General features: G+C 62.4%; 49 protein-coding genes, 4 tRNA genes and 1 riboswitch (1 of these 54 cut by a window edge). Of the genes, 32 read left to right on the top strand and 21 right to left on the bottom strand.

The window, feature by feature from the left end; genetic code table 11:
• The 5 genes from PG899_RS08845 to PG899_RS08825 form a co-directional block, all read right to left on the bottom strand.
• A protein-coding gene (locus tag PG899_RS08845) for a type II secretion system F family protein (RefSeq protein WP_043126919.1) crosses the window boundary here: on the bottom strand, positions 1 to 323 show its beginning. 919 nt of this gene lie to the left of the window's left edge; 323 of the gene's 1242 nt are visible here — the first part of the coding sequence; the start codon lies at positions 321 to 323; the stop codon falls past the left edge of the window.
• A 115-nt stretch (positions 324 to 438) separates the two neighbouring features.
• Positions 439 to 2145: a PilB family type IVa pilus assembly ATPase TapB gene (gene tapB, locus PG899_RS08840; protein ID WP_029302067.1), complete on the bottom strand. Its 1707-nt coding sequence runs from the start codon at positions 2143 to 2145 to the stop codon at positions 439 to 441.
• A gap of 3 nt (positions 2146 to 2148) precedes the next feature.
• Positions 2149 to 2589 carry a pilin gene (locus tag PG899_RS08835; RefSeq protein WP_077095239.1) on the bottom strand — a complete coding sequence of 147 codons (441 nt, stop codon included), beginning with the start codon at positions 2587 to 2589 and terminating at the stop codon, positions 2149 to 2151.
• Positions 2590 to 2911: 322 nt separating this feature from the next.
• A complete protein-coding gene (gene nadC / locus PG899_RS08830; protein ID WP_077095238.1) occupies positions 2912 to 3769 on the bottom strand; it encodes a carboxylating nicotinate-nucleotide diphosphorylase in 858 nt (285 codons plus the stop codon).
• A 5-nt stretch (positions 3770 to 3774) separates the two neighbouring features.
• Entirely contained in the window at positions 3775 to 4245 is a 471-nt protein-coding gene (locus tag PG899_RS08825; RefSeq protein WP_024944772.1) for a retropepsin-like aspartic protease family protein, read from the bottom strand.
• A 147-nt stretch (positions 4246 to 4392) separates the two neighbouring features.
• Here PG899_RS08825 and ampD point away from each other — a divergent pair, with 147 nt between their 5' ends.
• The 6 genes from ampD (at position 4393) to PG899_RS08795 (ending at position 13422) form a co-directional block, all read left to right on the top strand.
• Entirely contained in the window at positions 4393 to 4965 is a 573-nt protein-coding gene (ampD, locus tag PG899_RS08820; protein WP_077095237.1) for a 1,6-anhydro-N-acetylmuramyl-L-alanine amidase AmpD, read from the top strand.
• A 275-nt stretch (positions 4966 to 5240) separates the two neighbouring features.
• Entirely contained in the window at positions 5241 to 6005 is a 765-nt protein-coding gene (pdhR, locus tag PG899_RS08815) for a pyruvate dehydrogenase complex transcriptional repressor PdhR (protein ID WP_011707564.1), read from the top strand.
• A gap of 79 nt (positions 6006 to 6084) precedes the next feature.
• Positions 6085 to 8745, top strand: coding sequence for a pyruvate dehydrogenase (acetyl-transferring), homodimeric type (gene aceE, locus PG899_RS08810; protein ID WP_077095236.1), 2661 nt, complete (start codon positions 6085 to 6087; stop codon positions 8743 to 8745).
• 113 nt (positions 8746 to 8858) lie between these two features.
• Positions 8859 to 10766 carry a pyruvate dehydrogenase complex dihydrolipoyllysine-residue acetyltransferase gene (gene aceF, locus PG899_RS08805; protein WP_077095235.1) on the top strand — a complete coding sequence of 636 codons (1908 nt, stop codon included), beginning with the start codon at positions 8859 to 8861 and terminating at the stop codon, positions 10764 to 10766.
• A 149-nt stretch (positions 10767 to 10915) separates the two neighbouring features.
• Positions 10916 to 12343 (top strand): dihydrolipoyl dehydrogenase, encoded by a 1428-nt coding sequence (gene lpdA, locus PG899_RS08800; protein ID WP_017409445.1) that lies wholly within the window; start codon positions 10916 to 10918, stop codon positions 12341 to 12343.
• A 122-nt stretch (positions 12344 to 12465) separates the two neighbouring features.
• Positions 12466 to 13422, top strand: coding sequence for a GGDEF domain-containing protein (locus tag PG899_RS08795; protein ID WP_045525666.1), 957 nt, complete (start codon positions 12466 to 12468; stop codon positions 13420 to 13422).
• Here PG899_RS08795 and PG899_RS08790 read toward each other — a convergent pair.
• The 3 genes from PG899_RS08790 to PG899_RS08780 all read right to left on the bottom strand — a co-directional run bounded on the left by PG899_RS08790 (position 13419) and on the right by PG899_RS08780 (position 17412).
• Positions 13419 to 13601: a hypothetical protein gene (locus PG899_RS08790; RefSeq protein ID WP_077095234.1), complete on the bottom strand. Its 183-nt coding sequence runs from the start codon at positions 13599 to 13601 to the stop codon at positions 13419 to 13421. The genes PG899_RS08795 and PG899_RS08790 overlap by 4 nt on opposite strands.
• A 143-nt stretch (positions 13602 to 13744) precedes the next feature.
• Entirely contained in the window at positions 13745 to 15370 is a 1626-nt protein-coding gene (locus PG899_RS08785) for a methyl-accepting chemotaxis protein (RefSeq protein WP_179101297.1), read from the bottom strand.
• A gap of 134 nt (positions 15371 to 15504) precedes the next feature.
• Complete coding sequence (locus PG899_RS08780; protein ID WP_179101296.1) at positions 15505 to 17412, bottom strand: methyl-accepting chemotaxis protein; 1908 nt, start codon at positions 17410 to 17412, stop codon at positions 15505 to 15507.
• A 237-nt stretch (positions 17413 to 17649) separates the two neighbouring features.
• On the opposite strand from PG899_RS08780, the gene PG899_RS08775 reads away from it, so the two are divergent.
• The 3 genes from PG899_RS08775 to PG899_RS08765 all read left to right on the top strand — a co-directional run bounded on the left by PG899_RS08775 (position 17650) and on the right by PG899_RS08765 (position 24472).
• Positions 17650 to 19908 carry a patatin-like phospholipase family protein gene (locus PG899_RS08775; protein ID WP_077095231.1) on the top strand — a complete coding sequence of 753 codons (2259 nt, stop codon included), beginning with the start codon at positions 17650 to 17652 and terminating at the stop codon, positions 19906 to 19908.
• Between the two features lie 228 nt (positions 19909 to 20136).
• Positions 20137 to 22734, top strand: coding sequence for a bifunctional aconitate hydratase 2/2-methylisocitrate dehydratase (acnB, locus tag PG899_RS08770; RefSeq protein ID WP_077095230.1), 2598 nt, complete (start codon positions 20137 to 20139; stop codon positions 22732 to 22734).
• A 163-nt stretch (positions 22735 to 22897) separates the two neighbouring features.
• Positions 22898 to 24472, top strand: a complete 1575-nt coding sequence (locus PG899_RS08765; RefSeq protein ID WP_077095229.1) for an EAL domain-containing protein — start codon at positions 22898 to 22900, stop codon at positions 24470 to 24472.
• Positions 24473 to 24476: 4 nt separating this feature from the next.
• On the opposite strand, the gene PG899_RS08760 is transcribed toward PG899_RS08765, so the two are convergent.
• Positions 24477 to 25385: a LysR family transcriptional regulator gene (locus tag PG899_RS08760; RefSeq protein ID WP_077095228.1), complete on the bottom strand. Its 909-nt coding sequence runs from the start codon at positions 25383 to 25385 to the stop codon at positions 24477 to 24479.
• Between the two features lie 76 nt (positions 25386 to 25461).
• On the opposite strand from PG899_RS08760, the gene PG899_RS08755 reads away from it, so the two are divergent.
• From PG899_RS08755 to mdtD, 4 genes are all read left to right on the top strand, one after another.
• Positions 25462 to 26079: a LysE family translocator gene (locus PG899_RS08755; RefSeq protein WP_005305594.1), complete on the top strand. Its 618-nt coding sequence runs from the start codon at positions 25462 to 25464 to the stop codon at positions 26077 to 26079.
• A gap of 123 nt (positions 26080 to 26202) precedes the next feature.
• Complete coding sequence (locus tag PG899_RS08750) at positions 26203 to 27597, top strand: D-arabinono-1,4-lactone oxidase (RefSeq protein ID WP_077095227.1); 1395 nt, start codon at positions 26203 to 26205, stop codon at positions 27595 to 27597.
• Between the two features lie 71 nt (positions 27598 to 27668).
• Positions 27669 to 28796: a CobW family GTP-binding protein gene (locus PG899_RS08745; protein ID WP_179101295.1), complete on the top strand. Its 1128-nt coding sequence runs from the start codon at positions 27669 to 27671 to the stop codon at positions 28794 to 28796.
• A 61-nt stretch (positions 28797 to 28857) separates the two neighbouring features.
• A complete protein-coding gene (gene mdtD / locus PG899_RS08740; RefSeq protein WP_077095226.1) occupies positions 28858 to 30246 on the top strand; it encodes a multidrug transporter subunit MdtD in 1389 nt (462 codons plus the stop codon).
• A 9-nt stretch (positions 30247 to 30255) separates the two neighbouring features.
• On the opposite strand, the gene PG899_RS08735 is transcribed toward mdtD, so the two are convergent.
• The 3 genes from PG899_RS08735 to folB form a co-directional block, all read right to left on the bottom strand.
• The gene (locus PG899_RS08735; protein ID WP_017409457.1) at positions 30256 to 30738 is read right to left on the bottom strand and encodes a YbaK/EbsC family protein; all 483 of its coding nucleotides are present in this window, start codon (positions 30736 to 30738) and stop codon (positions 30256 to 30258) included.
• A gap of 121 nt (positions 30739 to 30859) precedes the next feature.
• Positions 30860 to 31369, bottom strand: a complete 510-nt coding sequence (gene folK / locus PG899_RS08730; protein WP_017409458.1) for a 2-amino-4-hydroxy-6-hydroxymethyldihydropteridine diphosphokinase — start codon at positions 31367 to 31369, stop codon at positions 30860 to 30862.
• Positions 31369 to 31740: a dihydroneopterin aldolase gene (gene folB, locus PG899_RS08725; protein WP_011707547.1), complete on the bottom strand. Its 372-nt coding sequence runs from the start codon at positions 31738 to 31740 to the stop codon at positions 31369 to 31371. The genes folK and folB overlap by 1 nt, the downstream gene beginning before the upstream one ends.
• Positions 31741 to 31916: 176 nt before the next feature.
• On the opposite strand from folB, the gene plsY reads away from it, so the two are divergent.
• The 6 genes from plsY (at position 31917) to PG899_RS08695 (ending at position 34633) form a co-directional block, all read left to right on the top strand.
• The gene (gene plsY, locus PG899_RS08720; RefSeq protein WP_016352149.1) at positions 31917 to 32579 is read left to right on the top strand and encodes a glycerol-3-phosphate 1-O-acyltransferase PlsY; all 663 of its coding nucleotides are present in this window, start codon (positions 31917 to 31919) and stop codon (positions 32577 to 32579) included.
• 47 nt (positions 32580 to 32626) lie between these two features.
• A tRNA-Phe gene (locus PG899_RS08715) sits at positions 32627 to 32702 on the top strand.
• A gap of 52 nt (positions 32703 to 32754) precedes the next feature.
• Positions 32755 to 32830 (top strand) — tRNA-Thr (locus PG899_RS08710).
• A 3-nt stretch (positions 32831 to 32833) separates the two neighbouring features.
• Positions 32834 to 32909: transfer RNA gene (locus PG899_RS08705), tRNA-Phe, on the top strand.
• Between the two features lie 44 nt (positions 32910 to 32953).
• Positions 32954 to 33029: transfer RNA gene (locus PG899_RS08700), tRNA-Asn, on the top strand.
• A 260-nt stretch (positions 33030 to 33289) separates the two neighbouring features.
• Entirely contained in the window at positions 33290 to 34633 is a 1344-nt protein-coding gene (locus tag PG899_RS08695) for a potassium channel family protein (protein WP_039213987.1), read from the top strand.
• Between the two features lie 28 nt (positions 34634 to 34661).
• Here the strand turns inward: PG899_RS08695 and PG899_RS08690 are convergent, their stop codons facing one another.
• Positions 34662 to 34994 carry a hypothetical protein gene (locus PG899_RS08690; protein ID WP_077095225.1) on the bottom strand — a complete coding sequence of 111 codons (333 nt, stop codon included), beginning with the start codon at positions 34992 to 34994 and terminating at the stop codon, positions 34662 to 34664.
• Positions 34995 to 35106: 112 nt separating this feature from the next.
• On the opposite strand from PG899_RS08690, the gene PG899_RS08685 reads away from it, so the two are divergent.
• Both PG899_RS08685 and PG899_RS08680 read left to right on the top strand, forming a co-directional pair.
• Entirely contained in the window at positions 35107 to 35622 is a 516-nt protein-coding gene (locus PG899_RS08685; RefSeq protein WP_077095224.1) for a ClbS/DfsB family four-helix bundle protein, read from the top strand.
• A 344-nt stretch (positions 35623 to 35966) separates the two neighbouring features.
• Positions 35967 to 37139, top strand: a complete 1173-nt coding sequence (locus PG899_RS08680; RefSeq protein WP_029302089.1) for a CD0519/CD1768 family membrane protein — start codon at positions 35967 to 35969, stop codon at positions 37137 to 37139.
• Positions 37140 to 37199: 60 nt separating this feature from the next.
• On the opposite strand, the gene PG899_RS08675 is transcribed toward PG899_RS08680, so the two are convergent.
• Entirely contained in the window at positions 37200 to 38213 is a 1014-nt protein-coding gene (locus PG899_RS08675; protein ID WP_076361939.1) for a chemotaxis protein, read from the bottom strand.
• A 206-nt stretch (positions 38214 to 38419) separates the two neighbouring features.
• On the opposite strand from PG899_RS08675, the gene PG899_RS08670 reads away from it, so the two are divergent.
• On the top strand, positions 38420 to 39139 hold the full coding sequence (locus PG899_RS08670; RefSeq protein WP_077095222.1) for an SDR family NAD(P)-dependent oxidoreductase: 720 nt from the start codon (positions 38420 to 38422) through the stop codon (positions 39137 to 39139).
• Here the strand turns inward: PG899_RS08670 and PG899_RS08665 are convergent.
• Positions 39126 to 41192, bottom strand: coding sequence for a tRNA(Met) cytidine acetyltransferase TmcA (locus PG899_RS08665; protein ID WP_077095221.1), 2067 nt, complete (start codon positions 41190 to 41192; stop codon positions 39126 to 39128). The genes PG899_RS08670 and PG899_RS08665 overlap by 14 nt on opposite strands.
• A complete protein-coding gene (locus PG899_RS08660) occupies positions 41189 to 41500 on the bottom strand; it encodes an HlyU family transcriptional regulator (protein WP_077095220.1) in 312 nt (103 codons plus the stop codon). Before PG899_RS08660 ends, PG899_RS08665 begins: the two co-directional genes overlap by 4 nt.
• A gap of 137 nt (positions 41501 to 41637) precedes the next feature.
• Between PG899_RS08660 and PG899_RS08655 the strand changes: the two genes are divergently transcribed.
• From PG899_RS08655 to PG899_RS08640, 4 genes are all read left to right on the top strand, one after another.
• Positions 41638 to 41844, top strand: a complete 207-nt coding sequence (locus PG899_RS08655) for a bacterioferritin-associated ferredoxin (RefSeq protein WP_016352142.1) — start codon at positions 41638 to 41640, stop codon at positions 41842 to 41844.
• A 142-nt stretch (positions 41845 to 41986) separates the two neighbouring features.
• Positions 41987 to 42466 carry a bacterioferritin gene (gene bfr, locus PG899_RS08650; RefSeq protein WP_011707537.1) on the top strand — a complete coding sequence of 160 codons (480 nt, stop codon included), beginning with the start codon at positions 41987 to 41989 and terminating at the stop codon, positions 42464 to 42466.
• Between the two features lie 202 nt (positions 42467 to 42668).
• Complete coding sequence (locus PG899_RS08645) at positions 42669 to 44774, top strand: DUF885 domain-containing protein (RefSeq protein ID WP_077095219.1); 2106 nt, start codon at positions 42669 to 42671, stop codon at positions 44772 to 44774.
• An 88-nt stretch (positions 44775 to 44862) separates the two neighbouring features.
• Complete coding sequence (locus tag PG899_RS08640) at positions 44863 to 45321, top strand: methylglyoxal synthase (protein ID WP_010635987.1); 459 nt, start codon at positions 44863 to 44865, stop codon at positions 45319 to 45321.
• Positions 45322 to 45381: 60 nt separating this feature from the next.
• Here the strand turns inward: PG899_RS08640 and PG899_RS08635 are convergent, their stop codons facing one another.
• Positions 45382 to 45969, bottom strand: coding sequence for a superinfection exclusion B family protein (locus PG899_RS08635; RefSeq protein ID WP_010635988.1), 588 nt, complete (start codon positions 45967 to 45969; stop codon positions 45382 to 45384).
• A gap of 194 nt (positions 45970 to 46163) precedes the next feature.
• Positions 46164 to 46271, top strand: a riboswitch (yybP-ykoY riboswitch).
• Between the two features lie 88 nt (positions 46272 to 46359).
• Here PG899_RS08635 and PG899_RS08630 point away from each other — a divergent pair.
• A complete protein-coding gene (locus PG899_RS08630; protein WP_043126998.1) occupies positions 46360 to 47346 on the top strand; it encodes a sodium:calcium antiporter in 987 nt (328 codons plus the stop codon).
• A 90-nt stretch (positions 47347 to 47436) separates the two neighbouring features.
• On the opposite strand, the gene ansB is transcribed toward PG899_RS08630, so the two are convergent.
• The 3 genes from ansB to PG899_RS08615 form a co-directional block, all read right to left on the bottom strand.
• On the bottom strand, positions 47437 to 48495 hold the full coding sequence (ansB, locus tag PG899_RS08625; protein WP_011707533.1) for an L-asparaginase 2: 1059 nt from the start codon (positions 48493 to 48495) through the stop codon (positions 47437 to 47439).
• A gap of 132 nt (positions 48496 to 48627) precedes the next feature.
• Entirely contained in the window at positions 48628 to 48822 is a 195-nt protein-coding gene (locus PG899_RS08620; RefSeq protein WP_024944793.1) for a heavy-metal-associated domain-containing protein, read from the bottom strand.
• A 67-nt stretch (positions 48823 to 48889) separates the two neighbouring features.
• Positions 48890 to 49840, bottom strand: a complete 951-nt coding sequence (locus tag PG899_RS08615; protein WP_077095217.1) for an AEC family transporter — start codon at positions 49838 to 49840, stop codon at positions 48890 to 48892.
• A 139-nt stretch (positions 49841 to 49979) separates the two neighbouring features.
• On the opposite strand from PG899_RS08615, the gene treR reads away from it, so the two are divergent.
• The 4 genes from treR to PG899_RS08595 all read left to right on the top strand — a co-directional run bounded on the left by treR (position 49980) and on the right by PG899_RS08595 (position 54888).
• Positions 49980 to 50927, top strand: a complete 948-nt coding sequence (gene treR / locus PG899_RS08610; RefSeq protein WP_077095216.1) for a trehalose operon repressor TreR — start codon at positions 49980 to 49982, stop codon at positions 50925 to 50927.
• A gap of 191 nt (positions 50928 to 51118) precedes the next feature.
• On the top strand, positions 51119 to 52549 hold the full coding sequence (treB, locus tag PG899_RS08605; protein WP_179101294.1) for a PTS trehalose transporter subunit IIBC: 1431 nt from the start codon (positions 51119 to 51121) through the stop codon (positions 52547 to 52549).
• Between the two features lie 68 nt (positions 52550 to 52617).
• Positions 52618 to 54279: an alpha,alpha-phosphotrehalase gene (treC, locus tag PG899_RS08600; protein ID WP_077095214.1), complete on the top strand. Its 1662-nt coding sequence runs from the start codon at positions 52618 to 52620 to the stop codon at positions 54277 to 54279.
• 3 nt (positions 54280 to 54282) lie between these two features.
• A complete protein-coding gene (locus PG899_RS08595; protein ID WP_077095213.1) occupies positions 54283 to 54888 on the top strand; it encodes a sugar O-acetyltransferase in 606 nt (201 codons plus the stop codon).
• A gap of 119 nt (positions 54889 to 55007) precedes the next feature.
• Here the strand turns inward: PG899_RS08595 and PG899_RS08590 are convergent, their stop codons facing one another.
• Complete coding sequence (locus PG899_RS08590; RefSeq protein WP_016352133.1) at positions 55008 to 55466, bottom strand: Lrp/AsnC family transcriptional regulator; 459 nt, start codon at positions 55464 to 55466, stop codon at positions 55008 to 55010.
• Positions 55467 to 55569: 103 nt separating this feature from the next.
• Here PG899_RS08590 and PG899_RS08585 point away from each other — a divergent pair, with 103 nt between their 5' ends.
• Positions 55570 to 56436, top strand: coding sequence for an EamA family transporter (locus PG899_RS08585; protein WP_179101293.1), 867 nt, complete (start codon positions 55570 to 55572; stop codon positions 56434 to 56436).
• The last annotated feature ends 325 nt before the right edge of the window (positions 56437 to 56761 follow it).

Here is a 56761-nt window from a genome sequence, read left to right as displayed (position 1 = left end):
ATGGCCGCCTTCTCGTGGCTGCGAGCGATGATCTGCAGGCTTTGGACCAGAGGTACGCCGGCTGACAGCATGGTGGTGATCTGGCGGGAGACGACGGCGATGTCCATCGGCTTGATCTTGGCGCCGCCCTTGGAGAAGAGCCCCTGGCTCTTCTTGCTTACTTTGGTGACGTTGACACCCTGTTTGCGCAGCTCTGCCTTGACCGTGTTGATGCTGTCGGCCTGCAATTCGCCGGAGACCTTCTGGCCCTTGCGATTTACCCCGCTCCAGCGAAAGGCGAAGACTTTCTTGGGGGCATTCTGTTTCTGGGTTAGCGTTGCCATCACTGCGTCCTGCAATGGGGCTCGGGTTGCTCGTCATGAGGAGAAGCAGCCTCGGCCTGATGGAAATCGCCAGGGCCGGCGGCACCTGGATGAATCGGCTGAGCGATAGACTCTGTCAGTTGGTTGTTACCCGGTTTATCTCCGCCAGACTGGTCACCCCCAGGCGGGCCTTCTCAAGGCCGGAGGTACGCAAGGTACGCATGCCTTCCTTCTGGGCGATGGCGGCAATCTGCAGAGAGTTGGCCCCTTGCATGATCAATTTTGCGATGTTTTCAGACATTAGCATGATTTCGTAGATGCCGACCCGGCCCTTGTAGCCACCCGAGCACTCTTTGCAGCCAACCGGTTTGAACAGCCGCAAGCCAGCGGCCAGCTGCTGCTGGGTAAAACCCAGCTCAAGCAGCTCAGCCTCGGGTACCACTTCGGGGGCTTTGCAGTGATCGCACAATTTACGCGCCAGCCGCTGAGCCATGATCAGGGTGACCGAGGAGGCGATATTGAAGGCGGGGACCCCCATGTTCATCATCCGGGTCAGCGTTTCCGCCGCCGAGTTGGTGTGCAGGGTGGATAGCACCAGGTGACCTGTCTGGGCGGCCTTGATGGCAATTTCGGCTGTTTCCAGATCCCGGATTTCACCCACCATGACCACATCGGGGTCTTGGCGCAAGAAAGAGCGCAGGGCGCTCGCGAAGGTCAGCCCTGCCTTGGGATTGACCTGCACCTGATTGACGCCGGGCAGGTTGATCTCCACCGGATCTTCGGCGGTGGAGATATTGACCTCGGTGGTATTGAGAATATTGAGACCGGTATAGAGGGAAACCGTCTTGCCCGAACCGGTAGGGCCGGTCACCAGGATCATGCCCTGGGGCTTCGACAGAGCACGCAGATATTGCGCCTTCTGCCGATCGTCGAAACCGAGCTGCTCGATATTGAGACGTGCCGCGGAGGAGTCGAGCAGACGGATAACGATCTTTTCGCCCCACATGGTGGGCAGGGTATTGACCCGCATATCCATCGACTTGTTGCGCGACAGCTTCAGTTTGATGCGACCATCCTGGGGCAGTCGCCGCTCGGCGATATCGAGCCGTGCCATCACCTTGAGGCGAGCCGAGAAGCGGTTGGCCAGATTGACTGGTGGAGTCGCTATTTCATGCAAGATCCCGTCTATCCGAAAGCGGATGCGGTATTTGGTCTCATAGGGCTCGAAGTGAAGGTCGGAGGCTCCGCGCTTGATGGCATCCATCATGATTTTGTTGATGTATTTGACGATGGGGGCGTCGTCGTCGGCCGTATTGACGCTCTCGTCGAGCCGCGATCCCTCGTCAGACACTTCCAGTTCGGAGATCTCGGATTCGTCGATGTCCTCCATGCCGAGGGCATCCTGATCGCTCTCCATCAGCTTGCCGATGGCTGTGGTGAGTTTGTTCTCCTCTACCAGCAGCGCTTCGGTATGCAACCCGAAGCTGAAACCAAAATCCTCCAGTGCAGAGACATTGGTGGGATCCGACATGGCGATATAGAGGGTGTGCCCCTGGGTGTAAATGGGCAGGACATGATGTTTTTCAATCAGCTTCTGATTGAGGTATTTCTGCGGGATCTCGGCCAGGTCGAAGGCGGCAAGATCCAGCAGAGGTACCCCATACTCCAGCTCGCAGAAGTCCGCCAATGCTTTGCTGTCGAGGATTTCGTTTTCGATCAGAAAGGTCACAAAAGGTTTGCGCTGTGCCTTGGCTTGGCTCAGATAGCGTTGTGAGTCGGACTCACTGAGCAGGGAAGAGGCGGCCAGGCTTAACGCCAAGCCGCTATTGGGACTAGAAGTCATGTATTAGCAGATACCTGCAGCCGAACAAGTGCTACCACTCGCAGCATTTGTCCATATGACCCTTCCCCCATCATAGTTACCTTCGAGGATATAGGTTTCTTCACCTGAGGCAAAAGGAGGGACTTTGCCCATAGCAGTTATCTGCACAGCAGTTCCAGAGAGAGCGATATCAACTGACTGTACGTAGCTATTGGCAGATGCAGAGGCACTTACAGCAGCAGGAATTCCATTTGTACCTGCTGTCGCGCAATTGGTTAGTGCCCCATCTTTCTGTGCGCACACTTCAACTGCAGTTTTAAACGCTCCTGTTGCTGTAACTACTTCAGAGAACTTTGCTTTTTTTGTGTAGGTCTGATACGCCGGCAGCGCGATGGCGGCCAAGATGGCGACGATCGCGACCACGATCATCAATTCGATAAGGGTAAAGCCTGATTGTTTCTTCATTTCAAATATCCTTTTTGTCCTTGGTTCCTGGGAAGTGCCGGTGGAAAACTATCCACACGTCAGTATCTTATCCGAGCTGTTTGACTTGGCAACAGAGGCCGGGGTCTTTGTTAACAATCTTTCTGTCATTTGCGAAAATTTTGATATAAATCATGGATGAAGAGTCCCTATCGACTCTTTTTTACTGGCGGGGATGGGTCCATCTCACACTCCTTTGCCGAGGGATCCTGCCTTAAAGAAAAGGCGCCCGTGGCGCCTTTTGCAAGTCCTTCATCTTGTTATATGTCAGCGACAAGACGGGGGAATGATGATGCCTCTGCGGCTAGATGAATCGCATGGAGAGATCCAAGGCGCGGACATGCTTGGTCAGGGCGCCGACCGAGATAAAATCGACGCCGGTGGCGGCATAGTCAGCCAGGGTATCCAGCGTGACATTGCCAGATACCTCCAGCTTGGCCCGGCCCTGATTGAGGGCAACCGCCTCGCGCATCATGGGAATGTCGAAGTTATCCAGCATCACTATGTCGGCGCCGGCAGCCAAGGCCTGCTCCAGCTCGACCAGGGATTCGACTTCTACCTCTACCGGTTTACCCGGGTTGAGACGGCGCGCTTCACTGATTGCTTCAGCGATACCGCCACAGGCAATAATGTGGTTCTCCTTGATGAGGTAAGCGTCGAACAGGCCGATCCTGTGGTTCTTGCCACCGCCACAAGTGACAGCGTACTTCTGGGCGCTGCGCAGTCCCGGCAGGGTCTTGCGGGTATCGAGCAGCCGACAATCGGTATCTGCCAACTCGGCCACGTAGCGAGCGGTAAGAGAGGCCACTCCGGAGAGGGTCTGCACGAAGTTGAGGGCATTGCGCTCACCGGTCAGCAACACGCGGGCCGGGCCGTGCAGGCGAAACAGTTCCTGATTGGGGGAGAGCACTTCGCCATCTTGTACCAGCCATTCAACTCTGACTTCGCCACCAAGCTGGACAAACACCTCATCGACCCAGGGCTGGCCGCAAAATACACCAGCCTCGCGGGTGATGACCCTGGCGCTGGCGAGGCGATCCGCCGGGATCAACTGGGCCGTGATGTCGGCACCGGCATCCGGTTGATCCAAAGGGGTGAGGGCATCGCCCAAGTCTTCGAGTAGTGCGGCGCGCACGGCGCGGCGGATGTCCTGTTGTAGCATGCCTTTTATTCCTGCAAAGGTCTGAGCAGCAACTGCCGCTCCTTTTGAACCAGCTCCAGCCGGCCGAGGGCGTTCATGCCTACCAGCACCTCGTCGCCAGCCGCTGCCGGATTGATGAAGATAGCCAGATCGTACAAGGTCAGTGGTCCCATCGCCAGCGTTTCGATGGTGCCGTTGCCGACCCGGATAAAGCCGGCTGCCGTATTGACCTGGCTGCTGCCGCGGGCGGTCAGGCCAAGCCGCTCGGCGACCTGTTGTGGCACGGTAATGCGGGTTGCTCCTGTATCGAGCAGCAGTTGCACCGGCTGACCGTTGATGGCACCCTCCAGACGATAGTGGCCGCTGGCATCGGCCTTGAGCAGCAGGTCGCCGCTGGCGGTGACTGATGGTTGTTCGCGGGCATGAAAATAGAGGGTCAGCAATCCCATCAGGGAGAGCCAGGCCAGCAACCAGAAGCGGCGTGCCATCGGGTGCATATCCTTTCCTGAGTCGAGCGGAAGATGGCCCAGCCTACCACAGTTGCCCGTTGTCATGAGGCGACTGCGATGAGCCTGAGAGGTGGATCGCCTTGTTGCCCGTCCAGTGTTGCCAGATGCGCCATTCCATTGCAGAGCGAGTAGACAATGACTCAGCCAAAAATAGTATTTTCCATTGATTCAGACGGTTGGTGTGAGCAAGCCCGCAAGGTGCCATCACCGCACCACAACGAGCGGGCCACCCCGAGCGATATCTCCCTGCTGGTGGTGCATGGCATCAGCCTGCCGCCTGGCGAGTTTGGCGGTCCCTTCATCGATGATCTTTTCCTTGGGCGACTCGATCCCGACGCTCATCCCTATTTTGCCGGTATCCATCAGCTGCGGGTCTCGGCACACTGCCTGATCCGGCGCGACGGTGAGCTGGTGCAATATGTGCCGTTTGGTGCCAGAGCCTGGCATGCGGGGGTATCGAGCTGGCAGGGACGCGAGGCGTGCAACGACTTTTCCATCGGGATCGAGCTGGAAGGGACCGATGAGCAGCCCTACACGGATGCACAATACGAGGCATTGATCGGGCTCAGCCGAACCTTGTCTAGCCATTACCCCGCCATTACGGCGGATCGCATCGTCGGCCATTGCGACATAGCGCCGGGGCGCAAGACGGATCCGGGTGACAGTTTCGAATGGCCGCGTTACCGTCAGGCACTCAACTTTAAGTAATTATTCTAAAAATAAGTTTGTGTTTTTAAAACAATGGCTTGCCTTTATGGCAGGCCATTTTTACTGGCTGTTGATCAAATGTTGCCTGTGAGCGATGTCAAAAATATTGGTCTGACCAATTTCTATGAGCTAAATCATAAATCCCTCTCTTTACCCCTTAAGTGGCAAGGTTGATTCTTGATTCAGATCATCTTTTGGGTGGACTTTTCCCATGCCCTCTGCTAATTTTCGCCCCATTCATGAAATTGGTAATACCAATTTAACAAAGCAGCCTCATGCCCTATCTCAAGATTACTCAACCCAAGTTGGCCGACGCCATTGTCGCCGAGCTGGAACAGATGATTCTGGAAGGCAGTTTGCAGCCGGGCCAGAAGTTGCCGCCCGAGCGGGAACTGGCCATCCAGTTTCAGGTATCGCGCCCCTCGCTGCGCGAAGCCATCCAGCGCCTCGAGGCAAGAGGACTCTTGTATCGTCGTCAGGGCGGCGGCACTTACGTACAAAACGCCTTGAGCAAAGGGATCGCCGATCCCCTGTTCGAGCTGCTCAGCACTCACCCGGAAGCCCAGTATGACCTGCTGGAGTTTCGCCACGCACTGGAAGGCATCTGCGCCTACTATGCTGCGTTACGGGGTACTGACGCCGATTTCGAGCGCATCCGTCAGGTGCAGTCCGCCATCGAGGAGGCTGGCCAGCAAGGCTCGCTGGTCAGCGAATCCGCTGCCGTCACCCAGTTCTATCTGGCGGTGGCCGAGGCGTCCCACAACGTGGTGCTGCTGCATCTGCTGCGGGCCATGGGCCCCATGCTTGAGCAGAACATTTTACGCAATAACGAAATTCTGAATCGCCGTCCGGGAGTGGTCGCCAAGATCCGTCGCCATCGCGCGCATCTGATCGAGGCTATCCTGTCGGGGGCTCCGGAGCGGGCCAGGGCAGCTTGTCATGAGCACCTGGCCTTTATCGAGGACACCTTGTTGGATATGCAGAGGGAAGACAGCCGGATCCAGCGATCCATGCGTCGGATCCGTCAGCAGGAAAACTAATCCCACAAGGCTTTATTGTCGAATGCTTGCGCCCTTCGCCGTGCAATGCCGTGCAATCACAACAAAATAGGAACCAGCCATGTCTGATATCCTGAAGAACGATGTGGACCCGATAGAAACGCTGGAGTGGCTTGCCTCTCTGGAATCCCTGCTGCGTGAAGAGGGTCCCCAACGCGCTCAGTTCATCCTTGAACAGTTGGCCGAGAAAGCCCGCGCAAGCGGTGTGGACGTGGCTGCCAAGGCAAACCGCGATTACATCAACACCATCCCGTCCAGCGAAGAGCCGGACTACCCGGGCGACCTGGAGATGGAGCGCCGCATTCGCGCCATCATCCGCTGGAACGCCATGATGATCGTGCTGCGCGCCTCCAAGAAAGACCTGGACCTGGGTGGTCACATGTCTTCCTTCGCTTCTTCCGCGACCATCTACGAAGTCTGCTACAACCACTTCTTCCGCGCTCGCAGCGAGAAGGACGGTGGCGACCTGGTCTACTTCCAGGGTCACATCTCCCCGGGCATCTATGCTCGTGCCTTCGCCGAAGGTCGTCTGACCGAAGAGCAGCTGGACAACTTCCGTCAGGAAGTGGATGGCAAGGGTATCCCTTCCTACCCGCACCCGAAACTGATGCCGGACTTCTGGCAGTTCCCGACCGTCTCCATGGGTCTGGGCCCCATCGCCGCCATCTATCAGGCTCGCTTCCTGAAGTACCTGACCGACCGTGGCATCAAGGATTGCTCCGAGCAGACCGTTTACGCCTTCCTGGGTGACGGCGAGATGGACGAGCCGGAAGCCAAGGGCGCCCTGACCGTTGCCGTGCGTGAAAAGCTCGACAACCTGGTGTTCGTGGTCAACTGCAACCTGCAACGTCTGGATGGTCCGGTTGTCGGCAACGGCAAGGTCATCAACGAGCTGGAAGGCCTGTTCTCCGGCGCTGGCTGGGATGTCACCAAGGTTATCTGGGGTCGCAAATGGGATGAGCTGCTGAAGAAAGACACTTCCGGCAAGCTGATCCAGCTGATGAACGAGACCGTGGACGGTGACTACCAGACCATGAAGTCCCGCGATGGCGGCTACGTGCGTGAGCACTTCTTCAACCGTTACCCGGAAACCGCCGCGCTGGTCAAAGACATGACCGACGAGGAGATCTTCGCCCTGAACCGCGGTGGTCACGATCCTCGCAAACTGTTCGCCGCCTTCTCCAAGGCTGCAGCGACCAAGGGCAAGCCGACCGTGATCCTGGCCAAGACCATCAAGGGTTACGGCATGGGTGAAGCGGCCGAAGGCAAGAACATCGCTCACCAGGTCAAGAAGATGGATCTGGGCTCCGTGCGTCACCTGCGTGACCGTTTCAACCTGCCGGTCACCGACGAGCAGCTGGAAACCCTGCCGTATCTGAAGATCGAAGAGGGTACCGAAGAGCACAAATACCTGCACGCCCGCCGTGCCGCGCTGAAGGGCTATGTACCGACCCGTCTGCGCGAGAGCACCACCAAGCTGGAAATCCCGGCGCTGGATGCTTTCGGTCCGCTGCTGGGTGAACAGGCGCGCGAAATCTCCACCACCATGGCGTTCGTGCGTTCCCTGAACGTGATGCTGAAAGACAAGTCCATCGGCAAGCGCATCGTCCCGATCCTGGCTGACGAAGCTCGTACCTTCGGTATGGAAGGTCTGTTCCGCCAGATCGGTATCTACAGCCCGCACGGTCAGCAGTACACCCCGCAAGACCGCGATATCGTCTCCTACTACAAGGAAGACAAGCAGGGTCAGGTTCTGCAAGACGGCATCAACGAGCTGGGCGCCATGTCCTCCTGGCTGGCTGCTGCGACCTCTTACAGCACCAACGATTGCCCGATGATCCCGTTCTACATCTACTACTCCATGTTCGGCTTCCAGCGGATCGGCGACATGGCGTGGGCTGCCGGTGACCAGCAAGCCCGTGGCTTCCTGCTGGGTGCGACCTCCGGTCGTACTACCCTGAACGGCGAAGGTCTGCAGCACGAAGATGGTCACAGCCACATCCTGGCCAACACCATCCCGAACTGCGTCTCCTACGACCCGTCCTACGCCTATGAAGTAGCGGTGATCGTACAGGATGGTCTGCGTCGCATGTACGGTGAGAAGCCGGAGAACGTTTTCTACTACATCACCACCCTGAACGAGAACTACGCCATGCCGGCCATGCCGGAAGGCGCCGAGGAAGGCATCCGCAAGGGTATCTACAAGCTGGAAACCGTGGCCGGCACCAAGGCCAAGGTACAGCTGCTGGGTTGTGGCTCCATCCTGGGTCACGTGCGCACTGCCGCCCAGATCCTGGCCAGCGAGTACGGCATCGGCTCCGATGTGTTCAGCGTCACCTCCTTCAACGAGCTGGCTCGTGACGGTCAGGACGCGGATCGCTGGAACATGCTGCACCCGAACGCCGATGCTCGCGTACCGTACATCGCTCAGGTACTGGGTTCTGAAGCCATCATCGCCGCGACCGACTACATGAAGTCCTTCGCCGATCAGGTGCGTGCCTTCGTACCGACCGAGAACTACCGCGTGCTGGGTACCGACGGTTACGGCCGTTCCGACAGCCGTGCCAACCTGCGTCGTCACTTCGAAGTGAACGAATTCTACGTTGTGGTTGCTGCCCTGACCGAACTGGCCAAGCGCGGCGAGGTAGACAAGCAGGTTGTGGCCGACGCCATCGCCAAGTACGGCATCGATGCCGACAAGGTCAACCCGCTGTACGCGTAAGAGGATCAAGTGTCGTGCCGGGACTCGCTGCCCGGCACGACCTTGCAAAGGTTAACGCGAGAGACGCGTGACAGCAGTCGGTCACGCGGATGCACGCAAGAGGATAAAGCACAATGTCCAAACAGATTATGGTGCCGGATATCGGCGCCGATGAAGTTGAAGTCACCGAGATCATGGTGGCCGTGGGTGACAAGGTCGAGCTCGATCAGTCCATCATCGCGGTAGAAGGCGACAAGGCCTCCATGGAAGTACCGGCCCCGTCCGCCGGTATCGTCAAAGAGATCCTGATCAAGGTGGGTGACAAGGTTGCCACCGGTTCCCAGATCATGGTCTTCGAAGCCGAAGGTGCTGCCGCACCTGCGCCGGCTCAGGCCGCTGCACCGGTTGCAGCCGCCCCGGCCGCCGCTCCTGCTGCTGCCGCTCGCAAAGACGTGCACGTGCCGGACATCGGTGACGACGAAGTGGACGTGACCGAGATCATGGTTGCCGTGGGCGACATGGTTGAAGCCGACCAGTCCATCATCGCCGTGGAAGGTGACAAGGCCTCCATGGAAGTGCCGGCACCGTTCGCGGGCCGTGTGGTCGAGATCAAGGTCGCTGCTGGCGCCAAGGTCTCTACCGGTTCCCTGGTGATGGTCTTTGAAGTGGCTGGCGCCGCTCCTGCCGTTGCTGCCGCACCGGCCCAGGCTGCCGCTCCCGTGGCTGCTGCCCCGGTTGCCGCCGCTGCCAAAGAAGTCAATGTACCGGATATCGGTGGCGACGAAGTCGAAGTCACCGAGATCATGGTTGCCGTGGGTGACAAGGTTGAAGCCGACCAGTCCCTGATCGCCGTGGAAGGTGACAAGGCCTCCATGGAAGTGCCTGCGCCGTTCGCCGGTGTGGTCAAAGAGATCAAGGTGAAGGCGGGTGACAAGGTCTCCACCGGTTCCCTGATCATGGTATTCGAAGTGGCTGGTGCTGCTCCGGCCGCCGCAGTTGCCCCGGTTGCTCAGGCTGCCGCCCCGGTCGCTGCTGCCCCTGTTGCCGCAGCTCCGGCTCCGGTTGCCCAGGCTGCTGCTGCCTCTGACTTCGTTGCCAACGATGCCTACGTACACGCCTCGCCGGCCGTGCGCCGTCTGGCTCGTGAGTTCGGTGTCAACCTGGCCAAGGTTAAAGCCTCCGGTCGCAAGGGCCGCATCGTCAAAGAAGACGTGCAAGCCTACGTGAAGGATGCGGTCAAGCGCGCCGAGTCCGCTCCGGCTGCAGGTCAAGGCACTGGCAATGGCAACGGCAACGGCATGAGTGTGCTGGCGTGGCCGAAGGTCGATTTCAGCAAGTTCGGTGATGTGGAAGAGGTCGATCTGACCCGCATCCAGAAGATCTCCGGTCCGAACTTGCACCGCAACTGGGTCATGATCCCCCATGTCACCCAGTTCGACGAAGCCGATACCACCGAGCTGGAAGCGTTCCGCAAAGAGCAGAACGCGATGCTCGAGAAGCAGAAGGCTGACGTGAAGATCACCCCGCTGGTGTTCATCCTGAAAGCCGCCGCCAAGGCGCTGGAAGCTCACCCGCGCTTCTGCAGCTCCCTGTCCGAAGATGGCAGCAAGCTGATCATGAAGAAGTACATCCATATCGGTGTGGCGGTGGATACCCCCAACGGTCTGGTTGTGCCCGTGGTGCGTGACGTCAACAAGAAGGGCATCATGGAGCTGTCTCGTGATCTGGCCGAGATCTCCAAGAAGGCCCGTGCCGGCAAGCTGACCGCTGCCGACATGCAGGGCGGTTGCTTCACCATCTCCAGCCTGGGTGGCATCGGCGGTACCAGCTTTACCCCGATCGTCAACGCGCCGGAAGTGGCCATCCTGGGCGTCTCCAAGTCCGAGATGAAGCCGAAGTGGAACGGCAAAGAATTCGCGCCGCGCCTGATGCTGCCGCTGGCCCTGAGCTACGACCACCGCGTCATCGATGGTGCCGATGGAGCTCGCTTCATCACCACCATGAACGGCGTGCTGTCCGACGTTCGTCGACTGGTCCTGTAAGTGAGAGGGCGGGCCCAGAGCCTGCCCTTTTTACTTCTCATTTCGTTAACAGGATTGTAAACTTGCCCCGTTTTTTTCACGGCTGCAGCCGCCTCGTTCTGGTTTAAGACTGCGCTGTCCGGGGATATAAGAACGACAAAGAGGTCATGATGAGTAAAGAAATCAAAACCCAGGTCGTAGTACTGGGTGCTGGCCCTGCCGGTTATTCCGCTGCCTTCCGTGCAGCCGATCTGGGTCTGGATACTATTATCGTCGAGCGTTACTCCACCCTGGGTGGCGTCTGCCTGAACGTGGGTTGCATCCCGTCCAAGGCGCTGCTGCACGTCGCCAAAGTCATTGAAGAAGCCAAGGCGCTGGCCGAGCATGGCATCGTCTTCGGTGCCCCGCAGACCGACATCGACAAGATCCGTCTGTGGAAAGAGAAAGTCATCAACCAGCTGACCGGCGGACTGGCTGGCATGGCCAAGATGCGTAAAGTACAGGTTGTTAACGGCTTCGGTAAATTTACCGGCCCGAACACCTTGGAAGTGGAAGGTGCCGACGGCAAAACCACCGTGACCTTCGACAACGCCATCATCGCTGCCGGTTCCCGTCCGGTGAAGCTGCCGTTCATTCCGCATGACGATCCGCGCGTATGGGACTCTACCGATGCGCTGGAGCTGACTACCGTTCCTGGCAAGCTGCTGGTTATCGGTGGCGGCATCATCGGCCTGGAGATGGGTACCGTGTACTCCTCCCTGGGTTCCGAGATCGACGTGGTGGAATTTGCCGACCAGCTGGTACCGGCTGCCGACAAAGACATCGTCAAGATCTACACCAAGCGCGTGGCCAAGAAGTTCAACATCATGCTGGAGACCAAGGTCACCGCAGTTGAAGCCCGTGAAGACGGCCTGTACGTCTCCTACGAAGGCAAGCACGCCCCGGCCGAGCCGGTGCGTTACGACAACGTGCTGGTTGCCGTAGGTCGTGTGCCGAACGGCAAGATGCTGGATGCCGAGAAGGCCGGCGTTGCCGTGACCGAGCGCGGTTTCATCGAGGTGGACAAGCAGCTGCGTACCAACGTGGCGCACATCCACGCCATCGGTGACATCGTTGGTCAGCCGATGCTGGCTCACAAGGGTGTGCACGAAGGCCACGTGGCTGCCGAAGTCATCGCCGGCAAGAAGCACTACTTCGACCCGAAAGTGATCCCGTCCATCGCCTACACCGAGCCAGAGATGGCCTGGGTTGGTCTGACCGAGAAGGAAGCCAAGCAACAAGGGCTGAACTTCGAAGTGGCCACCTTCCCGTGGGCGGCTTCCGGTCGCGCCATCGCGTCCGACTGCTCCGACGGCATGACCAAGCTGATCTTCGACAAGGAGAGCGGCCGCGTCATCGGTGGTGCCATCGTCGGTACCAACGGTGGTGAACTGCTGGGTGAAATCGGTCTGGCCATCGAGATGGGTGCCGACGCCGAAGACATCGCGCTGACCATCCACGCTCACCCGACTCTGCACGAGTCCGTGGGCCTGGCAGCCGAAGTGTTCGAAGGCTCCATCACCGACCTGCCGAACGCCAAGGCCAAGAAGAAGAAGTGATTCGCTTCTGCCTGTAAAAAAGCCGCTCAATCGAGCGGCTTTTTTGTTTTTGTATATAGATGAGATTTGTTCGGGGCTGGTTGCTATGCTAGTGACTTCCATATCACTTGCTGGAGTCAGCCATGCAAACACCGGCTATCCCTGACAATGAAAGATTGCGCCTCGATGCATTGCGCCGGATCTCCATTCTCGACAGCTCCGCCGAAGAGCGTTTCGATCGGATTACCAGGATGGCGCGCAGCATGTTTGATGTGCCCATCTCGTTGGTGTCGCTGGTGGATGAAAACCGGCAGTGGTTCAAGTCCTGTTGTGGTTTGCCGGTGCAGGAGACACCGCGCGACGTCTCTTTCTGCGGGCATGCCATTCTCGGTGATGGTCTGTTCGTGGTGGAGGATACCAGGCAGGATCTGCGCTTTGCCGATAATCCGCTGGTATCCGGTGAACCCCATATCCGCTTCTATGCCGGCTGCCCGTTACAGATTGGCGAAGGTTACAAGCTGGGCACTCTGTGCATCATTGACCGCAAGCCGCGACTGCTGGATTCGCGCCAACAGGGCTTGCTGACGGATCTGGCCGGCATGGTGGAGCGCGAGCTGGCCGCGATCCAGCTGGCTACGCTTGATGACCTTACCGGTATCACCAATCGGCGCGGCTTCATGCTGCTGGCGCAAAAATGTCTGCAACTGGCTCACCGGCAGGAGCGGGAGGCTACCCTGCTGTTCATCGATCTCAACCGTTTCAAGGAGATCAACGACCAGCTTGGGCACGATGTGGGTGACGATGCCTTGCAACAGATGGCCGGTCTGATGTGCCGGGTTTTTCGGGAGGCGGATATTTTTGCCCGGCTGGGGGGCGATGAATTTGCGGTGCTGCTGCTGGGTTCAGGGCCTCTTGAGATAACAAGGGTATTGGCCCGTTTTGCCGAGGCTCTGGCTGTCTTTAATCAGGAGAGCGGCAAACCCTATCAGCTGGCCTGCTCGATCGGTGTCGGACACTATGACGGACGCTCGCCACCAGCGCTGGAACAACTGCTGCAGCAGGCGGACCAGAAGATGTATGACTGTAAAAAAGGGCGCTAGCAGCGCCCTTTCTTGGCTTGTCCCGGCGGACAGAAGGTACCGTAACCCCCTCGATCCCCGTCGCTGACCCGGATCCGGGTATCGTCCACGCTCACGTCGGCGCTGTGTACCCGTACCGGCCCGCTGCTGCAGGCGCTGAGCAGACCGCTCAGCAAGATCATCACTACCAGCTTGCCCATAACTCCTCCTCTTATTTTCCTGATTATGGGGCATTTTCAGAGGTGGGTGGAGGCGGCGCAAAGCCCCTGCGTCACGGCCTGCCGTGGTGGCGACAGAGGGCGCCGCAGCGCCCTCTGGCAAGTCGTGCCGAGGCAGCCAAAAGCTACAGACGGAAGTGGCCGACCAGCTTGTCCAGCTCGCCGGAGAGCTGCTGCAGGCCGCGACTGGCATCGGTCAGCTGGTGCGCAATGTCGGCGGTCTCCATGGTGAGCTGGTTGATGTCCTCCACGTTGCGGTTGAGTTCGCCGACCACGCTCGACTGCTCTTCGGTGGCGGTGGCGACCTGGATGTTCATGTCGTTGATCTGGGTGATGTGGGCGGTGATCTGGCCGAGTGCGCCGTTGGCCTCGTCAGCCTGGGTGACGACGGCCAGGCTCTGGCTGCGGCCCTGGGTCATGGCACTGACGGCGCGGGCACTCTGTTCCTGCAGCCGGTTGATCATGCCCTGGATCTCGGCGGTGGAGGCGGCGGAGCGGTTGGCGAGGTTGCGCACCTCGTCGGCCACCACGGCGAAGCCGCGACCCTGCTCACCGGCGCGGGCCGCCTCGATGGCGGCGTTGAGCGCCAGCAGGTTGGTCTGCTCCGAAATGCTGCGGATGGAGTCGGTCTGGGTCGCCAGCGACTCGATCACCCCGGCGACCTGCGCAATCTCGTCGGAGAGACCGACGATGCCGTGGCGCGCCTGGGCGACCACGCCGGCACCCGCATCCGCCTGCTCGTTGGCCTGTCTCGCCACTTCTGCGGCGAGGGAGGCGTTGCCGGCGATCTCGGTGACGGTGGCACCCATCTGGTGGATGGCGGTGGCCACCTGCACGGTGCGGTCGCGCTGGGCGGTACAGTTCTGCTGGGTCAGCTGGGCCTTGGCGGCCACCTCGTCAGCCGTGGCGGCCAGCTGATGGGAGTTGCGGGCCACCTGCTCGATGGCGCTGTGGATCTTGCTGACGAAGTGATTGAAGCTCACCGTGATCTCCGCCAGCTCGTCATTGCCGTTCAGCTGGGCACGGGAATCCAGCGCCAGGTGTTCGGCGGCATAGCCGATGTACTGCTGCAGGAAGCCGACCCGGCGCTTGAGGTTCATCAGGATGAGTACCGAGACTAGCAGCGAGATGAGGATGGCGCCGGTGATGATGCTGATCATCTGCAGCCGCCCGCTGGCATAGCTCTGTTCACCGAGCTGATGGCGCTGCTGGGCCTGCTGGATCAGGCCGTCGAGCAGGGCGTTGGCATCCTTGCGCATGGTGCCGTAGGTGACGGTATAGCGATCCCGATAGATGCCCCTTGCCGCTTCCATGTCGCCCTGTTCCAGCGCCTGCAGCATGGGCGCCAGCTCGTTGCTCGCCATCCCTTCGAACTGGCTGAGCAGCTGCTGGGCATTGGCTTTGGCGGCGGGGTCGGTCTGGGCGGTGACGGCCTGTTGCATGGCCTGACGCATCTCGGGAATGTCCTCCTCCCGGCTCTCCTTGACCCGGGTGATCACCCCCTTCACATCCTTGAGGGAGGTATCCTGCAGCAGCATCATGTCGATGCCGACCCGCATGCGGGGAATGCGCGACACCACCTCCGCCATGGCGCGCATGGGGGTGGCGGTGTTCTGGTAAAGCTCGGTGGATTGTTGCTGGATGGTGCCCATGCTCTTGAGGCTGGCACCGCCCACCAGCAGCAGGGCGAGACAGGGCACGGTGACAGCCAGGATCAGCTGCAATTTGAGCGTCAGTTTACCTTCTAGCATGGGTTTTCCTCGCTGATCATGACGATGTGAATTATCAGAGTATAAATCGACGGATTTGGCACCAACTTGAGTTTTTGTTAACAAATAGCCAACAAAAAGGGGCGCCATAGCGCCCCCTTATGATGTCAGAAGTCTTAAAGTCGGAAGTTGCCGACCAGCTTGTCCAGCTCGCCGGAGAGGTGCTGCAGGCTGCGGCTCGACTCGGTCAGCTGGTGGGCGATGTCGGCGGTCTCCATGGTGAGCTGGTTGATGTCTTCCACGTTGCGGTTGATCTCGCCCACCACGCTGGATTGTTCCTCGGTGGCGGTGGCGACCTGGATGTTCATGTCGCTGATCTGGGTGATGTGGGCGGTGATCTGGCCGAGGGCGCCGTTGGCCTCGTCAGCCTGGGTCACCACTTCCAGACTCTGGTTGCGGCCCTGAGCCATGGCGCTGACGGCGCGGGCGCTCTGCTCCTGCAGCCGGTTGATCATGCCCTGGATCTCGGCGGTGGAGGCGGCAGAGCGGCTGGCGAGGTTGCGCACTTCGTCGGCCACCACCGCGAAGCCGCGGCCCTGTTCCCCGGCGCGGGCGGCCTCGATGGCGGCGTTGAGCGCCAGCAGATTGGTCTGCTCCGAGATGCTGCGGATGGTGTCGAGGATGCTGCCGATGGAGTCGGTCTGGCTGGCCAGCGACTCGATCACCCCAGCCACCTGTTCAATCTCGCCGGAGAGGCCGACGATGCCGTGACGGGCCTGGGCTACCACCAAGGCGCCGGCGTCGGCCTGTTCGTTGGCCTGCTTGGCCACATCGGCCGCCAGAGACGCGTTACCGGCGATTTCACTCACGGTGGCGCCCATTTCGTGGATGGCGGTGGCCACCTGCACGGTGCGATCGCGCTGGGCGGTGCAGTTGTGTTGGGTCAGCTGAGCCTTGGCGGCCACCTCGTTGGCAGTGGCGGCGAGCTGGCGGGAGTTGCTCGCCACCTGCTCGATGGAGCCGTGGATCTTGGCGACGAAGTTGTTGAAGCCGGTCGCAACCTGGGCCAGTTCATCCCGCCCCTCCACCTTGAGGCGCTGGGTCAGATCGCCGTCACCGCTGCCGAGTTCGCGGAACAGGCGGGCCAGCTGGTTGAGCGGGCGGCTCACCGAGCCGGCCAGCAGCATGCCGAGCAGCCCCATGCCGACGGCGATGGCCAGGCTCACCAGCAGGATGTGCAGGCGGGCCCGGTCCAGCTCGGCATAGATCTCCGCTTCCGGCACCTGGGCCACCAGATACCAGTCGAGCAGCGGAATGTAGCTGCTGGCCAGCACCACCGGCTGACCGTCGATCTCGGCGTGGGTGGCGGCAAAGGACTGCTTGTTCAGCAGGTTGCCGCTGCCGCTTGCCAGCTGGGCCAGGTTGTCACGGTCGATGCGGCTGGCGTCGGGGTGCAGTTTCACCTTGCCGCTGCCGTCGGTCATGAACACGAAGCCGCTGTCGCCGATGCGGAAGTTGGCGAGCATGCTGACCATGCTGTCGAGGGACTTGGCGAGGCCGGCGAGGCCGCGGCCATTGAGCTGCTGGAAGTTGACGAACAGCTTCACCTCGCCGTTGCTCTCGCGAAAGATGCTGAGCATCAGGTCTTGCTGGCTCTTGGTGTAGCCGTAGAACCAGGCGTCCTGCTCCGGGGTGAGGTTGCGCAGGAAGCCATCCTGGTTGTAGTAGGCGGCGCTCTGGCGATCGGCGAAAGAGGCGGTGACCAGCCCGTATTGGGCTGCCATGTCTTTGAGCTGGTCGATCAGGATCGACTCCTGCTCCTTGGGCATGCCGCGGGCCACCCAGTCCAGCACGAAACGATCGTTGGCCAGCTGTCTGGCGGCGCCGGCGACCGAGGTGAGATCCTTCTCGATCTCCTTGCCGATGCGCTGGGTCAGGTTGGGCAGCTCCTGCTCGAACATGCGGCTTTCGATCAGCTGCTGCGCCGAGCGCTGGCTGAAGTAGCCTACCAGCAGGCAGGAGAGCACCACGGCCAGGGTGACCGTGGCCAGGATTTTCTGTTTGAGTGTCAGGCTTGCAAGCATAGGAGTGACTCGGGTGTGTGAACACGGGATTGAGGACATATTAGCGGCAGCCCGGCGCCACCCTTGATAGGCCGACCCACTTTATTGACGGATTACGTTTGCGCTCACATCGCCGCATGGGCGGCCAGCGTCGCAATGCGTGCCGATATCCCCTGCGAACTGTTGCGGTTCGCCGGCCGCCCCTTATAGTAGGCTTCACTGCCTAGCTGGCTCGCCCTGGATTCAATGGAAAATCATATGCGCATCTTTCGTCGAGGATGGAACCCCCTGTTCCTGATATTGCTGGCCTGTCTGCCGCTGATGGCGGCGGCCCAGTCCGAGCGGCCCAAAATTGCCCTGGTGCTCAGCGGCGGTGGTGCCAAGGGGGCGGCCCACATCGGCATCCTCAAGGTGCTGGAAGAGAAGCGCATCCCGGTCGACATCATAGTGGGCACCAGCATGGGCTCCTACGTGGCGGGCATGTACGCCATGGGACTCAGCGCCGAAGAGGTGGAGCGCACCACCCTGGCCATCGACTGGAACAAGGGCTATCAGGACAAGGTGGGGCGTGACGAGCTCTCCCTGCGCAAGAAGCAGCAGAGCGAGCAGTATCAGCTGCGCACCGACATCGGCATCAATGGCGACTCGGTCCAGTTCCCCGACGGCTTCTTCCAGGGCCAGTCCATGGCCAGCCTGCTGCGCCACGCCACCTCCAATCTGCCGGTGCAGAAGAGCTTCGACGATCTGCCCATTCCCTATCGCGCCATGGCCACCGACATGGAGACGGTGACCCCCTTCGTGCTGGACCACGGCAGCCTCGCCAAGGCGATGCAGGCGTCCATGTCCATTCCCGGCGCTCTCAAGCCGGTGGAGTGGGAGGGCCACATCCTGGCCGATGGCGGCACCGTCAACAACATGCCGGTGGACGTGGCCAAGGCGATGGGGGCCGACGTGGTGATCGCGGTGGACATCAGCGCCAAGCTGCGCACCCGCGAGTCCTTGAAGTCGGGGCTGGCCATGATCGATCAGCTCACCACTTACATGACCCAGGTCGGCACCGAGAAACAGAAGGCGCTGATGGGGCCCAGAGACGTATTGCTGACGCCTGAGTTCGGCAACATGGGTATCGCCGACTTCGCCCTGATGCCGGAGGGGATCAAGCTCGGGGAGCAGGTGGCCAACCGTGCCTCGGCCCAGCTGGATGCGCTCTCTCTGTCGCCCGCCGCCTATGCCGCCTATCGCAACCAGAAGCTGAGCCGGCGCGCCGAGCGCAGCGGCCAGCCCGCCTACTACATCGACAAGGTGGAGATCATCAACAAGTCCCGTCTCTCCGACGAGACGGTGCATGCCATGCTGAAGGTGCGGCCTGACAAGATCCAGACCAACGAGAGCCTGGAGGCGGGCATTCGCCGGCTCTATGCGCTGGAGTCGTTCGATCGCATCACCTACGAGGTGGAGGAGCGGGGCGGCGAGAACGTGCTGGTGGTGGACGCCAGCGAGAAGAACTGGGGGCCGGGCTACCTCAACTTCCAGTTCGGCTTCTCCGATGACTTCGAGAGCAGCTCCAACTACAACGTGGGCATGTCCTACACCCTCACCAACGTCAACGACTGGGGGGCCGAGTGGCTGACCGAGGCATCGCTCGGCACCGCCAAGCACTTCAAGACTGACTTCTACACCCCGCTGGAGCCCTCCCAGACCTTTTTTGGCGAGGCGAGCCTGGCCTATGACAAGACCCAGCGTCGTATCTTCATCCCCGAGGAGACGCGGGCGGCGAATGAGGTGAGCTATGTCGACGCCGAGTACAACTTCACCAACGTCGATCTGGCGGTGGGCTGGAATCGCCAGCCCTGGAGCCGCCTCTCGCTCGGGTTGGAGGGGAAGGTGGGCGACATCGATGTGCGCAACGTGGCGGATGCCAAGGTGGATGCCTCCTCCTGGGGCCCCTATGTCCGCTTCGAGCACGATACCCTAGACAGCCGCTACTTCCCCTATCAGGGCGCCTACTGGGACATCAAGGGGGGGTACTCCGCCGTCCGGCTGGATAATAACAGTGACATAGATGATCGCTATGAGGGGGTCAACTATCACCTGGCGATGGTCAAGCCCTGGTCCTGGGACAGACACAGCCTGAACCTGTTGCTGGAGGGTGGGGGCTCTACCTCCCAGGAAGAGCTGCCGCTGTTCGTGCAGGATCTGGGCGGGTTGTTCCGCATGTCCGGCTTCCAGCGCTATCAGCTGAGCGGCCGTTACAGCCTGTTTGGCGGGCTGCGCTACATCTACCGGGTGGCGGACAACGACTTCGGCGCGCTGCGGGCGCCGCTCTATCTGGGCGGCTCCCTCGAGCAGGGCGGGGTGTGGGACAAGGGTGAAGACATCAGCATGGAGAGCTCCTTCACCGCCGGCTCCGTCTACGTGGGGGTGGAGAGCTTCCTCGGCCCCATCTTCCTCGGCTACGGCATGGCGGAGGGGGGCAACGACATGTTCTATCTGCAATTGGGCAGCACATTCGAATAACGGCAAAATGATGCCTTTTTGTTAACTTATTTCTGGTGTGCCATTTATCTGTTTGTAAAACACCAGCAACTTTAGATGGTTATGTTGTTTTGATGAATATCTGTACAGGCTTTGGATTTTAATTAGTCGTTAAAACTTATATAGTGGGGGGCACCCTACGGGTGTCCCGCAAGGACGATCGCCGCGAGCGTGGGCGAACCCCAAAAAAAGACCAAAGAGGAATTAGTCGTGCTTGAAACATACCGTAAACACGTCGCAGAACGTGCCGCCGAAGGCGTGGTTGCCAAACCTCTGGACGCAGAGCAGGTCGCCGCCCTGGTTGAGCTGCTCAAGAACCCGCCCGCCGGCGAACAAGACTTTCTGAAAGAGCTGTTGTCCTCCCGTATTCCCCCTGGTGTTGATGAAGCGGCCTATGTCAAAGCCGGCTTCCTCACCGCCGTCGCCAAGGGCGAAGCCCACTCTCCCATCCTGAGCGCTGCCGAAGCCGTCGAGCTGCTGGGCACCATGCAGGGTGGTTACAACATTCAGCCGCTGATCGACCTGCTGGACCACGCGACCCTGGCTCCTCTTGCCGCCAAGGGCCTCTCCCACACCCTGCTGATGTTCGACTCCTTCCACGACGTGGAAGAGAAGGCCAAGGCGGGCAATGCCCACGCCAAGCAGGTGATGCAATCCTGGGCCGATGCCGAGTGGTTCCTCTCCCGCCCTGAACTGGCTGAGAAGATCACCGTCACCGTGTTCAAGGTGACCGGCGAAACCAACACCGACGACCTGTCGCCGGCGCCGGACGCCTGGTCCCGCCCGGACATTCCGCTGCACGCGCTGGCCATGCTGAAGAACGCCCGTCCCGGCATCACCCCGGACAAGGATGGCGTCATCGGCCCTATCAAGACCATCGATGCGCTGAAAGAGAAAGGTTTCCCGCTGGCTTACGTGGGTGACGTGGTGGGTACCGGTTCTTCCCGCAAATCCGCCACCAACTCGGTGCTCTGGTTCATGGGCGACGACATTCCGCACGTGCCGAACAAGCGCGCCGGCGGTGTCTGCCTCGGTGGCAAGATTGCCCCGATCTTCTTCAATACCATGGAAGATGCCGGCGCCCTGCCCATCGAAGTGGACGTCTCCAAGCTGGAAATGGGCGATGTGATCGACATCTACCCGTTTGCCGGCAAGATCTGCAAGCACGGCACCGACCAGGTGCTGGCGCAGTTTGAACTGAAAACCGACGTGCTGATCGACGAAGTGCGCGCCGGTGGCCGCATCCCGCTGATCATCGGCCGCGGCCTGACCGACAAGGCCCGCGAAGCGCTGGGTCTGCCGTTCTCCACCGTGTTCCGCCGTCCGCAGCCGGTGGCCGATACCGGCAAAGGCTTCACCCTGGCCCAGAAGATGGTGGGTAAGGCGTGCGGCGTGAAGGGCATTCGCCCCGGCACCTACTGCGAGCCCAAGATGACCACGGTCGGCTCCCAGGACACCACGGGCCCGATGACCCGCGACGAGCTGAAAGACCTGGCCTGCCTCGGCTTCTCCGCCGATCTGACCATGCAGTCCTTCTGCCACACCGCGGCCTATCCCAAGCCCATCGACGTACAGACCCACCACACCCTGCCGGACTTCATCATGAACCGCGGCGGTGTCTCCCTGCGTCCGGGTGACGGCGTCATCCACTCCTGGCTGAACCGCATGCTGCTGCCGGATACCGTGGGTACCGGTGGTGACTCCCACACCCGTTTCCCCATCGGCATCTCCTTCCCGGCGGGCTCCGGTCTGGTGGCCTTCGCCGCCGCCACCGGCGTGATGCCTCTGGACATGCCGGAATCCGTGCTGGTGCGCTTCAAGGGCGAGTTGCAGCCGGGCATCACCCTGCGTGACCTGGTCCATGCCATCCCCTACGCCGCCATCCAGAAAGGGCTGCTGACCGTCGAGAAAGCGGGCAAGAAGAACATCTTCTCCGGCCGCATCCTCGAGATCGAAGGTCTGCCGACCCTGAAGGTGGAGCAGGCGTTCGAACTGGCCGACGCCAGCGCCGAGCGTTCCGCCGCCGGTTGCACCATCAAGCTGGATAAAGAGCCGATCATCGAGTATCTGAAGTCCAACATCGTGATGCTCAAATGGATGCTGTCCGAAGGCTACGGCGACGTACGCACCATCACTCGCCGCATCAAGGGGATGGAAGAGTGGCTGGCCAACCCGGTGCTGATGGAAGCGGACAAGGATGCCGAGTACGCCGAAATCATCGAGATCGATCTGGCCACCATCAAGGAGCCGATCCTGTGCGCGCCGAACGATCCGGACGATGCCCGTCTGCTGAGCAGCGTGGCTGGCGACCAGATTGACGAGGTATTCATCGGTTCCTGCATGACCAACATCGGCCACTTCCGCGCCGCCGGCAAACTGCTCGAGAAGTATCAGGGCGAGCTGCCGACCCGCATGTGGATCGCGCCGCCCACCAAGATGGACAAGGATCAGCTGACCGAAGAGGGCTACTACGGCATCTTCGGCCGGGTCGGTGCCCGCATCGAGATCCCCGGTTGTTCCCTCTGCATGGGCAACCAGGCGCGGGTAGCGGAAGGGGCCTCCGTGGTTTCCACCTCCACCCGCAACTTCCCGAACCGTCTGGGCAAGGGTGCCAACGTCTATCTGGCCTCTGCCGAGCTGGCTGCGGTTGCCGCCATCATCGGCAAGATCCCGACCGTGGCCGAGTACCTGCAGTACGCCAAGACCCTGGACGCCACTGCGGCCGACACCTATCGCTACCTCAACTTCAACGAGATCGCCTCCTACACCAAGAAGGCCGATGCGGTGATCCTGCAGCAAGCGGTATAAGGGTCGGCGCCGCCATGGCGCTCCCGTGCTGATGCAAAGCCCCGGCCCGTGCCGGGGCTTTTGTTTTTGTTCTGGGCATGCCTGGTTGTTTTTTGCACACATTAGGGCTGGGTTCAGCATCGGCTGTTAAGGTGGGCTGCCATGTTTGCTGTCTGGTCCCGCTATGTCGATGTCGCTGCCCAATCTGGATTTCTCCCGTCCCTGGCTCCGTCTTGGCTGCACCCTGTTGCTGTTCAGCCTGCCCTTCACGTTCGGCGGCTGGGCCATCTACAACAGTCATATGCACGCTCTGGATCGTCAGTCCGAGCACTCCGCCAGACAGGCGGTGACCCTGATGGAAACCATGCTGGCCCACGCCGAGAGTGCCAACCGCTCGCTCTTTCCCTTCATCGATCAGCCGTGCGAGCAGGCCCTGTTCACCCTGCGCCAGCAGGTGGCGCTGGTGCCCTTCGTGCGCACCGTCAACCTGGTGGGGGAGAACGGGATCTACTGCAACTCGCTGTTCGGTGCCATCCAGTGGCCGGATCGGCTCGAGCGTTACAGCGGCGGACGGCTGCTGCTGTTGGCGGGCAACCAGGTGCGGGCCCACCACCCCCTGTTGGCCCTGCGCGACAGCCATGGCAAGGGGGCCGCTTTCAGCACCATAGACGGCGAGTACCTGCGCTTCATGCTGGTGCTGAGCGGACGGCCCTGCACCCTGCTGCTGCACGTGGGGCAGCAGTGGCTGGACGAGCGGGGCGTGCTGAGTGAAGGGGGGCAGCCGCAGGCGATGCTGGCCAGCCATGAGATCCACTCCAGCCGCTATCCGCTCTCCATCTATGCCGGGCACGAGGTGCCCTCGTTCTGGAACTCCCTGTGGCAGGCCAGGCGCTGGGCCATCCTGCTGCTGCTGGGGATCTCCCTCGGCTTCGCCCTGCTCATCTGGTGGCTGCTGGGACGGCCCCGTTCACCGGAGGTCGAGCTGGCGCGAGCCCTGCGCAATCGGGAGTTTGTGCCCTATTTGCAACCGCTGGTGGCGGCGGGGAGCGAGCGGGTGATCGGGGCCGAGGTGTTGATGCGCTGGCAACATCCGACGGCCGGGCTGATCCGCCCGGATTTCTTCATCCCCCAGGCGGAGGCGAGCGGTCTGATCGTGCCGATGACCAGCCTGCTGATGGAGGAGGTGGCCCGCGAGCTGAGCATGGAGCGCGACCTGGTGCCCGACGGGTTTCACCTCAGCTTCAACATCAGTGCCGCCCACTGTCGCGACATGGCGCTGCTTGCCGAGTGCCGGCGCTTCCTCGATCACTTCGCGCCGGGCCAGGTAGTACTGGTGCTGGAGCTGACCGAGCGGGAGCTGCTGGTGGCGGATCCCCAGACCCTGGCGCTGTTTCGCCAGCTCGACCAGATGGGGGTCAGGCTGGCCATGGACGATTTTGGCACCGGCCACTCCAGCCTGCACTACCTGCAGCAGTTCCATGTGGACTATCTCAAGATAGATCAGTCGTTTATCGGCAGGATCGGCACCGAATCCCTGTCCGAGCACATAGTCGACAACGTGATCGATCTGGGGACCCGGCTCGGCCTCGCGCTGGTTGCCGAGGGGGTGGAGACGCGCCAGCAGGCCGACTACCTGAAACGCAAAGGCGTCGACTACCTGCAGGGCTACCTGTTTGGCCGTCCGCTGCCGCTGCGCGACTTTCAGGCTGCATTGGCCCAGCCTCAGGTCGACCGCTCGGTGCAGCTGGCTTCTGTCTGAGCCATCAGGTGAGGGATTGCAGCCACTCCGACAGTCTGGCGTGGGCGCTGCCGGGAGCGGGCGGGGCGGGGGCGAGCAGGTGGTAGCCGGTGCCGTCGGGACAAAAGCCGAGCGGCGCCACCAGCAGGCCGGCCTCGATGTCGTCGCACACCTGCCGGTAGGGGCCGATGGCGACCCCCAGCCCGGCGACTGCCGCCTGCAGGCTGAAGTAGAAGTGCTCGAAGGTCTGCCCCGGCGCCTCCTCGCCGGCAAACTGGCCGGCGTGCTGCAACCACTCCTGCCAGGCTCCCGGCCGGGTCTTGGTGTGCAGGCGGGGGGCGCCAGGGCGCAGGGCCGGGCCGTTTGCCCCCGCTTCGAAGAACTGTGCTACCTTGCCCGGCTGGCAGACCGGCCCGGTCAGCTCCTCGAACAGCGGCTGGCTGTAGAGCTCGGCAGGCCACTGGAAGTCGTTGCGCCGGATGGCGAGATCGATGCCGCTGCCGAAGCTGAGGGCACCGCCACCGGCCATCAGGTGCACGTCCAGCTCGGGATGCAGGGCCTGGAAGGCGGGCCAGCGCGGGATCAGCCAGCGCATCAGCAGGGTTGGCTCGCAGGAGATGACCAGCGACGTCGGCCGTCCCTGCCGGCGCAGCGCCTGCGCCGTCTGGCGGATGCCGCCCAGCCCCTCCCTGACCGCCTGATAGAGCCGCTCGCCCGCCTCGGTCAGAAAGACCCGGCGCTGGCGCCGTTCGAACAGCATGACCCCGAGATCCTCTTCCAGCAGGCGTACCGCCCGGCTGACCGCGCCGTGAGTGAGGTGCAGCTCGTCGGCGGCGCGGCTGAAGTGTTCGGTACGGGCCGCCACCTCGAAACAGCGCAGGGCGGTCAGGGCCGGCAGCGACAGGCTTTTCTGTGAATCATTCTCACCGTTCATGTCAGAAGTTATCGTTCGTTATTGGTGCTATGGCCAAATAAAATAGCCGATATTCCATGTGATCAGGACTATTTTCATGACCGAACTGTTAGCCGTAGTAGCCATTACCTTCTTTGCCGTCATCAGCCCGGGGCCCGACTTCGCCATGGTGTCGCGCAACAGCCTGCTGCTCTCGCGTCGCAGCGGGGTGCTGACGGCGCTCGGCATCGGCGCCGGGGTCTGCGTGCACGTCACCTACACCCTGCTCGGGGTGGGGCTGCTGATCCAGCAGTCGCTCTGGCTGTTCAATCTCATCAAGCTGGCGGGGGCTGCCTACCTCATCTTCCTCGGCATCAAGATGCTGCGGGCCAAGCCGGCGACCGCCGAGGTGCTGGCCGAGCAGCCCGCCCTCTCCAGCCTGGGGGCGCTGCGCACCGGTTTTCTGACCAATGTGCTCAACCCCAAGACCACCATCTTCATCGTCAGTCTGTTCATGCAGGTGGTGCAGCCGCAGACGCCGCTGGCGGTCCAGCTCGGTTACGGCGCCTTCATCGTGCTGGCCCACGCCGTCTGGTTCAGCGCGGTGGCGATCTTCTTCTCCACCGATTCGGTAAGGGGTCGGCTGCTGGCGGTGCGCCACTGGATCGATCGGGTGTTTGGCGCTCTGCTGGTGGGATTCGGCATGCTGCTGGCACTGACCCAGCAGACGCGCTGAGGCGAGGGGAGAGGCGCTCTCCCCTATCCACCCCCGACTGTAGGGGCTTGTTTTTCATGCCTTGCGCCCCGCTTTTCGGTAGAATTGGCGCTCATTTTGACGTCAATAAAGATGAGGGGCGGTATGACGGTCAGGTTCCAGGCATTTCACAGCATCAAGGCGATAGGTCAGCGGGAGGTGCTGTTCAACTGGTCCAGGACCAATCCGCTCGGCGCACTGGAGCAGGTGTGGCGTCCGAAGAATCGCGACGAACTGCAGCAACTGCTGCGGGAAAACCCCGAGCGCAAGCTGCGCCTCATCGGCTCCGGCCTCTCCTTCGAACCCATCCACAGCGTCTATGCCGAGGGCAGCCAGGCGCTGCTGGTGGACTTGCACCACCTGCGTGGCCAGTTGGCGCAGACCGCCGACACCGTCACCTACCAGGCGGGCACCCCGCTCGACACCGTCTACGCCGATCTCATCGCCATGGAGCGGATGTTGCCGGTTTCCCCCGGCGTCATCGGCATCCAGACCCTGGGCGGTGCGCTCAGCACCGGCACTCACGGCCAGGGGCTGCACCAGTCCGCCCTGTGCGATGCGGTGGCGGCCATGACAGTCATGCTGGCCAGCGGCGACACCATCCGGGTGGACCGCAGCGATCCACGCTTCGGCGCCTTCGTGATGGGCATGGGGATGCTCGGCATTCTGCTCGACGTCACCCTGCAGACCGTGCCCAACCGCATCATGCGCTGCACCAAGTTCACCACCGACTATCCCTTCCTGCTGGCGCACAACGAGCGGCTCAACCGCGAGCACGCCTTCGTGAAGAGCTGGTGGTTCGCCTGGACCGGCGAGAGCCACATCTGGCTGGTGGATCCCGCCTCCGAGGAGGAGGTGGCCCGCTACCGCGCCGGTGGCAGCGAGCCGCTGCTGCTGGAGGGCGACATCGACGCCCGCATGAATGCCACCATAGATGCGACTCTGCAGAAGATGGCCAAGGACACCAAGGATGAGGCGCTGGCCGGCGAGCACTTCGAGACGGTGCGCCGCTTCAAGGATGCCTCCGATCTGGTGGGCAACGTCTACCAGATCCTCTGCAAGGGGATCCCGGCGCCCCAGATCAACTGCGAGGTGGCGGTGCCGCTGCATCGGATGAACGAGGCGCTGGAGACCCTGCAGGCGTGGCAGCAGGCCAACCCGGGCGTGCTGCACTACCCCTTTATCCTGCGCTGCACCGGCCCCTCCAAGGCCTGGCTCAGTGCCGCCTATGATCAGCCGGTCTGCTGGATCGGTTTTCTGGTCTATCTGGCGGCGGACGGCACCTTCGTCAACGGCTCCATGGAGCAGATGCGCGAGCTGCAGCAACTGCTGGTGCCGCTCGGCGGCATCCCGCACTTCGGCAAGCACCTGGCGATGGATCTCTACGACTTTCCGGCGCTGCTGCCGCGCTGGCACGACTTCCTGACCCTCAAGGGCGAGCTCGACCCCCACGGCCGTTTCGAAAACCGCTGGCTCGCCGACCTGTTTGCCAACCGGTAAGGATCTGACATGACCGATATGCAAGACACTCGCTTACTCATCACCCTGCCGACCAGAGGGGAGTCATCCCTATGACGGACATGCAAGATACGCGTATCCCTGTGACCCTGCTGACCGGCTTTCTCGGCAGCGGCAAGACCACCTTGCTCAACCACTGGGTCAAGCAGCCCGAGCTTGGCGAATGCGCGGTGCTGATCAACGAGTTCGGCTCGGTAGGGCTGGATCACCACCTGGTGCAGCAGGTGGACGAGCAGGTGGTGCTGCTCGATTCCGGCTGCATCTGCTGCTCGGTGCAGGGCTCCCTGGTGGAGGCGCTGCAGGGACTGTTTATGAAGGCTATCCAGCGGAAAATTAAGCCTTTTAAACGACTCATTATCGAGACCACTGGCCTCGCCGATCCGGCCCCGGTGCTGTTCACGTTGAGGGAAGAGGGCTTTATCGCCCAGCGTTACCGCTTCGACGGCACCGTCACCGTGGTGGATGCCGGCCATATCGAGCAGCAGCTGGCGGCTCAGTATGAAGCGGTGAAACAGGTGGCGCTGGCGGATCTGCTGGTAGTGAGCAAGGGGGATCTGGTGGATGGCGAGCAGCTGGAGCGGGTCGAAGCCCAGCTGGCGGCCCTGAACCCAGCAGCCCCCATCGAGCGGGTCAGCAACGGCGAGCTGTCGCCCGCCGTGCTGGAGAAGCTGGGTGCCTACAACGAGGCGGCCGGGCGCGACGTGCGCCAGCTGCTGGCCTGGCTGCGCACCGAAGCTCCGAAACAGGGGCTGGCCTCACCGATGCAGCCCAAGATGAAGCCGTTCGCCGTCAAGGTGGGCACGGCCGCGCCGACCCACTTCGAGCATGGCAATATCGAGAGTTTCGCCCTGCGCATCGGCGAGCCGCTCAAGCCTTCTCGCCTGCTGGCCGCCATCGATGCGGTGCAGGCGCAATACGGCGATGCGCTGCTGCGGCTCAAGGGCATATTGCAGCTGGAGGGGGAGAGCCAGCCGGTGGTGATCCACGGCGTCCATGGCCAGCTCTATCCGCTGCAGGCGCTGGGGGAGTGGCCGGAAGGCAAGGCCCAGTCCCGGCTGGTGTTCATCGTGAAAAGTCAGGACAAGGCGGGCATAGAGCGGTTGTTCCTGGATACGCTGAAGGCGCCCGAGCCCAGCCTGGAAGAGCAGCTCAGAGCCATGCTCGGCCAGCCTGATGCCTGATGTAATGAGATGACCCGCGCTTGTGCGGGTCTTTTTTTGTCTGAAGAGGAGGTGGCTGCAGATGCCCGATAGCACACACATGGTGACCCCTGCCCAGCGTAAATGGCTGCCGCCGCTCACTGCGGTTGGTTTCTTCATGCAGACGCTGGATGGCACCATCCTCAACACCGCCCTGCCCAGCATGGCCGAGACCCTGGGCGAGAGCCCGCTGCAGATGCAGTCGGTGATCATCGCCTACATGCTGACGGTGGCGCTGCTCATTCCCGCCTCCGGCTGGCTGGCGGACCGATTCGGCACTCGTCGCATCTATCTGGCCGCCATCCTGCTGTTTACTCTGGGCTCCCTGGCCTGCGCGGCCGCCAACTCCCTGCCGTTGCTGGTGGCGGCGCGGGTGCTGCAGGGGATCGGTGGCGCCCTGCTGATGCCGGTGGGCAGGCTGGCGGTACTGCGGGTCTACAGCAAGCACGAGCTGCTGCGGGTGATGTCGTTCGTCACCATCCCCGGCCTGGTGGGGCCGCTGATCGGCCCGGCACTGGGGGGCTGGCTGGTGGAGGTAGCGAGCTGGCACTGGGTGTTTCTCATCAACCTGCCGGTGGGGTTGCTCGGCTTCATCGCCAGCTGGTACTTCATGCCGGACTTGCGCCAGAGCACGGCCAAGTTCGACTGGCAGGGGTTCGTGATGTTCAGCGCCGGCATGGTGCTGGTGTCGGTGGGCCTGCAGGGGCTGGGGGAGCACAGCATCTCCACCGGCTGGGCGCTGTTTGCCCTGCTGTTCGGGCTGGCCGCCATGGCGAGCTACTGGCTCTACGCCGCCAATGCCGAGGAGCCGCTGTTCGGGCTGGGGTTGTTCAAGACCAGCACCTTCGCCATCGGCATCTGGGGCAACCTGTTTGCCCGGCTCGGCAGCGGCGCCATGCCGTTTCTCACCCCGCTGTTTCTGCAACTGGGGCTCGGCTTCTCGCCGAGCAAGGCGGGGATGACCATGATCCCCACCGTGCTGGGGGCCATGCTGACCAAGACGCTGGTGAACAAGCTCATTCCGCGCATCGGTTATCGCCGCATCCTGATCGGCAACACCCTGGCGCTCGGGGTGATGATCGCCAGCTTCTCCCTCATCGACAACAAGCTCCCCTACGGGGTGCTGCTGGGCTGGCTGATGGTGTTCGGCGCCATCAACTCGCTGCAGTTCTCCGCCATGAACACCCTGACCCTGCAGGATCTCAGCCCGGAGTTTGCCAGCAGCGGCAACGGCCTGCTGTCGGTGGTGATGCAGCTCTCCATGAGTTTGGGGGTGGCCATCGCCGCCAGTCTGCTGGGGCTCTTCTCTGCCGGCTCGTCGGCGGCGGATGGTCAGTGGCTGGGAGGCTTTCACCTCACCTACCTCTGCATCGGCCTGATGTCGATGCTGGCGGCGCTGATCTTCGCCCAGCTGGCGCGGGACAAGCGCTGAGCCGCGGGCTCAGGGGGCCGGCAGGTAGCTCACCTGGCAGGGTAGCTGGGTCAGCAGCCCGGCCAGGTGGGCGGTTTCCAGCAGGAAGGTCTGCTCGGGGTGGCCCGGGGTCCAGGTAAAGGCGTGGTGGGTCATGAGCACGGGATCCACCAGCAGCGGGATGTCGGCGCGAGGCAGGAAGGGGCAGACCGCGCCCGGCAGGCAACCAATCTCCGCCTGCATCTCGTCGGCGGTGCAGATGGAGGGCTTGGCGCCGAGCGCCGCCTTGACCGCCTTGTTGTCGAGCCGGCCGTCCCTGTGGGTCAGCAGCAGGGCGAAGCGGCCATCCTTGAACTTGAGAAACAGGGTCTTGCTGAATTCGGCCTGCCAACCGAGGCGTGCTCTCACCTTTTCATCGGTGGCGTAGTCGAGAATGGGTTCGTGCTCGAAGCGCTGGTGGGGCAGCCCGGCCAGCAGCCGGCAGTTGAAGTCGTGAATGGTATCGAGTGGCATGGGGTTCTCCTGTGATGGCGGCCATCCTGCCACTTGCACCGGCGCAGGCCCAATCACGGTTTCTTATCCGTTATCAGCTCCGTCCATCAACAACAAGGGCACCGCGAGGTGCCCTTGTCGTTCAGTGGTGCTGCAATTCGCCCGCTGCCCAGTGAAAGGGGATGGGGCAGAGCCGTTGGGAGGCCTTGTCGTAACGCTCCCACAGCTCACCGAGCGTGCGCCCATCCAGCGGATGGCGCAGGGTGGGGGCCAGTTCGGCCAGCGGCCAGAGCACGAAGGCGTTGCTGAGGATCTCGCCGCGCGGCAGTACCAGCGGCGTCTCGCAGACCAGCTCGCCGTAGAGCAGCAGATCGAGATCCAGGGTGCGCGGGGCGAACTTCTTGGCATCCGGCTCGCGGCCGTGGGCAAACTCCATGGCGCGCAGTCGTTGGCACAGGGTCGCCAGCGGCAGCTCGGTATCGGCGCCCACTACCAGGTTGTAGAAGGGGCGGCCGTTGAAGCCCACCGCCTCGCTCTCGAACACCCGGGAGACCTGCAGTTCACCAAACTCGGCCTGCAGCGCATCGAGGCCGGCGCGGATATGACGTTCCCGCTCGATGTTGGATCCCAGGCTGATATAGATGCGGGTCATCAGTTGGCGCTCGCGGCCGGGGTGCGGTGACGCAGGATCTCGACGCCGACACCGGCGGCATTGGGGACGGCACCCGGTTTGGTCAGGGTGACCTTGACCCACTGCACCCGTTCGTCGGCCAGCACCAGCATGGCGACCTGTTCGGCCATGGTTTCGACCAGCTCCACCACCTTGCTGGAGGCGTGATCACAGATCTTGCGAGAGAGGGTGGCGTAATCCAGTGCCAGCTTGATATCGTCGGTTGCGGCGGCGGGGCGGTTGTCGAACCCCATCTCGAGGTCGAAACAGAGCTTCTGGCGAATGCCTTTCTCCCACTCGTATACACCGATAGTGGTCAAAACCTCGAGTCCGCGAATAAACACCTTGTCCATGACAGTACTTCTTCTTTACTCTTGATGGGCTGTGATGACAGCGCAGGGATGCAGGCCTGGCCAGCGGATGAGTGCCGGCGGCCGGTTTGGGCGACACGCGTTGGGCAACCCCACGTCGGCGCCAGAGAATGTGGCCCGCATCATACCCCATTCATATCGTGGTAAAAACGACCAAGATGACGGCCCTGACGATTTTGATGATTATTCTGGCCTACCTGGGCGGCTCGCTGTCCAGTGCGGTGCTGGTTTCCCGCATCACGGGTCTGCCGGATCCCCGTGATCACGGCTCCCACAACCCGGGGGCCACCAATGTGCTGCGCCTCGGTGGCCGGCTGGCGGCCGTGGTGGTGTTGCTGCTCGATGTGCTCAAGGGCACGGCTCCCGTCTACCTCGCCTGGTATCTGCAGATCAAACCCGTCTACCTAGGCTTTATCGGGGTGGCTGCCTGTCTCGGCCACATGTACCCCATCTTCTTCCACTTTCGTGGCGGCAAGGGAGTGGCCACGGCGCTCGGCACCATGATGCCCATCGGCTTCACCATGGGGGGGGCGGTGATCGGCACCTGGTTGCTGGTGCTGCTGGTGAGCGGCTATTCGTCGCTGGCCTCCATCATTACCGTATTGCTGACCCCGCTCTTTACCTACCTGCTCAAACCGGAATACACGTTGCCGGTGTCGCTGCTCTCCTGCCTCATTCTGATCCGCCATCACGAGAACATTGCTCGCCTGCTGAAAGGGGAGGAACCCAGAGTCTGGGGCCGCCAGAACCGCGCCGAGCAGGAAGAAGTGCTGGAAATGGATGATCCTGAGCAAAAAAGAGACGAACGAGACAAAAAGTGAAATTTCCCGTTGACCACCTGCCTTAAAATCCGTTTAATAGCGCCCACGCCCAGATAGCTCAGTCGGTAGAGCAGGGGATTGAAAATCCCCGTGTCGGCGGTTCGATTCCGTCTCTGGGCACCAATTTTTGGTGCCATGAAATAAAAAATTGTTCATGCACAATGGTTTAAAGTGTGCCGGCTTAGCTCAGTAGGTAGAGCAACTGACTTGTAATCAGTAGGTCACCAGTTCGATTCCGGTAGCCGGCACCATTTGCCCAGATAGCTCAGTCGGTAGAGCAGGGGATTGAAAATCCCCGTGTCGGCGGTTCGATTCCGTCTCTGGGCACCACAATAAGGCGATGAGATAGGGATATCTGGTCTCCAAAGTACAATTCCTCCTTAGTTCAGTCGGTAGAACGGCGGACTGTTAATCCGTATGTCACTGGTTCAAGTCCAGTAGGAGGAGCCAATTCAAAAGCCCAGCAGCAATGCTGGGCTTTTTCTTTGCCCGTTCGTCGCTATCCGGCACTCACTGCGGCCCAATAAATGGGCCAACCGGCGCCAAGTTGTCGCATGGCTCACCCTGTCCCCTCCCCATCAGTGACTTCGTCGGCTCGGCTAGTATGATGGCTTGCTGAGTCCGTCTCCTGCCCGGTTCGGGTCATGCAGACTTATCGGGTATCAGGCCCGGTGCAGGCAAACGGAACCGTTTCTTGAGCGAGGTCATCCATGAATGCAACAGAGCTTTGGCAGCTTTCCCCCGAACAGTTCAACGAGTGGCGCCGGGCCAACGACTATCCCCTGATCTGGGATCTGCTGGTGGCGTCGCTGCCCCATTTCGACGACTGGATGACGGAGCAGAAGATCGACAAGCAGGTGATCTTCCAGATCGGCATCGCCCGCTTCATCAGCTCCCGCTGCGTGCTGAGCCTGTGCCTCTACATGAGCGACGACAAGATCAGGCTCTATGAGACCGCCTCGAGCGCGCTGGAGTCCCTGCGCAAAAGCGGGCTGATCCGTGCCGAGACGCGCTTTGAACCCTACTGCATGTGGCTGGCCGGCAAGCACGGCAAGGACGAGGTGAAGCGGGTGCAGAGCCTGCTCTCGGTCTCCGAGAACAACAAGGGGGAGGCCCAGGTACTGGGCAAGCACCGGCTGCTCAACATCGGCGGCGTCGAGCTCAAAAGCCCCATCATCTCCGGCCGGCTGCTCGACTTCACCTGCCTGGACGAACTCTCGCTGGATGGCGCCGTCAACAACTCCAAGGTCTATCTGTGGCACTGCTCGGCCAAGGGGGTGAGGGTCAACGGCGGGGTGATCGGGCTCGATCTGTTCGACTCCCTGCTGTGGGACCACAGGGCCTGGGCCAAGAAGCGGGAGCTGGCGCTGGAGGACGGAGTATTTCAGGACTTCACCATCGAGTGCGAGGAGATCCGCTTTCACTCCTCCCGGGCTGTGCTGAAAAACTTCAACGTGCGGGCCAAGAACTTCGACGCCACCATGGAGCACACCAACCTGGACAAGGTGCAGGTGGCCTACAACGAGAATGGCCGGGTCGATCACAGCGAGGCCAGCAAGCTCTACCGCAATGCCAAGCGGCTCTTCTCCAGCGTGGGTGATACCGTCGATGCCGGCGAGTGTTACTACAAGGAGAAGCTGCACGAGATGAAGTCGCTGGCGAGCCCGAGGGAGCTGTTCAAGGAGTGCTGGCTGCGCAGCGGCTGGCTAAAGAAAGGCTGGCTCACCCTGCTGTGCTACCTGAAGTGCGCCGCCAAGTTCATCAGTTTCATCACCTGGGGCTTTGGCGAGCGGCCGATCCGCAGCCTGCTGCTGTCGATGGGGGTGATCCTGCTGGCGACCCTGACCTATTTTCTGGCGCCGGCCTCGGTCACCTACCACCACCTGGGCCGCTCGCTCTACTTCAGCATCGTCACCTTCGTGACCCTGGGCTATGGCGACATCTCCCAGACCTCCTCCCCGCTCCAGCTGCTGTCTGCCATCGAGGCCTTCTGCGGCATGTTTCTGACCGGGCTGTTCCTGGCGGGGTTTGCCTCCAAGACCAAGCAGTATTGATGGGGGGGCCGGCGGCCGGCCGAGCGGGTCAGCCAGCTGGCGTGATCTGCTGCATCTTGAGCCAGAAGGCCTCCTGGCAGGGGTTGTGGAACAGCTTGCGCGCAGGTGTGATGGGAATGGGGCTGGCGACCACCCGGTAGCTGATCCAGCACTCCGGGCAGAGCTGCGGAGAGGACTCTTCGTCCAGCTCCAGCTGGTGGCAGATGACCACGCCGTTGGCAAACCAGTAATGGGTCTGCCGGTGATGAGTCAGAGTGCCGCTCTCGTCCTGCTCGCTGTGTTGTTCACTCTGCTGGCGGACGATGATCGCCGGCCCCGCCTGGCGATGGATGGCTCTGATGTAGGTCACGAGGTCGTTCATGGTGCTGCTGGATGAGTAGATGGATGGCCGATGGGGCGAGCTTACCCGCGCCGGCCGTGGACGGCAATCTCGCCCGCCGCTTGTCGGGTGGCGGGCATTCAGGAGAAAAGTGATGGGGATCCCTGCTGACAAGGCCGAGCTGCTGCTCGCCATCGAGACGAACTTCGGCAAGTTGCTCAAGGCCTTGCAGGCCGTCCCCGAGAGCCTGACACAAGAGCCGGTGATGGAGGGACACAGCAAGGGTTCCCGCATGAGCGTGGCCAATCTGGTGGCCTACCTTATCGGTTGGAATGAGCTGGTGATCAAGTGGATCGAGCGGGATGCGGCGGGTCTGCCGGTGGATTTTCCCGAGACCGGTTTTAAATGGAACGAGCTGGGCGGGCTGGCGCACAAATTCTATCGGGATTATGAGGGGCTGACCTACCCGCAGCTGCTGACCCGGCTGGTGGCGGCCAGGGCCCGCATCGTCGAGCTGATCGGGCAGCGCAGCGACGATGAGCTGTACGGCCACCCTTGGTATGAACGCTGGCCGCTGGGGCGGATGATCCAGTTCAATACCGCCTCGCCCTATCACAATGCCAACGGCCGGCTGCGCAAGTGGTTGAAGAGCGAAGGCGTGAAGCCGTAGAGCTCGTCGGCGGCCAGCACAGGCGAGGGGGTGGCAAGGCGCAGGCCTCCTACCCTTGTTTCGCTGACTGGCCCCAGTTGTTATACTGCCGCCCCGTTTCGTCGCCGGGCTGGCCGTGGGCCGGCGCGCTGACGCGAGACGGGCAGACTGGACAGGATCGTCCGGCCACCCGTGTTTCCTCCCTGGTTCAGCCGCTAGCGCGGCGAAGCGTCAATCCGTATGGCACGGGTTCGCGGCCGGCAGGAAGAGTCATTCAAGGAGCCCTTGTCGCAAGACAAGGGCTCCTGCTTTATGGGTGCCATAACAACAATACTCACCACACAGCGACAGATTTCAGGATTGGTATGGAAAATCAAGCAGTTAAAGATTCTCACCAGGGGGCGGCCTCCCTTCGCCGCTGGCTGGAGCCGGTATTGGTGCTGGTTATCCTCGGCAGCCTGTTTGGCTACCTCGGCAGCCAGATGGGCCTCTCCGCCCTGGTCAACACCCTGTTCAACACCGCTCATCAGCTGTTGCTCAACACCGTGCTCTTCATCATGGGCATTACCGTGCTGTCTGGTGCGCTCAGCCAGCTGCTCAGCGAGTTCGGGGTGATCCGCCTGCTGGAGGTGCTGCTGGCGCCGCTGATGAAGCCGGTGTTCCGGCTGCCGGGGCGCACCGCATTGGCGGCCCTGATGACCTTCTTCTCCGACAACCCGGCGGTGATCAGCCTCGCCAAGGACAGCCGCTTTCGCAAGGGCTTCACTCCCTGGCAGCTGGTGTCGCTCACCAACTTCGGCACCGCCTTCGGCATGGGGCTGATCGTGGTGACCTTCATGGCCACCCTGCAACTGCCGGGCGGCGAGTCCACCGCCAGCGCGGCGCTGATCGGCCTGCTCGGCGCTCTCATCGGTTCCGTGGTGTCGACCCGGCTGATGCAGCGGATGATCCGCCCTCTGGTGGGGGAGACCCCGATCACCGACGAGGTGGCGAGCGTGGGGGCCAAACCGGGTCTGAGCCAGGAAGCCGCCCCGACCTGGCTGCGGGTGCTCAACGCCCTGCTGGACGGTGGCAAGTCCGGGGTGGAGCTGGGGATGGCGGTGATCCCCGGGGTGCTCATCATCAGCACCTTCGTGATGCTGCTGACCTTCGGTCCGGGCGAGCAGGGCTACAGCGGTGAGGCTTTCCAGGGGGTAGCGCTGCTGCCGGTGCTGGCGGCCAAGGTGGGCTGGCTGTTCGAGCTGCTGTTCGGCTTCACCCACGCCGAGCTGGTGGCCTTCCCGGTCACCTCGCTGGGGGCGGTCGGGGCCGCCATGTCGCTGGTACCTCCCTTCATCGGCAAGGGCTGGATCACCGGCAACGAGGTAGCGGTGTTCACCGCCATGGGCATGTGCTGGAGTGGCTTCTTGAGCACCCACACCGCCATGCTGGATGCGCTCGGCTATCGCCATCTCACCTCTCGCGCTATCGTGGCCCACACCATCGGCGGCCTGTGCGCCGGGGTGGCGGCTCATCAGCTCTATCTCTGGCTGGGCTGAGTCATCAAGCAGCAAAAGGGCGCCTCGGCGCCCTTTTGCTTGCGTGGCCGTCCGGCGGCTTCACAGGTTGCCCGGTTTGGGAATGGGGATGCCGAGCAGGAAGTTGTCCATCATGCCGACCATGCGGCCCAGCTCCGGTTTGGTGATGGTGTCGTTGGCGCCCAGCTGCAGCGCCTTGTGGCGGTTGTCATCGCTCATCAGCGACGAGAACATGACGATGGGGGTGGCCTTGAAGGCGGGGGTATCGCGCAGCCGCTTGAGCAGGTGCATGCCGTCCATGCGGGGCATCTCCACGTCGGTGATGATGCCGCTGACAAACTCGGCCACCGGGATCTTCTCCTCCTGCGACAGGCGATCGAACTCCATCAGCATTTCCAGCCCGTCGCCCCCGTCCTTGGCGGTCACCACGTTGTAGCCCGCGGTGCGCAGAGTGGTCTCGATCATCTTGCGGATGAAGGCGGAGTCGTCCACCACCAAAATGGTTTTGGCCTGGCGCATGGCCATCATGCGATCGTCGATGATGACCTTGCGATCCTGGGTCACATCGTACTTCTCCATGCTGAGCTCTGGGTTGATGTCGGCGATGATCTTCTCGAAGTCGAGGATCATGATGAGGTTGCCATCGCGCCTGACCACTGCCACCACGCAGTCATTCTCGCCCGCCTCCAGGAACTGGCTGGGGGACTCCACATCCTCCCAGGAGACCCGGTGGATCCTGCTGACGCTGTCGATGAGGAAGCCGTTTGCCATCTTGTTGAAGTCGGTGACGATGACCACCTTGTTGCTGTTGTCCGGGTTGGTGCGGATGCCGAGCCAGCCGGCCAGATCCACCAGCGGGATCAGCCGCTCGCGCAGGGAGAAGACCCCCACCATGTGGCGCTGGGCATTGGGGTAGTCGGTGGTTTCCGGCACCCGGATCACCTCGCGCACCTTGGCGACGTTGATGCCGTAATAGGCTATTTTCTCGCGGCCATCGGGCAGCTGCTTCTTGAGGTGGAATTCGATGATCTCGAGCTCGTTGGTGCCGCTCTCGGTCAGGATGGATTTACGCTCTTCCCCGTCTTTGGACATCATGGTCACTCTCGTGCTTCTGGTTGCGCTGGCAGCACCCGCTGCGGTTTTCCCTCAGTATAGGAATGGATCCGCCGCTGACGGCGGGATCCACACAAGATCGCCTCCATAACCGCTTGATCCCGCAGGCTGGAAGGCGCGTATCAGCCTATCAGGAAAAGCGCGGGGCTATGGAGAAGGCCATCACACTCGCCACAAGGGGGCTCGTCATGGAAGAGAGTGTCGTGGTGATCGGCGCCGGTGGGGGGCTGGGAAGCGCCCTGGTCGAGCACTGGCTGGCGGCGGGCGCCGCGCCCGTCATCGCCGTCAGTCGCCAGCCGCAACCGGTGGGGCTCAACAGCAGCAGGCTGCACTGGCTACGCTGCGATTACAGTGATGAACAGCTGGCAGAGGTGGTGGCCCGCATCGGCGAGCTGGCGCCGAGGCCGCGCTGGCTGGTGATCTGCAACGGCCTGCTGCAGCAGGGAAGCATCCGGCCGGAGAAGCGGCTCGAAGCGCTCAACCTCGAGGCCATGACCCAGCTCTACCAGACCAACGCCCTGCTGCCGCTGCGCTGGATCAGCCGGCTGCTGCCCCTGCTGGGGTCGAGCCCCTGTACCCTGGCGGTGCTCAGCGCCCGGGTCGGCAGCATCGGCGACAACCGCACCGGGGGCTGGTATGGCTATCGCGCCGCCAAGGCGGCCCTCAACATGCTGCTAAAGTGTGCTGCCATCGAGCTCGCCAGACGGGCGCCCGGCGTCAAGTTGCTGGCGTTCCACCCGGGCACGGTGGATACCCAGCTCTCGCGCCCGTTTCACGGCAACCTGGCCGCCGGCAGCCTGTACAGCCCGCAACAGGCTGCCGCGCATCTGGTGACGCTGATGGCGCGGCTGACGCCGGATGGCGAGCTGAGCTATCTCGACTGGCGAGGCGAGCCTATCGAGTGGTAGCGGGCGGCAGCAGCCGGGCCAGCAGGCTGCGCAGCGCCTTGATGACCGCCGGCTTGCCTGCCAGTTGCAGCCTGGCCGCCAGCACTCCCCAGTCGGCATATTGCCAGATGGTGGCGATCAGCAGTTGCCGTTCGGCGGGGTCAAGCTGCGCCAGTGTTGTCAGGTTGCCCGCCAGCCAGCGCTGCAGGCTGGGCTGGCACAGCTCGAACGGTTTGTGGTGGTGGGTAAAGCAGGCCAGCTCATCCTGATCAAACTCATCGAGCCCGCTCGAGCTGGCCTCACCATCCTGCAGGCACTGCCACACCAGCTCGGATTCAAGGGTTTTCAGCTCGCCCGCCAGCAGGGTGGGCAGCTGGCGCACGAAGCGCCGGTGCCAGTGGGCCAGCTCGGCGGTGCAGCTTGGTTGCAGCGCCTTGAGCAGCAGGGCGGCGTGACTGCCGCTGGCGGCATCTCGCTGCAGGCCGATGCGCAGCACCCTGAGCCCGGCCTTGCGCCAGAAGGGCAACAAGTCGGCGCTGGCCGAGAAGGCGGAGCCCAGATAGTCGAGCCCTGCCGCCTGATAATGCTGTTCGAGGTGGGCCAGCAGGAGCGACCCCAGCCCGTGGCGATGGAGAGTCGGGTGGATGGCGATGCGCATCACCCGGGCGTAGCTGCGCGCACCTGCGGTTTTGAAGCCGGCGTGCGCCAGCAGCGACTGGGGCAGCAGATGGCCGCGCGGGCGCCGCCGCCCGGCCCAGATCGCCTCGGCCAGCTCGTCTGCTATCTCTCCTTCCCGGGCCACCAGCGCCACCCCGAGCAGATGTGGGCCCTGCTCCAGCAGGTGTATGTCGAGGGCCGGGCTTTCCAGCAGGTAGCGCAGATCGCTCGGTGTGGTCTGGTAGTGGGCCAGCACCAGCAGGCCGAACACCCGATGCAGCAGCCCCTCGTCGGCCGCCAGTGCATCCTGCTCGAGCCGGCGCCAGCCAGGCTGGGTGGGCGCTGGCGGTGTCTCGACCTCGGCATTGAGGCCGAGCAGCCGGAACACCAGCGGCTCCAGCGGATCCCGGCTGCTCCAGCGGATCGGCTCGGCCAGGTGGATCTCCTGCCAGCCGGGCGTTTCGCGATCGAGCACCCGCTTGAAGCGCAGGTGAAAACCGCGCCCGGTGCCCTCGTAGCCGTGCTCTGTGGTGGCGAAGACGATGCGGCCGTGCCGGGCCAGCATGGCTTCCAGCAGCGGGGTCGGAATGGCGGCCGCTTCGTCCACCAACAACAAGTCGGGTTGCAGCGGTTCGTGCACCAGCCGATCGGGCGAGCAGTAGCTGAGCCCTGCCAGCAGCTGTGGCGCGTCTTCAAGGGTATTGGTAGCGTGGGTAAACAGGGTGGCGACCGTGGCCTGGGAGGGCGCCGTCACCACGATCTGCAGATCGGGTTGCTGGCGCAGCAGCTCGGCGGCGGCCAGCCCCAGCAGGCTGCTCTTGCCGCGGCCCCGATCCGCGCTCAACACCAGCGGGCGGCGGCGGTGACCGTGCAACACCTTGTGGATGGCGGGCAGGGCGCGCGCCTGATCACAGCTCAGCGGCCGCGCTGGACCAACCGGCTGCCACGGGGTTGTCGCGGCAGGGGGCGTCAGATCGAGGGCAGGGTCACCCGCCAGCAGCCGCACCAGCCTAGCGAGAAAGCCGTGACCCGCCAGCACCATGTCTTCCGGTTGGGCCACCAGCCGCACCCGGTCTGGATCCGGCCAGGCTGGCCATTCGGCCCGCGGCGGAGTCAGCAACAGCAGCAGACCGCCTGCCCGCAAGGTGCCCGCCAGCGCCCCGAATGCGTCGGGGTGAAAACCGCTGAAAGTATTAAACACAAGCGTGTCGCACTCCTGACCGAGCCGCTGCAACGCCTTGGCCGCCGGTTGCGGGTGGTGTTCGCTCGGGCCGTCCCCCAGCCAGTAGCTGGCACCGCTCAGCAGCGCCTCGGCTCGGGCGATGCAATCGGCCTCATCACCTTCCAGCCAGATCAGCCGCCGTTCACCGGTGCGGGCCAGCGCCTGGCGCAACTCGTCGAGCGCAGCCGACATCATGAGGCGGTGCTGTCGGCCGGTTTGCGGGGCTCGAACATGCGATCCCCCATCTGGTCGATGAAGATGTGTGCCTTCTGCACCATGAAGCGCTCCGCGTCGGCGGGATTGGCAAACAGATCGGAGCGGATGAAGCGATGGGTCTGCAGCACGCCGTCCAGCTCCTTGGTGATGCGGCCTGCCAGCCGATACTGGCCCCCTTCGGCCATGGGCTCGGGATAGATGAGGTAGCCGGCGTATTCGGTGGGGGTGACTTCGGTGGCTGCAGCGGGCTGGCCGCCAAACAGGGCAGTGAACAGTTTCTTGAGCATGATGTTTCCCTCAGTGACAGGGCATTGTCACCAAGGGGTTGATGGCTGGCAAGCGGGGGATCTTATTACCAATCGTTATTTGCACTACGAACCATTCTCATTTAGATTTCATGGCAATCCAGCATGAGGTAAACACTATGTACGTCTGTTTGTGCCGCGGCATCACAGATTCCCAGATCCGCAAGGCGGTACAGGCAGGCAAGACCGAGTTTCGCCAGCTCAAGCAGTCGCTCGAAGTGGGTGCCCAGTGCGGCAAATGCGTGCGCATGACCATGGAGATCATTGCCGCCGAACTCGACAAGGCAGAGCTGGAACAGGCGCCGCTCTACTACGAGGTGGCCTGAGCAGGGCCTGTCGCCGGCAAAACCGGCCCGTCTTTTCAATCCCTTCCCGCAGGCGAGCTGGCTCGCCGGACCTCTTGTTGTCACTTTTCTGGACTAAGCTCTAAGGATCTCAGCCTCAGGCACGAACCAAGGAGCACTGTCGATGAAAGGAGATCCCAAGATCATTGCCCACCTCAACAAGGTGCTGGCCAATGAGCTGATAGCCATCAACCAATATTTTCTGCATGCCCGCATCTATGATGACTGGGGCCTCAAGGCGCTCGGTCACAAGGAGTATCACGAGTCCATCGATGAGATGAAACACGCCGACGAGCTGGTCAAGCGGGTGCTGTTTCTGGAAGGGCTGCCCAACTTGCAGGATCTGGGCAAGCTGCGCATCGGCGAGACGGTGGAGGAGATGCTGCGCTGCGACCTGTCGCTGGAGATGGATGCCATCCCGGATCTGAAGGTCGCCATCGCTTACGCCGAGTCGGTGCAGGATTACATCAGCCGCGACCTGTTCCAGGAGATCCTGGAAGACGAGGAGGAGCACGTGGACTGGCTGGAGACCCAGCTCGATCTCATCGATCGCATCGGACTGGAGAACTATCAGCAGTCCCAGCTGCATCACGGCGGATCCTGAATAGTTATGGCATGAAAAAACGATTAAAAAACCCGCTGCGGCGGGTTTTTTAATGTCTGGCTGCATAGCTTTTCATGAGGCTTATCATCATGAAAAGTAAGCTTATTTTTGTTAATCAGGTCGCAAAAAAGTACGCGGGAGAGATGCACTATTGGAACCCCTTATTGGGGACAAACAATAACAACGGTTAAAGGACTACACCATGCACTTCTTGCCCAACAAGCTGGCGCTGGCTTGCGCCATCGCACTCTCGCTCGCTGCCTGCAATGACAACCGCTCCAACGCCCCGGCGGATCCCGCCGCCACCAAGGCCTCTCTGATGCAGACCATGGACGAGGCCCTGCGCGAAGGCCAGGCGCTCGACCCCTACGGTTTTGCCATCGATGCCGCCAGTATCGCCAAGCGCAAGGCCCTCGATAGTTCCCTGCTCAAACGGCTGGATGCCCTGGACTCGAGCGTGCTGAGCGAACGGGACCGGTTGTTCTATGACATGATCCGCTGGGATCTGCAGATCAACCTGGCGGGTTACGATCTGCCCCAGTCCCAGATCCCGATCCATCACTTCCGCAACCGGGTGGTGGATCTGGCCGATGAGGTGGGCGCCGCTCCGGCCAGTGGCAGGGCCGCCCGCACCGTCGAGGGTGGCTTCGACTACTTCGAGCAGAGCTCGGCCGAGCGGGTCGCACCGGGGGATGCAGCCTGGCGGCGCGACATCGATCGCCCGGCCGCGGCACCGGTGCCAGCGAGCAAGGCGAGGGCCGCCACCGCGCCACTGGCCTGGTATCAGGAGCACCTCACCTGGCTCAAGGCCTATGACGGCTACCTTGCCGAGGTGAAGCACCAGTTCGAACTGGGCAGCGCCCAGGGCAACACCCTGCCGGACGAGCTGGTGGACCGGCTGCTGGCCCAGCTCAACAGCAAGCTGGATGGGGAGGCGATCGCCGGCGCCTATCTCGGCTGGCAGCAACTGCCGGGAGAGGCGGACGAGGCGCTGCGCAGCGAGTACAAGGGGGTGCTGGACAGCATCAACGGCCGCTATCTGGCGCTGCGCGACTACCTGGATTACCAGCACGGTGGCGCCTATGCGGTGCGCCTTGGCAGCGGCGAGTGCGACGACGGTTTCTGCGGCATGACCAACGGGCGCGACTGGTATCGCTGGCTGCTGAAGAAGCACACCACCACCGACATGACGCCGGAGCAGGTGCATGCGCTGGGGCTGAGCGAGGTGGAGCGGATCTTCGGCGCCATGGTCAAGGTGTGCCATACCGTCGGCAAGTGTGACAGCGACGATGTGGCCCAGAGCAAGCAGAGCGGCCAGATCTACGTCTTCTTCCGCTATCTGAACGAGCCGGCCTTCTTCTATCAGAACCCGCTGGCGGTCTGGTCCGCCGGCCTCAACCCGGACAATGCAGCCGGGGCGACCCTGAGCGGGCCGCAGCAGCAGGCGCTGGCCGAACACGAGCGGGCACTGCAGGAGTACAACGCCTTCAAGAGCAAGGCGGCACTGGTGCTGCCGGACTTCTTCGATGTCGAGCGCACCATTCCCAAGCTGGATTACGAGGTGGTGCCCGTCTCCTATGCGGATGCGCCATACGGCGGGGTCGCCTGGTATCAGGACGGCAACCCGCAGACCGGTCGCAAGGGGCAGTTCTTCCTCAACACCTACTACCCCTATGGTCTGCAGAGCTGGAACATCAGCACCCTGCTGGCCCACGAGGCGGCGCCGGGCCACCACTTCCAGATCACCATCGCCCAGGAGCTGGCCGCCAAGGATCCCGACTTCCCGCAGTACGTGGCGAACGCCTCCTACACCGCCTATGCGGAGGGCTGGGCGCTCTACACCGAATACCTGGCGGATCACGACATGGGGCTCTATCAGGGGCGCGGTCTCTATGATCCAGCGGTGGGGGACGTGAAGGTCGAGGGATCGTCCGCCTTCAACAACCAGCTGCAGTACTTCGGCCGCCTCAACGAGGAGATGCTGAGGGCCATGCGGCTGGTGGTGGATACCGGCATCCACTGGTATGGCTGGAGCCACGACCAGGCCGTCAACTACATGAAGGAGAACTCGGCGCTGGGGGCGGGGGACATCAGCTCCGAAGTGCCGCGCTACATGGCCTACACCGGCCAGGCGACCTCCTACAAGGCGGGCCAGCTGGCGCTGATCCGGATGCGGGAGTCGGCCGAGCAGGCGCTGGGCGGAGGCTTTGACCTCAAGGCGTTCCACCACCATGTGCTGGAATACGGCATGCTGCCCATCTCGGTGCTGGAGCAGAAGAACAAGCAGTGGATTGAACAGTCGAAGTGATCACAGTTACGGCGCCCGGCAAGGCAACGGGCGCCGCTTTCGATTAGGATACGGCTCTATTCAAACAACACTGCTACGGATGATGTCCATGGAACAGATCGCCCGTGAGATGGCGGCCCACAAGCGAGTGGCGCTGGTGGCTCACGACAACATGAAGACCCCTCTGCTGAACTGGGTGATGCGGCGCAAGGAGGAGCTCAAGCTCCACCACCTCTATGCCACCGGCACCACCGGCACCATGCTCGGCAAGCAGGCACAACTGCCCATCACCTGTCTCTTCTCCGGCCCCATGGGGGGCGACCAGCAGCTCGGCGCCCTGATCGCCGAGGGCAAGATCGACGTGCTGATCTTCTTCTGGGATCCCCTCAATGCGGTGCCCCACGATCCGGACGTGAAGGCCTTGCTGCGCCTCGCGGCAGTCTGGAACATCCCGGTCGCCACCAACGAGGCGACCGCCGATTTCATCATGGACAGCCCCCACATGCGCCAGGCGTTCAGCGTGCAGATCCCGGACTACGCCGGTTATCTCAAGGCCAGAACCCAGTAACGGGGCAGAAACGACAGAGCCGGCCAAGGGGCCGGCTCTTTTTATTGGCGGGAACGAAGATCAGCGCTGGAAGCTTTTTTGCGCGAACTTGGGTCTGGCATTCATGATCTGCTCTACCTGCTCGTCGCTCATCTTGCCGCGCGACAGCCCCAATACCTTGTAGGTGAGCAGCGGCCGGGCCGGCAGGGCGATCATCAGGGCGCGGATCTGGTTCTCGTCCTCTTTCTCGCGCACCGGTTTGCCATAGGCATAGGTCAGTACGCCGGCATCCATCAGGTTTTTGACGGCGGGCTCGGTGATCGGCAAGTTTATGACGCTTTTGCGCTGCAGCACGAACTCGCGCAGCACTGCCTTCTCGTTGAAGTCGAGAAAGGAGATCATCTGGGCCAGCTGATCCTGTTGGCGGCGGGATTGCCACTCGTCGCAGGCCCACTCCCAGGCGATCAGGAAGCCCTGACTGCAGAAGTAGGAGATGGCGATCAGCATGCCGACGCCGAGCCAGGCGGCATGTGTGGCGGCCCACTGGCTGACGGCCCCCTTCATCAAACCGGCCGGAAACAGCAGGATGATGCTGCAGCAGAGCAGCAGCCAGACCATCAGCCAGTTGAGGCGGTTCAGTTGATAGAAATGTTGGATCCACCGTTTCATCGTTCACCCTTCCCAAATCAGTGTGGACAGTAGTCATCTCATAGCAAACGGTGTGCCAAGGCGAAGCGTTCAGCGACAGGGGAGTGGATCCGGACGGCAAAGCCGGTGGTGGGACGGTTACATTCCCTTACAACTTGTTGAGCGAATGATCATTAGTTTGCCTTGTGAGGCGGCGCTCAACTTGGTAAAAAGCCCGCACTGTCATAGGGGAGTAGCAACCCGCCCGTGATCCGGGCAGGGCTCATGTCAACATTCTTGGATCCTCAGATCCATGGCATGGGCGGCGATGATATCCATCGCTCTGCAAGACCTTTGGCCTCGATATGCAAGCCAGCCGGGCGAGCCGTATCGGGTCCATTGGTTGTTCTGCTCGCCTGGCGGTTACTCATCATGCTGATCACCCTGCTGTTATTTCTGCTCTCTGCCGTCACCATCTATCTGGCCTGCGAATATTTCGTCAACGGCATCGAATGGACCGGCCACCACTTCAAGTTCTCCCAGAGCGCCACTGGCTCCCTGCTGGCGGCCCTCGGCACTGCTTTGCCGGAATGCATCGTCACCCTGACCGCATTGCTGATGGGGAATGCCCCCGCTCAGCAGCAGATCGGGATAGGTGCCGCCCTCGGCGGCCCGCTGGTACTCTCCACCATTGGTTATGCCGCCGTCGGCGTGACCCTGCTGCTGTGCATGAGCCGCGAGCACAGGGCCATCGATGGCGAGGTGCAGCGCGAGATAGGCCGCGATCAGGCCTGGTTCGTCGGCATCTTCCTGGTGGCGGTGGCCCTCGGCATGGTGGCCTTCACCGGTAAAACCTGGCTGGCCCCGCTGTTCGTGCTGGTGTATCTGGTCTATGTGCGGCGCGAGCTGAAACAGACCGACAGCCACGAGGTCGAGTTGCCAGAGCCCCTCAAGCTGGATCCGGGCGCCGAGATCCCGGCGCTCGGCAAGGTGCTGCTGCAAACCCTGGTGGCGCTGGTGGTGGTGGCGCTGGCGGCCCAGCTGTTCGTTCACCAGCTGGAGAGCATGGGCGAGCTGTTCGGCCTTTCGCCGGTGCTGGCGGCCCTGTTGCTGAGCCCGGTGGCGACCGAGATGCCCGAGCTGATGAACGTGCTGATCTGGGTGCGGCAGGGCAAGCACCGGCTGGCGCTGGCCAATATCTCGGGGGCCATGATGATCCAGGGCACTATTCCCAAGGCGTTCTGCCTGTTGTTCACCCCCTGGCTGCTGGACAGCACCATGATGGTCTCCTCGCTGGTGACGCTGCTGGCGGTCGTGCTGTTGTGGTGGGGGTTCAGTCGGGAGCGGATGACGGCGGGCAGGCTCGCCTGGGTGGGGCTGATCTATCTTGGCTTCTGCGGCTGGCTGATGGCGAACTGAGGCACCAGCCACACCAGATGCAAAAGGGCGGGACCTTGTCCCGCCCTTGTTGTTGTCATCATCCCATGCCGGCCGATGCCGGCAATGAGCTCAGAACTGCTGGAACCAGCGCTGGATCTGGGCCGGATCCTTGCTCTGGGTGAGCGAGAGCATCAACAGGATCCGCGCCTTCTGCGGGTTGAGGGTCTCGGCGGCGACGAAGCCGTACTTGGCGTCATCGATCTCGGCATCCAGGGTGGTGGAACCGGTCGGTACACGGGCGGAGCGCACTACCCGGATACCGTCCTTGCTCGCCTTGGCCAGGGTGTCGAACAGGGTGTGGTAGAGGTTGCCGTTGCCCACCCCGGCGCTGACGATGCCGTCGAACTTGGCATCCACCATCGCCTTGGCCGGCAGATCGGTGGCGTTGGCGTAGCTGTAGACGATGCCGACCTGCGGCAGCTTGTCGAGCTTGCTCACGTCAAACGGGGTCTTGCTGGTGTGCAGACGAGCCGGGCTGCGCTGATAGTCGATCTTGCCGTTGTGGATGTAGCCGAGCGGGCCGAAGTTGGGGGAGGCGAAGGTCTGCACCCCGGTGGTGTTGGTCTTGGTGACGTCGCGGGCATCGAGCACGGTGTCGTTCATCGCCACCATGACGCCACGCCCCTTGGAGGCCGGGTCAGAGGCGGTCACCACGGCGTTGTAGAGGTTCATCGGACCGTCGGCGCTCATGGCGGTGGAGGGGCGCATGGCGCCGACCAGCACCACCGGCTTGTCGCTCTTGACGGTCAGATTGAGGAAGTAGGCGGTCTCTTCCATGGTGTCGGTGCCGTGGGTGATGACGATGCCGTCCACGTCATCCTTGGCCAGCAGCTCGTTGACCCGCTTGGCCAGCTTGAGCCACACCTCGTCGTTCATGTCCTGGGAGCCTATTTTGACCACCTGCTCACCCTGCACGTCGGCCACGTTCTTCATCTCGGGCACGGCGGCGATCAGCGTCTCGATGGCCACCTTGCCGGCCTCGTAGTTGGACTGGGTGGCGGACTGTCCCGCCCCGGCAATGGTACCGCCGGTGGCCAGGATATGGACGTTGGGCAGGGCCATGGCCATCGGGGAGAGGGTCAGGCCGAGGACGGCGGCGAGCAGGGTCTTGCGGATCGGGAGAGTCATGCAGCAAATCCTTCTGAGGTGAGAAAAATTGCAGCAAGTTTGCGCTTTCTGTTGCCGGGGTTTGTGATGACTCTCACCAAAAAACAGCTGGGTACAGAATTTTAACCTGTTTTATACCTATATGGAGATAATTTAACTCGCCGAGAAGCCCTTGGCTTCGATCAGGGCGATCAGCTCGGCCTTGCTCAGTTCGCTCTCGATGACGGCCTTGCTGCTGGCAAAGTCGACGCTGGCGCTGCTGACGGCAGGCTGGGCCAGCAGGGCTTTTTGCAGGCTGGCGGCGCAGCCACCGCAGGACATGCCGGAGACGGTGAGTTCGATGGTCATGGGATAGCTCCTCTGTTGATAAGCAGTCAGCGTAAAGCTGCCGCCCGCGGCAAGGTCAAGCTGCTGGCTAGCCCATCAGTCCCAGGTAGTTCATCAGGGCGGCGCCCAGACTGGTGCTGACCAGAGAACCCAGCGTGGTGGTGGCGATGATGTTGGCTGCCAGCACGCTGTCGCCCCCCATGGCGCGGGTCATCACATAGCTGGCGGCGGCGGTGGGGGTGGAGCTGATGAGAAACAGGATGCCGAGCGCCTGCGGGCTGAAGCCCAGTGCCCAGGCCCCCATCACCAGCAGCACCGGGATACAGAACAGCCGGTTGGCGGTGGCCCAGCCGGTCAGCAGGGCGCCCCCGCGCAGGGCCTTGAGGTTGAGGCTGGCGCCGGTGCAGAGCAGGGCCAGCGGCAGGGTCATGTTGGCGAAGTAGTTGCCGGTGGTGATCACCAGCTGGGGCAGCTCGATGCCGAGCAGGCCGAAGGGCAGGGCGGACAGAATGGCGATGATCAGCGGATTTTTGGCGATCCCCTTGAGGATCGGCTTGATCCCCTTGCTGCCCCCCAGGCTGCGGGTCAGGGTGATCACCGCGAGCACGTTGTAGAGCACGGTGACCGAGCCCACCAGCAGGGCGGCGGCGCCGATCCCCTCGGCGCCATAGGCGTTCTGTACATAGGCCAGCCCCATGATCCCCATGTTGCCGCGAAAGCTGCCCTGCACGAAGATGCCGCGCTGGCGTCGCTCGGGGATGAAGCGGGCCGCCAACAGCTCCAGCACCAGAAAGCCGGTGAGGGTACCGAGCAGGCCGTAGAGGATGAGCCAGGGGCTCGGCATGGTGGAAAAGTCGGTGCGCACCATGCTGAGGAACAAGAGGGCGGGCAGGGTGACCTGGAACACCAGGCGGGAGGCGGACTCGACAAAGCTGTCGGGCAACAGACCCAGCTGCTTGAGCCAGATGCCGAGCAGCAGCACCACGCAGATGGGGCCCGTGATGGAGAGGGAGAAGTGCAGACTTGCCAACAGATCCATAATACGCGTCCTGTGCGATGGCGAATGGCACGGCGTTCGCCGGGGCCAAAGGGGCATTCTAACGCCATGGGCTTGTATTCACAGGGGTTAATCACAACAATGTGGGCAATTCCACCGCCGAGCCCCTGTGAGCCACTTCATGGACAAAAAACTGACCATCCTCGATATCGCCCGACTCAGTGGTGTCGGCAAGTCGACCGTCTCCCGGGTGCTCAATCAGGATCCCAAGGTGAAGCAGGCGACCCGTGACCGGGTGGAGCAGATCATCGCCGAACACGGCTTCGTGCCGAGCAAGTCGGCGCGAGCCATGCGCAGCCAGAGCCAGCAGGTGGTGGGGATCATCGTCTCGCGGCTCGACTCCAGCTCGGAAAACCAGGCGGTGCGCGGCATGCTGGAGACCCTCTACCAGCGCGGTTACGACGCCGTGCTGATGGAGAGCAAGTTCTCGCCCGCCAAGGTGCAGGAGCATCTGGCGGTGCTGGAGCGGCGGGGGGTGGATGGCATCATTTTGTTCGCCTTCAACGACCTGGACTATGCCGCCATGGCGCCGCTCAGGGATAAGCTGGTGCTGGTCGCCCGCGATCATCCCGGCTTCTCCTCGGTCTGTTTTGACGACGCCGGTGCGGTGCACACCATGCTGGAGCAACTCGCCGCCCGCGGCATTCACGACATCGCCTACCTGGGGGTGGATACCAGCGACCTCACCACCGGCCAGCGCCGGCTCGACGCCTACCTCGGCTACTGTGCCGAACAGGGGCTGGCGGCGCGCAGCGCCCTCGGCGATCTCAGCCTGCAGAGCGGCTACCGGCTGGCGGGGGAGCTGCTCACCCCGACTACCGGCGCCCTGGTCTGCGCCAGCGACACCCTCGCCATCGGCGCGGCGAAATACCTGCAGGAGCAGGGGCGCAGCGAGGTGCTGGTGACCGGTCTTGGCAACAACCCCATGCTCAGCTTTCTCTTCCCCAACGCCCTCAGCCTGGATCTGGGCTACAAGGGGGCGGGCGAGCAGGCGGCCCGTCAGCTGCTCGGCCAGATCGAGCAGGATCTGCCTCCGCTGGCGACCATAGCCCCCAGCCACCCTCTGTGATTGCCATCACCTAGTCCTGCACAAAAACTGTGCTTTTTGTGAGCTCGGCCACGAAATGGGAACGTTCCCATTTTGATCTGGCCAGATTGTCGGCATGCTAAATGGGAACGATACCAAAAACGCTCGGGCCCACTGACTGGCCCAAAAGGGCGACGCAGACCAATATCAATGGAGTCACAGAGGGAAGACTCATGTCCAAGATCAACGCACAACACCTGGCCACGCTCATCGACAAGATCGGTGGCAAGGAGAACATCGCCACCGTCAGTCACTGCCTGACCCGGCTGCGCTTCGTCCTGAACGATCCTGCCAAGGCCGACAGCAAGGCCATCGAAACCATCCCGGCGGTGAAGGGAAGCTTCACCCAGGGTGGCCAGTTCCAGGTAGTCATCGGCAACGAGGTAGAGCATTGGTACAAGGCGCTGACCGAAGAGATCGGCGTCAGCGGTGGCAGCAAGGAGGCCGCCAAGCAGGCGGCGCGCCAGAACATGAATCCGCTGGAGCGGGGCATCTCCCATCTGGCTGAGATCTTCGTGCCGCTGCTGCCCGCCATCATCACTGGCGGTCTGATCCTGGGCTTTCGCAACGTCATCGGCGACATCAAGATGTTCGACGATGGCACTCATTCCCTCACCGAGATCAGCCAGTTCTGGGCTCAGGTGCACGCCTTCCTCTGGTTGCTGGGCGAGGCGATCTTCCACTTCCTGCCGGTGGGCGTCTGCTGGTCTGCGGTGAAGAAGATGGGCGGCTCCGAGATTCTGGGCATCGTGCTCGGTATCACCCTGGTCTCCCCGCAACTGATGAACGCCTACGGCATCGGTCAGCAGACCCCCGAGGTGTGGGATTTCGGCCTGTTCGTGATCCAGAAGGTGGGTTATCAGGCCCAGGTCATTCCGGCCCTGCTGGCGGGGGTATTCCTAGCCTGGGTGGAGACCAACCTCAAGCGCATCATTCCGGCCTATCTCTATCTGGTGATCGTACCCTTCATCTCCCTGCTGCTGGCGGTGATCGTGGCTCACGCCTTTATCGGCCCGTTCGGTCGCTGGTTGGGTGACGGCGTCGGTTTCGCTGCCAAAGCGGCCATGACAGGTTCGTTTGCCCCCATCGGTGCCGCCCTGTTCGGCTTCCTCTACGCGCCGCTGGTCATCACCGGCATCCATCACACCACCAACGCGGTGGATCTGCAGCTGATGCAGAGCATGGGTGGCACCCCGATCTGGCCGCTGATCGCCCTCTCCAACATTGCCCAGGCGTCTGCGGTCGTCGGCATCATTCTGATCAGCCGCAAGGAGAACGAACGGGAGATCTCGGTGCCTGCCGCCATCTCCGCCTACCTGGGGGTGACCGAGCCGGCCATGTACGGCATCAACCTCAAGTACAAGTTCCCCATGCTGTGCGCCATGGTGGGCTCCAGCCTTGCCGCCCTCATCTGCGGTTTCGCCGGGGTGATGGCCAACGGCATCGGGGTAGGGGGCCTGCCGGGCATCCTCTCCATCCAGCCGCAATACTGGGCCATTTATTCCCTCGCCATGCTGGTGGCCATCGTAGTGCCTGTGGTGCTGACTCTGCTGGTCTACAAGCGCCAGCAGGCGGCCGGCAAGCTGGCCCAGGCCAGCGCCTGATTCCACGCATCAGGGCGACCCGCAGGGGTCGCCCTCTCCCTTTTTCATTCGAGACAAGAGCAAGACCCATGAGCCAAACACCCTGGTGGCAGAGCGCCGTGATTTACCAGATTTACCCCAAGAGCTTTCAGGATTCCGCTGCCCGTGGCACCGGCGATCTCAAGGGGATCATGGCCCGCCTCGACTATCTCAAGACCCTCGGCGTCGATGCCCTCTGGCTGACTCCGGTGTACGTCTCCCCGCAGGTGGACAACGGCTACGACATCGCCGACTACCTTGCCATCGACTCCGCCTACGGCACCATGGCCGACTTCGAGGCGCTGCTGGCTGCCGCCCACGCGCGTGACATCCGCATCGTGATGGATATCGTAGTGAACCACACCTCCACCGAGCACGCCTGGTTCAAGTCGGCGCTGGGGGATAAAAACAGTCCCTACCGCGACTACTACATCTGGCGCGATCCGGTGGACGGCGGCGTGCCCAACAACTGGCAATCCAAGTTTGGCGGCAGCGCCTGGGAGCTGGACTCAGCCACCGGTCAGTACTACCTGCACCTGTTTGCCCGCGAGCAGGCGGATCTCAACTGGGAGAACCCGGCGGTGCGCGCCGAGGTCAAAAACATCATCCACTTCTGGGCGAACAAGGGGGTGGACGGGTTCCGGCTCGACGTCATCAACCTCATCTCCAAGGATCAGGCGTTCCCGAACGACGAGATTGGCGATGGCCGCCGCTTCTACACCGACGGGCCGCGTATCCACGAATTTTTGCAGGACGTGAGCCGCGACGTCTTTGCTCCGGTCGGTGCCATGACGGTGGGGGAGATGTCCTCTACTTCGCTGGAGCACTGCCAGCGCTACGGCGCGCTGGATGGCTCCGAGCTCTCCATGGTGTTCAACTTCCACCACCTCAAGGTGGATTACCCCAATGGCGACAAGTGGACCAAGGCGCCGTTCGATTTCCTCGAGCTCAAGCGCATCTTCAACCACTGGCAGAGCGGCATGCACGGCAAGGGGTGGTCGGCGCTGTTCTGGTGCAACCACGATCAGCCGCGCATCGTCTCCCGCTTCGGTGACGAGGGCGAGCATAGGGTCGTGGCCGCCAAGATGCTGGCCAGCACGCTGCACGGTTTGCAGGGCACCCCCTACATCTATCAGGGGGAGGAGATCGGCATGACCAACCCCGGCTATCAGCGCATCGATGACTACCAAGATGTGGAGAGCCGCAACATCTTCGCCATCAAGCAGGCCGAAGGGATGAGCGAGGCCGAGATCCTGGCCATTCTCGGCGCCAAGTCCCGCGACAACTCGCGCACCCCGATGCAGTGGAGCGCCGCGGCCAACGCCGGTTTCACCAGCGGAACGCCCTGGCTCAAGCCCGCCGCCAACTACCCGCTTATCAACGCCGAGGCGGCGCTGGCAGACCAGCACTCGGTGTTCTGGCACTACCGAGATCTGATCCGCCTGCGCAAGGCACACCCCATCTTTACCCAGGGGGATTATCAGGAGCTGCTGGCAGGGCACCCGCAGATCTGGGCCTATGCCCGCCGCGCCAACGGCCAGACATTGCTGGTGGTGAGCAACTTCTACGGCGAGCCGGCCACCTTCGCCCTGCCGGACGAACTGGCCACCGGCAAGGGGCGCCTGCTGCTGGGCAACTACCCCGATAGCCCGGCCCGGCCGCAGTCCTGTATGCTGCGCCCTTATGAATCCCTGATCTGGCTGGTGGAGTAGGCGATGAGCGAGGTGATGACGAAGGCGGTAGTGCGCGGCGCCGAGTGGCAGAAGATGGTGGCGGGGGCGCCTTATGATGCGGGCGACCCTGAGCTGAAAGCGGCGCGCGAGCGCTGCCGCAAGCTCTATCACACCTTCAACACCAGCTGGCAGGAGAAACCGGTGCGGGATGCCCTGCTCCATGAACTGCTGGGCGGCCGTGGCCAAGCGTGCGCCATCAACCCGCCGTTCTTTTGCGACTATGGTGCCAACATCTTCGTGGGGGAGAACTTCTACGCCAATGTGGGCTGCACCATCCTCGACGTGTGCGAGGTGCACATCGGCGACAACGTGCTGCTGGCGCCCGGAGTGCAGATCTACACCGCCGCTCATCCGGTGGCGGTGGCGCCGCGCATCAAGGGGGTGGAGTTCGGCAAGCCGGTGCGCATCGGCCACAACGTCTGGATTGGCGGCAGCGCAGTCATCTGCCCCGGCGTCACCATAGGGGACAACAGCGTCATCGGCGCGGGCTCGGTGGTGACCAAGGATGTGCCGGCAGGTGTGGTGGCGGCCGGCAACCCCTGCAAGGTGTTGCGGCCGATGACGGCGGAGGAGCTGGCAGCGGTCTGACCCAGCCGGGGCGGGCAATCCCGCCCCGGTTGATATCTGGCACCGCGCTCAAAGGCGCCATCCTTCATCTGATTTCTTCCCAGGGGCGTACCGGCTCGACCGGGCAGTGCGTTCTCACCTCAGGCAGGCAGCAAGGCTCCGCAGCGTTTGTGCTGCTTCATGACCACCAGGGTCTTGAAGCTGCGCACCTGCTCCCTGGCATGCAGCACCCGCCGGGTAAACAGGTCGTAGCTCTGCATGTCCCGTGCGGCGACCTGCAGCACGAAGTCCTGCTCCCCCGTGACGTACCAGAGGTCCATGACCTCCGGTTCCCCTTGCAGGCTGGCGATCATCTCATCGACGATGCGGCCGTGATCCCGCTCCAGCGTCACGAGCACCAGCATGGTGATGGGCCAGCCCATGGTGGCCGGTGCCACCAGCGCCACCTCCCGTTCGATGAGTTCCGCCTCCCGCAGCGCCCGCACGCGGCGGTAACAGGCCGGCGCCGAGAGGCCGACCCGGTGGGCGAGCTCGGGGATCGGCAGGCGGGCATCCTGCTGCAGTTCGGCGAGGATGAGCAGATCGAATTTGTCGGTCATGGGGATAGAGATAAAAATTATCGAATAGGGCCAGTTTTAGACCGAAATTACGGCCGTCGCCAGATATATTTTACTTCTCATTGTCTGCTCAGGTTTGAACAAGATGCCGCCGAACACCACTGCTTTCTCCTCCCTGCTGGCGGTCATCCTCGCCATGCTGTCGATTACCCTCGGCGCCTCGCTGGCCAAGTCCCTGTTTCCCCTGATCGGGGCTGCCGGTACCACCTTGTTCCGACTGGGATGCGCCGCCCTGCTCCTCTCGCTGGTGTTTCGCATCTGGCGAATGCCCTTCGATCGACGCACTCTGCTGGGGGCCATCCCCTATGGGCTGTCGCTGGGAGCAATGAACCTGCTCTTCTATCTGGCGATCGAGCGGATCCCCCTCGGCGTGGCGTTGGCCATCGAGTTCATTGGCCCCTTGACGGTGGCGCTGCTCGGCTCGCGCCATCGGGCAGACTTCCTCTGGCTGGCGCTGGCCATCGTCGGCCTGCTGTTGTTGCTGCCGCTGCGGACGGCCGAACAGACCCTCGATCCGCTGGGGGCGGCGTTGGCGCTCGGCGCCGGGGTGTTCTGGGGGCTCTACATGCTGACCGGCAAGCGGGCCGGTGCCCTGCTGGGGGCGCAGGCGCCGGCGCTGGGCATGTGGGTGGGGGCTTTGCTGGTGCTGCCCTTCGGCCTCGGTGGTGCGAGCGAGGCGACCTTCACCCTGCCCGTGGTGCTGACCATCGTGGGGGTAGGGCTGCTCTCCAGCGCGATCCCTTACTCCCTCGAGATGTTTGCCCTGCGCCGGCTGCCGCTCAAGAGCTACGGCATTCTGACCAGCGGTGAACCCGCCATGGGGGCCCTGATGGGGTTGCTGTTGCTGGGGGAACAGTTGCCCCCGGCCCAGTGGCTGGGGATCGCGGCGATCATCGTCGCCTCGATGGGCACCACCTGGCAAGGCGGGCGCCGGCGCACCGAGCCGGCGTGATCTGCCGGGCCCGTACGACAGCCGGATTATGCGCATGACCTCGCCGGTGGGGGTCTGCCGTTCGCTGAACCCGGGATGTACAGCCACTTCAGATTTTTTGAACATCTAGGCCAGTTTATCTCGCTAACAATGGCGGGCCTGGATGTTTAATATTCACTCAACGCTTAGGCAGGAACGCCAAGCGGCCAAATAACTGGTCGTTCAAGGCTGTGGCACTCTCAAACAGGGTGCCGGATGTCGGTGAAAGACTCAGAGATCCCCTCATTTTTAGAGACTCAAATAATTCCAAGTGTGCGGGTATATAAGCGGTGTTGCTTCAGGTAGT

This window comes from Aeromonas sp. QDB39, from assembly GCF_027707585.1.
Taxonomy (GTDB): Bacteria; Pseudomonadota; Gammaproteobacteria; order Enterobacterales; family Aeromonadaceae; genus Aeromonas; species Aeromonas hydrophila.
The sequence above is the reverse complement of the archived record's forward strand: the minus strand, read 5'-3'. Positions and strand labels throughout refer to the sequence as shown.

Bases quoted from the DNA above. Each gene is read 5' to 3' on its own strand.
- tapB (WP_029302067.1), bottom strand. From the start codon at position 2,145: ATGACTTCTAGTCCCAATAGCGGCTTGGCGTTAAGCCTGGCCGCCTCT.
- PG899_RS08835 (WP_077095239.1), bottom strand. From the start codon at position 2,589: ATGAAGAAACAATCAGGCTTTACCCTTATCGAATTGATGATCGTGGTC.
- nadC (WP_077095238.1), bottom strand. From the start codon at position 3,769: ATGCTACAACAGGACATCCGCCGCGCCGTGCGCGCCGCACTACTCGAA.
- PG899_RS08825 (WP_024944772.1), bottom strand. From the start codon at position 4,245: ATGCACCCGATGGCACGCCGCTTCTGGTTGCTGGCCTGGCTCTCCCTG.
- ampD (WP_077095237.1), top strand. From the start codon at position 4,393: ATGACTCAGCCAAAAATAGTATTTTCCATTGATTCAGACGGTTGGTGT.
- pdhR (WP_011707564.1), top strand. From the start codon at position 5,241: ATGCCCTATCTCAAGATTACTCAACCCAAGTTGGCCGACGCCATTGTC.
- aceE (WP_077095236.1), top strand. From the start codon at position 6,085: ATGTCTGATATCCTGAAGAACGATGTGGACCCGATAGAAACGCTGGAG.
- aceF (WP_077095235.1), top strand. From the start codon at position 8,859: ATGTCCAAACAGATTATGGTGCCGGATATCGGCGCCGATGAAGTTGAA.
- lpdA (WP_017409445.1), top strand. From the start codon at position 10,916: ATGAGTAAAGAAATCAAAACCCAGGTCGTAGTACTGGGTGCTGGCCCT.
- PG899_RS08795 (WP_045525666.1), top strand. From the start codon at position 12,466: ATGCAAACACCGGCTATCCCTGACAATGAAAGATTGCGCCTCGATGCA.
- PG899_RS08790 (WP_077095234.1), bottom strand. From the start codon at position 13,601: ATGGGCAAGCTGGTAGTGATGATCTTGCTGAGCGGTCTGCTCAGCGCC.
- PG899_RS08785 (WP_179101297.1), bottom strand. From the start codon at position 15,370: ATGCTAGAAGGTAAACTGACGCTCAAATTGCAGCTGATCCTGGCTGTC.
- PG899_RS08780 (WP_179101296.1), bottom strand. From the start codon at position 17,412: ATGCTTGCAAGCCTGACACTCAAACAGAAAATCCTGGCCACGGTCACC.
- PG899_RS08775 (WP_077095231.1), top strand. From the start codon at position 17,650: ATGCGCATCTTTCGTCGAGGATGGAACCCCCTGTTCCTGATATTGCTG.
- PG899_RS08765 (WP_077095229.1), top strand. From the start codon at position 22,898: ATGTCGATGTCGCTGCCCAATCTGGATTTCTCCCGTCCCTGGCTCCGT.
- PG899_RS08760 (WP_077095228.1), bottom strand. From the start codon at position 25,385: ATGAACGGTGAGAATGATTCACAGAAAAGCCTGTCGCTGCCGGCCCTG.
- PG899_RS08755 (WP_005305594.1), top strand. From the start codon at position 25,462: ATGACCGAACTGTTAGCCGTAGTAGCCATTACCTTCTTTGCCGTCATC.
- PG899_RS08750 (WP_077095227.1), top strand. From the start codon at position 26,203: ATGACGGTCAGGTTCCAGGCATTTCACAGCATCAAGGCGATAGGTCAG.
- PG899_RS08745 (WP_179101295.1), top strand. From the start codon at position 27,669: ATGACGGACATGCAAGATACGCGTATCCCTGTGACCCTGCTGACCGGC.
- mdtD (WP_077095226.1), top strand. From the start codon at position 28,858: ATGCCCGATAGCACACACATGGTGACCCCTGCCCAGCGTAAATGGCTG.
- PG899_RS08735 (WP_017409457.1), bottom strand. From the start codon at position 30,738: ATGCCACTCGATACCATTCACGACTTCAACTGCCGGCTGCTGGCCGGG.
- folK (WP_017409458.1), bottom strand. From the start codon at position 31,369: ATGACCCGCATCTATATCAGCCTGGGATCCAACATCGAGCGGGAACGT.
- folB (WP_011707547.1), bottom strand. From the start codon at position 31,740: ATGGACAAGGTGTTTATTCGCGGACTCGAGGTTTTGACCACTATCGGT.
- plsY (WP_016352149.1), top strand. From the start codon at position 31,917: ATGACGGCCCTGACGATTTTGATGATTATTCTGGCCTACCTGGGCGGC.
- PG899_RS08695 (WP_039213987.1), top strand. From the start codon at position 33,290: ATGAATGCAACAGAGCTTTGGCAGCTTTCCCCCGAACAGTTCAACGAG.
- PG899_RS08690 (WP_077095225.1), bottom strand. From the start codon at position 34,994: ATGAACGACCTCGTGACCTACATCAGAGCCATCCATCGCCAGGCGGGG.
- PG899_RS08685 (WP_077095224.1), top strand. From the start codon at position 35,107: ATGGGGATCCCTGCTGACAAGGCCGAGCTGCTGCTCGCCATCGAGACG.
- PG899_RS08680 (WP_029302089.1), top strand. From the start codon at position 35,967: ATGGAAAATCAAGCAGTTAAAGATTCTCACCAGGGGGCGGCCTCCCTT.
- PG899_RS08675 (WP_076361939.1), bottom strand. From the start codon at position 38,213: ATGATGTCCAAAGACGGGGAAGAGCGTAAATCCATCCTGACCGAGAGC.
- PG899_RS08670 (WP_077095222.1), top strand. From the start codon at position 38,420: ATGGAAGAGAGTGTCGTGGTGATCGGCGCCGGTGGGGGGCTGGGAAGC.
- PG899_RS08665 (WP_077095221.1), bottom strand. From the start codon at position 41,192: ATGATGTCGGCTGCGCTCGACGAGTTGCGCCAGGCGCTGGCCCGCACC.
- PG899_RS08660 (WP_077095220.1), bottom strand. From the start codon at position 41,500: ATGCTCAAGAAACTGTTCACTGCCCTGTTTGGCGGCCAGCCCGCTGCA.
- PG899_RS08655 (WP_016352142.1), top strand. From the start codon at position 41,638: ATGTACGTCTGTTTGTGCCGCGGCATCACAGATTCCCAGATCCGCAAG.
- bfr (WP_011707537.1), top strand. From the start codon at position 41,987: ATGAAAGGAGATCCCAAGATCATTGCCCACCTCAACAAGGTGCTGGCC.
- PG899_RS08645 (WP_077095219.1), top strand. From the start codon at position 42,669: ATGCACTTCTTGCCCAACAAGCTGGCGCTGGCTTGCGCCATCGCACTC.
- PG899_RS08640 (WP_010635987.1), top strand. From the start codon at position 44,863: ATGGAACAGATCGCCCGTGAGATGGCGGCCCACAAGCGAGTGGCGCTG.
- PG899_RS08635 (WP_010635988.1), bottom strand. From the start codon at position 45,969: ATGAAACGGTGGATCCAACATTTCTATCAACTGAACCGCCTCAACTGG.
- PG899_RS08630 (WP_043126998.1), top strand. From the start codon at position 46,360: ATGCTGATCACCCTGCTGTTATTTCTGCTCTCTGCCGTCACCATCTAT.
- ansB (WP_011707533.1), bottom strand. From the start codon at position 48,495: ATGACTCTCCCGATCCGCAAGACCCTGCTCGCCGCCGTCCTCGGCCTG.
- PG899_RS08620 (WP_024944793.1), bottom strand. From the start codon at position 48,822: ATGACCATCGAACTCACCGTCTCCGGCATGTCCTGCGGTGGCTGCGCC.
- PG899_RS08615 (WP_077095217.1), bottom strand. From the start codon at position 49,840: ATGGATCTGTTGGCAAGTCTGCACTTCTCCCTCTCCATCACGGGCCCC.
- treR (WP_077095216.1), top strand. From the start codon at position 49,980: ATGGACAAAAAACTGACCATCCTCGATATCGCCCGACTCAGTGGTGTC.
- treB (WP_179101294.1), top strand. From the start codon at position 51,119: ATGTCCAAGATCAACGCACAACACCTGGCCACGCTCATCGACAAGATC.
- treC (WP_077095214.1), top strand. From the start codon at position 52,618: ATGAGCCAAACACCCTGGTGGCAGAGCGCCGTGATTTACCAGATTTAC.
- PG899_RS08595 (WP_077095213.1), top strand. From the start codon at position 54,283: ATGAGCGAGGTGATGACGAAGGCGGTAGTGCGCGGCGCCGAGTGGCAG.
- PG899_RS08590 (WP_016352133.1), bottom strand. From the start codon at position 55,466: ATGACCGACAAATTCGATCTGCTCATCCTCGCCGAACTGCAGCAGGAT.
- PG899_RS08585 (WP_179101293.1), top strand. From the start codon at position 55,570: ATGCCGCCGAACACCACTGCTTTCTCCTCCCTGCTGGCGGTCATCCTC.